At 74.2% G+C, this 57,671-nt stretch carries 49 protein-coding genes (2 of these 49 cut by a window edge); 29 read left to right on the top strand and 20 right to left on the bottom strand.

Annotated elements, in window-relative coordinates; all coding sequences use genetic code 11:
• Together CRP39_RS03800 and CRP39_RS03795 are read left to right on the top strand one after the other, a co-directional pair.
• A protein-coding gene (locus tag CRP39_RS03800) for a DUF3043 domain-containing protein (RefSeq protein ID WP_097204469.1) crosses the window boundary here: on the top strand, positions 1-473 show its 3' portion. Its footprint begins 133 nt before the window's first position; 473 of the gene's 606 nt are visible here — the last part of the coding sequence; its start codon lies beyond the left edge, outside the window; its stop codon occupies positions 471-473.
• A 118-nt stretch (positions 474-591) separates the two neighbouring features.
• Complete coding sequence (locus tag CRP39_RS03795) at positions 592-1,575, top strand: aldo/keto reductase family protein (RefSeq protein WP_097204468.1); 984 nt, start codon at positions 592-594, stop codon at positions 1,573-1,575.
• A gap of 81 nt (positions 1,576-1,656) precedes the next feature.
• Here CRP39_RS03795 and CRP39_RS03790 read toward each other — a convergent pair whose 3' ends face one another.
• Positions 1,657-1,869 (bottom strand): hypothetical protein, encoded by a 213-nt coding sequence (locus CRP39_RS03790; RefSeq protein ID WP_097204466.1) that lies wholly within the window; start codon positions 1,867-1,869, stop codon positions 1,657-1,659.
• 117 nt (positions 1,870-1,986) lie between these two features.
• Here CRP39_RS03790 and CRP39_RS03785 point away from each other — a divergent pair, with 117 nt between their 5' ends.
• From CRP39_RS03785 to CRP39_RS03770, 4 genes are read left to right on the top strand one after another with little or no spacing between them, the layout of a single operon-like run.
• Positions 1,987-2,424: a phage holin family protein gene (locus CRP39_RS03785; protein ID WP_097204465.1), complete on the top strand. Its 438-nt coding sequence runs from the start codon at positions 1,987-1,989 to the stop codon at positions 2,422-2,424.
• Complete coding sequence (locus tag CRP39_RS03780) at positions 2,421-2,849, top strand: DUF3618 domain-containing protein (protein WP_097204463.1); 429 nt, start codon at positions 2,421-2,423, stop codon at positions 2,847-2,849. Before CRP39_RS03785 ends, CRP39_RS03780 begins: the two co-directional genes overlap by 4 nt.
• The gene (locus tag CRP39_RS03775; RefSeq protein WP_097204461.1) at positions 2,846-3,121 is read left to right on the top strand and encodes a DUF4235 domain-containing protein; all 276 of its coding nucleotides are present in this window, start codon (positions 2,846-2,848) and stop codon (positions 3,119-3,121) included. The genes CRP39_RS03780 and CRP39_RS03775 overlap by 4 nt, the downstream gene beginning before the upstream one ends.
• 1 nt (position 3,122) lies before the next feature.
• Positions 3,123-4,259, top strand: a complete 1,137-nt coding sequence (locus tag CRP39_RS03770; RefSeq protein ID WP_097204459.1) for a YihY/virulence factor BrkB family protein — start codon at positions 3,123-3,125, stop codon at positions 4,257-4,259.
• Positions 4,260-4,265: 6 nt separating this feature from the next.
• Here the strand turns inward: CRP39_RS03770 and gcvT are convergent, their stop codons facing one another.
• Positions 4,266-5,384 (bottom strand): glycine cleavage system aminomethyltransferase GcvT, encoded by a 1,119-nt coding sequence (gene gcvT / locus CRP39_RS03765; RefSeq protein ID WP_097205132.1) that lies wholly within the window; start codon positions 5,382-5,384, stop codon positions 4,266-4,268.
• A gap of 106 nt (positions 5,385-5,490) precedes the next feature.
• On the opposite strand from gcvT, the gene CRP39_RS03760 reads away from it, so the two are divergent.
• Positions 5,491-7,005 carry a leucyl aminopeptidase gene (locus tag CRP39_RS03760; RefSeq protein WP_097204458.1) on the top strand — a complete coding sequence of 505 codons (1,515 nt, stop codon included), beginning with the start codon at positions 5,491-5,493 and terminating at the stop codon, positions 7,003-7,005.
• 19 nt (positions 7,006-7,024) lie between these two features.
• Here CRP39_RS03760 and CRP39_RS03755 read toward each other — a convergent pair whose 3' ends face one another.
• Entirely contained in the window at positions 7,025-7,402 is a 378-nt protein-coding gene (locus CRP39_RS03755) for an oxidoreductase (protein WP_097204456.1), read from the bottom strand.
• A gap of 154 nt (positions 7,403-7,556) precedes the next feature.
• Between CRP39_RS03755 and lpdA the strand changes: the two genes are divergently transcribed.
• The 3 genes from lpdA (at position 7,557) to CRP39_RS03740 (ending at position 11,865) form a co-directional block, all read left to right on the top strand.
• Positions 7,557-8,936 (top strand): dihydrolipoyl dehydrogenase, encoded by a 1,380-nt coding sequence (lpdA, locus tag CRP39_RS03750; protein WP_097204454.1) that lies wholly within the window; start codon positions 7,557-7,559, stop codon positions 8,934-8,936.
• A 50-nt stretch (positions 8,937-8,986) separates the two neighbouring features.
• The gene (gene sucB / locus CRP39_RS03745) at positions 8,987-10,885 is read left to right on the top strand and encodes a 2-oxoglutarate dehydrogenase, E2 component, dihydrolipoamide succinyltransferase (protein ID WP_097204453.1); all 1,899 of its coding nucleotides are present in this window, start codon (positions 8,987-8,989) and stop codon (positions 10,883-10,885) included.
• A gap of 74 nt (positions 10,886-10,959) precedes the next feature.
• Positions 10,960-11,865 (top strand): TIGR01777 family oxidoreductase, encoded by a 906-nt coding sequence (locus tag CRP39_RS03740; RefSeq protein WP_097204451.1) that lies wholly within the window; start codon positions 10,960-10,962, stop codon positions 11,863-11,865.
• A 1-nt stretch (position 11,866) separates the two neighbouring features.
• On the opposite strand, the gene CRP39_RS03735 is transcribed toward CRP39_RS03740, so the two are convergent.
• Complete coding sequence (locus CRP39_RS03735; protein ID WP_097205130.1) at positions 11,867-13,594, bottom strand: serine/threonine-protein kinase; 1,728 nt, start codon at positions 13,592-13,594, stop codon at positions 11,867-11,869.
• A gap of 152 nt (positions 13,595-13,746) precedes the next feature.
• Here CRP39_RS03735 and CRP39_RS03730 point away from each other — a divergent pair, with 152 nt between their 5' ends.
• Together CRP39_RS03730 and lipB are read left to right on the top strand one after the other, a co-directional pair.
• Positions 13,747-14,481: a Type 1 glutamine amidotransferase-like domain-containing protein gene (locus CRP39_RS03730; protein WP_097204449.1), complete on the top strand. Its 735-nt coding sequence runs from the start codon at positions 13,747-13,749 to the stop codon at positions 14,479-14,481.
• A gap of 74 nt (positions 14,482-14,555) precedes the next feature.
• The gene (gene lipB, locus CRP39_RS03725) at positions 14,556-15,200 is read left to right on the top strand and encodes a lipoyl(octanoyl) transferase LipB (protein WP_097204447.1); all 645 of its coding nucleotides are present in this window, start codon (positions 14,556-14,558) and stop codon (positions 15,198-15,200) included.
• 63 nt (positions 15,201-15,263) lie between these two features.
• On the opposite strand, the gene leuS is transcribed toward lipB, so the two are convergent.
• Both leuS and CRP39_RS03715 read right to left on the bottom strand, forming a co-directional pair.
• A complete protein-coding gene (gene leuS, locus CRP39_RS03720; protein ID WP_342744213.1) occupies positions 15,264-18,218 on the bottom strand; it encodes a leucine--tRNA ligase in 2,955 nt (984 codons plus the stop codon).
• Positions 18,219-18,614: 396 nt separating this feature from the next.
• Positions 18,615-19,544, bottom strand: a complete 930-nt coding sequence (locus CRP39_RS03715) for an LLM class F420-dependent oxidoreductase (protein ID WP_097204445.1) — start codon at positions 19,542-19,544, stop codon at positions 18,615-18,617.
• Between the two features lie 118 nt (positions 19,545-19,662).
• Between CRP39_RS03715 and CRP39_RS03710 the strand changes: the two genes are divergently transcribed.
• The 3 genes from CRP39_RS03710 (at position 19,663) to CRP39_RS03700 (ending at position 22,656) form a co-directional block, all read left to right on the top strand.
• Complete coding sequence (locus CRP39_RS03710) at positions 19,663-20,697, top strand: hypothetical protein (protein WP_097204443.1); 1,035 nt, start codon at positions 19,663-19,665, stop codon at positions 20,695-20,697.
• Positions 20,698-20,772: 75 nt separating this feature from the next.
• Positions 20,773-21,747: a lipoyl synthase gene (gene lipA / locus CRP39_RS03705; RefSeq protein WP_097204442.1), complete on the top strand. Its 975-nt coding sequence runs from the start codon at positions 20,773-20,775 to the stop codon at positions 21,745-21,747.
• 54 nt (positions 21,748-21,801) lie between these two features.
• A complete protein-coding gene (locus CRP39_RS03700; RefSeq protein WP_097204440.1) occupies positions 21,802-22,656 on the top strand; it encodes a DUF4191 domain-containing protein in 855 nt (284 codons plus the stop codon).
• A gap of 66 nt (positions 22,657-22,722) precedes the next feature.
• On the opposite strand, the gene CRP39_RS03695 is transcribed toward CRP39_RS03700, so the two are convergent.
• Positions 22,723-23,130 (bottom strand): RDD family protein, encoded by a 408-nt coding sequence (locus CRP39_RS03695; protein ID WP_245853543.1) that lies wholly within the window; start codon positions 23,128-23,130, stop codon positions 22,723-22,725.
• A gap of 169 nt (positions 23,131-23,299) precedes the next feature.
• Here CRP39_RS03695 and glnA point away from each other — a divergent pair, with 169 nt between their 5' ends.
• Entirely contained in the window at positions 23,300-24,733 is a 1,434-nt protein-coding gene (gene glnA / locus CRP39_RS03690) for a type I glutamate--ammonia ligase (protein ID WP_097204437.1), read from the top strand.
• A 177-nt stretch (positions 24,734-24,910) separates the two neighbouring features.
• On the opposite strand, the gene CRP39_RS03685 is transcribed toward glnA, so the two are convergent.
• Positions 24,911-25,714, bottom strand: a complete 804-nt coding sequence (locus CRP39_RS03685) for a PaaX family transcriptional regulator (RefSeq protein ID WP_097204436.1) — start codon at positions 25,712-25,714, stop codon at positions 24,911-24,913.
• A 198-nt stretch (positions 25,715-25,912) separates the two neighbouring features.
• Between CRP39_RS03685 and CRP39_RS03680 the strand changes: the two genes are divergently transcribed.
• From CRP39_RS03680 to CRP39_RS03655, 6 genes are all read left to right on the top strand, one after another.
• Positions 25,913-27,505, top strand: a complete 1,593-nt coding sequence (locus CRP39_RS03680) for an FAD-dependent monooxygenase (protein WP_097204434.1) — start codon at positions 25,913-25,915, stop codon at positions 27,503-27,505.
• Entirely contained in the window at positions 27,502-29,631 is a 2,130-nt protein-coding gene (locus CRP39_RS03675; RefSeq protein ID WP_216359595.1) for an acetate--CoA ligase family protein, read from the top strand. The genes CRP39_RS03680 and CRP39_RS03675 overlap by 4 nt, the downstream gene beginning before the upstream one ends.
• Entirely contained in the window at positions 29,628-31,325 is a 1,698-nt protein-coding gene (locus tag CRP39_RS03670) for a (2,3-dihydroxybenzoyl)adenylate synthase (protein ID WP_097204433.1), read from the top strand. The genes CRP39_RS03675 and CRP39_RS03670 overlap by 4 nt, the downstream gene beginning before the upstream one ends.
• A gap of 148 nt (positions 31,326-31,473) precedes the next feature.
• A complete protein-coding gene (locus CRP39_RS03665; RefSeq protein ID WP_097204431.1) occupies positions 31,474-32,121 on the top strand; it encodes a cysteine hydrolase family protein in 648 nt (215 codons plus the stop codon).
• 57 nt (positions 32,122-32,178) lie between these two features.
• Complete coding sequence (locus CRP39_RS03660) at positions 32,179-32,991, top strand: erythromycin esterase family protein (protein WP_097204430.1); 813 nt, start codon at positions 32,179-32,181, stop codon at positions 32,989-32,991.
• A gap of 76 nt (positions 32,992-33,067) precedes the next feature.
• Positions 33,068-34,663 (top strand): acyl-CoA synthetase, encoded by a 1,596-nt coding sequence (locus CRP39_RS03655; protein WP_097204428.1) that lies wholly within the window; start codon positions 33,068-33,070, stop codon positions 34,661-34,663.
• 10 nt (positions 34,664-34,673) lie between these two features.
• Here CRP39_RS03655 and CRP39_RS03650 read toward each other — a convergent pair whose 3' ends face one another.
• Complete coding sequence (locus CRP39_RS03650) at positions 34,674-35,429, bottom strand: IclR family transcriptional regulator (RefSeq protein ID WP_097204427.1); 756 nt, start codon at positions 35,427-35,429, stop codon at positions 34,674-34,676.
• Complete coding sequence (locus CRP39_RS03645) at positions 35,426-36,907, bottom strand: APC family permease (protein WP_097204425.1); 1,482 nt, start codon at positions 36,905-36,907, stop codon at positions 35,426-35,428. Before CRP39_RS03645 ends, CRP39_RS03650 begins: the two co-directional genes overlap by 4 nt.
• Before the next feature lie 231 nt (positions 36,908-37,138).
• Here CRP39_RS03645 and CRP39_RS03640 point away from each other — a divergent pair, with 231 nt between their 5' ends.
• From CRP39_RS03640 to CRP39_RS03625, 4 genes are all read left to right on the top strand, one after another.
• Entirely contained in the window at positions 37,139-38,620 is a 1,482-nt protein-coding gene (locus CRP39_RS03640) for an APC family permease (RefSeq protein WP_097204424.1), read from the top strand.
• 33 nt (positions 38,621-38,653) lie between these two features.
• Positions 38,654-40,579, top strand: coding sequence for a primary-amine oxidase (locus CRP39_RS03635; protein ID WP_097204422.1), 1,926 nt, complete (start codon positions 38,654-38,656; stop codon positions 40,577-40,579).
• Positions 40,580-40,656: 77 nt separating this feature from the next.
• A complete protein-coding gene (locus tag CRP39_RS03630; RefSeq protein WP_097204420.1) occupies positions 40,657-41,112 on the top strand; it encodes a hypothetical protein in 456 nt (151 codons plus the stop codon).
• Entirely contained in the window at positions 41,109-42,812 is a 1,704-nt protein-coding gene (locus CRP39_RS03625) for an AMP-binding protein (RefSeq protein ID WP_097204419.1), read from the top strand. Before CRP39_RS03630 ends, CRP39_RS03625 begins: the two co-directional genes overlap by 4 nt.
• A 117-nt stretch (positions 42,813-42,929) precedes the next feature.
• On the opposite strand, the gene CRP39_RS03620 is transcribed toward CRP39_RS03625, so the two are convergent.
• From CRP39_RS03620 to CRP39_RS03610, 3 genes are all read right to left on the bottom strand, one after another.
• Complete coding sequence (locus CRP39_RS03620; RefSeq protein WP_097204417.1) at positions 42,930-43,124, bottom strand: YbdD/YjiX family protein; 195 nt, start codon at positions 43,122-43,124, stop codon at positions 42,930-42,932.
• Positions 43,121-45,343 carry a carbon starvation CstA family protein gene (locus CRP39_RS03615; protein ID WP_097204415.1) on the bottom strand — a complete coding sequence of 741 codons (2,223 nt, stop codon included), beginning with the start codon at positions 45,341-45,343 and terminating at the stop codon, positions 43,121-43,123. The genes CRP39_RS03620 and CRP39_RS03615 overlap by 4 nt, the downstream gene beginning before the upstream one ends.
• A 198-nt stretch (positions 45,344-45,541) precedes the next feature.
• Positions 45,542-46,669, bottom strand: a complete 1,128-nt coding sequence (locus CRP39_RS03610; protein ID WP_097204412.1) for a 5-methyltetrahydropteroyltriglutamate--homocysteine S-methyltransferase — start codon at positions 46,667-46,669, stop codon at positions 45,542-45,544.
• A 150-nt stretch (positions 46,670-46,819) separates the two neighbouring features.
• On the opposite strand from CRP39_RS03610, the gene CRP39_RS03605 reads away from it, so the two are divergent.
• Positions 46,820-47,557 carry a ComF family protein gene (locus tag CRP39_RS03605; protein ID WP_097204410.1) on the top strand — a complete coding sequence of 246 codons (738 nt, stop codon included), beginning with the start codon at positions 46,820-46,822 and terminating at the stop codon, positions 47,555-47,557.
• A 34-nt stretch (positions 47,558-47,591) separates the two neighbouring features.
• Here CRP39_RS03605 and CRP39_RS03600 read toward each other — a convergent pair whose 3' ends face one another.
• The 4 genes from CRP39_RS03600 to CRP39_RS03585 form a co-directional block, all read right to left on the bottom strand.
• On the bottom strand, positions 47,592-48,173 hold the full coding sequence (locus CRP39_RS03600) for a DUF1353 domain-containing protein (RefSeq protein ID WP_097204408.1): 582 nt from the start codon (positions 48,171-48,173) through the stop codon (positions 47,592-47,594).
• A 119-nt stretch (positions 48,174-48,292) separates the two neighbouring features.
• Positions 48,293-48,640, bottom strand: a complete 348-nt coding sequence (locus CRP39_RS03595) for a cupin domain-containing protein (protein WP_097204406.1) — start codon at positions 48,638-48,640, stop codon at positions 48,293-48,295.
• A gap of 85 nt (positions 48,641-48,725) precedes the next feature.
• Positions 48,726-50,453 carry a bifunctional metallophosphatase/5'-nucleotidase gene (locus CRP39_RS03590; protein WP_097204405.1) on the bottom strand — a complete coding sequence of 576 codons (1,728 nt, stop codon included), beginning with the start codon at positions 50,451-50,453 and terminating at the stop codon, positions 48,726-48,728.
• A 60-nt stretch (positions 50,454-50,513) separates the two neighbouring features.
• Complete coding sequence (locus tag CRP39_RS03585) at positions 50,514-51,377, bottom strand: SDR family oxidoreductase (protein WP_097204403.1); 864 nt, start codon at positions 51,375-51,377, stop codon at positions 50,514-50,516.
• A 74-nt stretch (positions 51,378-51,451) separates the two neighbouring features.
• Between CRP39_RS03585 and CRP39_RS03580 the strand changes: the two genes are divergently transcribed.
• Both CRP39_RS03580 and CRP39_RS03575 read left to right on the top strand, forming a co-directional pair.
• Positions 51,452-52,462 carry an iron-containing redox enzyme family protein gene (locus CRP39_RS03580; protein ID WP_097204402.1) on the top strand — a complete coding sequence of 337 codons (1,011 nt, stop codon included), beginning with the start codon at positions 51,452-51,454 and terminating at the stop codon, positions 52,460-52,462.
• 107 nt (positions 52,463-52,569) lie between these two features.
• Positions 52,570-54,129, top strand: a complete 1,560-nt coding sequence (locus CRP39_RS03575) for a methyl-accepting chemotaxis protein (protein WP_097204400.1) — start codon at positions 52,570-52,572, stop codon at positions 54,127-54,129.
• Between the two features lie 9 nt (positions 54,130-54,138).
• Here the strand turns inward: CRP39_RS03575 and CRP39_RS03570 are convergent, their stop codons facing one another.
• From CRP39_RS03570 to CRP39_RS03560, 3 genes are all read right to left on the bottom strand, one after another.
• Positions 54,139-54,444, bottom strand: a complete 306-nt coding sequence (locus CRP39_RS03570; RefSeq protein ID WP_216359594.1) for a CDGSH iron-sulfur domain-containing protein — start codon at positions 54,442-54,444, stop codon at positions 54,139-54,141.
• A gap of 64 nt (positions 54,445-54,508) precedes the next feature.
• On the bottom strand, positions 54,509-55,318 hold the full coding sequence (locus CRP39_RS03565) for an aquaporin (protein WP_097204398.1): 810 nt from the start codon (positions 55,316-55,318) through the stop codon (positions 54,509-54,511).
• 116 nt (positions 55,319-55,434) lie between these two features.
• Positions 55,435-57,671: the 3' portion of a bifunctional [glutamine synthetase] adenylyltransferase/[glutamine synthetase]-adenylyl-L-tyrosine phosphorylase gene (locus tag CRP39_RS03560; RefSeq protein WP_097204397.1), read on the bottom strand. 865 nt of this gene lie beyond the right edge of the window; the window shows 2,237 of its 3,102 coding nt (coding positions 866-3,102); its start codon lies off the right edge, out of view; it ends in the stop codon at positions 55,435-55,437.

Below are 57,671 nucleotides of genomic sequence, written 5' to 3'. Positions count from 1 at the left end.
GCCGTCCGGGTCCTCCCCCGCCCCCGCCGACCACCCGCAAGGAGGCCTACCGGCGGATGCGGGAACAGCAGGCGACCACCCGCAGCTCCCGCGCCGGGGCGGCTGCGGGCGACGACAGCTACCTGCCCGCCCGCGACCGCGGCCCGGTCCGCAAGCTGGTCCGCGACGTCGTCGACGCGCGTCGCAACGCCGGCAGCTTCTTCCTCGTCGTCGCCGCCCTCGTGCTGGTCGGCTACTTCATCCCGAGCCCGGCGGTGCAGAGCTACACCGTCTTCCTCTGGTTCCTCTTCTTCCTCGTGATCATCGCCGACTCGGTCTTCCTCGGCCGGCGGATCAAGCGCACGGTGCTCGAGCGCTTCCCGAACCAGGACCACAGGATGCGCGGGCTCGTCTGGTACGGCATCAGCCGCTCCACCATGGTCCGCCGCTGGCGGTTCCCGAAGCCCGAGGTCGCGCTGGGCGCGAAGGTCTGAGGAAGGCCCCGTCCTCCCACCCTCCGCAAGCTCAGGGCGGGATCCGGGACGGGACCACCGCTAGGCCCCTCGCAGGCCCCCGGCGAGCCCCTGCAGCGGGCGGCTAGCGTCCGGGTCCGTGGAATTCCGACGACTCGGCCGCTCCGGCCTGACCATCTCCGCGATCGCCTACGGCAACTGGCTCACCCATGGCAGCCAGGTCGAGGAGGACGCCGCCCACGCCTGTGTGCGCGCCGCCCTCGACGCGGGCATCACCACCTTCGACACCGCCGACGTGTACGCCGGCACGCGGGCCGAGTCCGTGCTGGGCCGCGCGCTGGCCGGCCAGCGGCGCGAGGGGCTGGAGGTCTTCACCAAGGTCTACTGGCCCACGGGTCCCGGGCAGAACGACCGGGGGCTGTCCCGCAAGCACATCACCGAGAGCTGCCACGCCTCGCTGCGGCGGCTGCAGACCGACTACGTCGACCTCTACCAGGCGCACCGGTACGACCCCACGGTGCCGCTGGAGGAGACGATGACCGCCTTCGCCGACCTCGTGCGCGCCGGCAAGGTCCTCTACGTCGGCGTCTCGGAGTGGCGGGCCGAGGAGATCGCGGCCGCTGCCGCCCTCGCCCGTGATCTCGGCATCCAGCTGATCAGCAACCAGCCGCAGTACTCGATGCTGTGGCGGGTCATCGAGGACGAGGTCGTGCCCACCTCCGAGAAGGAGGGGCTCTCCCAGATCGTCTGGTCACCCCTGGCGCAGGGCGTCCTGACCGGCAAGTACCTGCCCGGCCAGCAGCCCCCGCCGGACAGCCGCGGTGGCCACTCCGAGGCCGGTGGCTCGATGCAGCGGTTCCTGCGCGACGACGTCCTCACCCATGTGCAGGAACTGCGGCCGATCGCCGCGGACCTCGGCCTGTCGATGGCCCAGCTCGCCGTCGCCTGGGTGCTGCAGAATCCCAACGTGGCCGCGGCGATCATCGGCGCCAGCCGTCCCGAGCAGGTGCAGGACAACGTGCAGGCCGCCGGCGTGCGGCTCGGCGCCGACGTCCTGCGACGGATCGACGAGGTCCTCGGCGATGTCGTCGAGCGCGACCCGGCCAAGACCTCTCGCGGCTGAGACCGGACCCCGTCCCCCCACCCCTGATGAGTTCGGGGGGACGGGGTCACTCCTGGGTCCGCCTGCAGCCCGCGGGCGGACTCAGGTGGCCGCCAGCCCCATCGGGCCGTACACCTCGTCGCCGTCCTCGAACAGGGTCACCGTGGCCACCCCCCGCTCGAGCAGCACCCGCCAGTGCTCGCCCAGCCACGACTCGGCGTCCCCCTGGTTGTCCGTCTCCGGGACCTCGACACCGACCGACGCCGGGTCCACCTCCGCCCCCGAGGGGTCCTCCAGCCGCCAGTACCAGCTCATGCGGCCGAGGCTAGTGGCGGCCGGACCGTGCCCGGTGCGTGACCTCGCCGTGGTTACCCGGGCGATCATCGGGGGCATGTGAGGTCATCGACCGTCCACCCCCGGACCGGAGGAACGATGACCCACCCCACCGCGGGCGCGAGCCGTGCCCCCGCACCACCCCCCGCACCGGAGGACGCCTCCACCGGGCAGCTGGTCGGCCAGCTGACCGAGCAGATCTCCCGGCTCGTGCGCGACGAGGCCCGGCTGGCCCAGGCCGAGGTCACCCAGAAGGCCAAGCGGCTGGGCGTCGGCGCCGGTCTGTTCGGCGGAGCCGGACTGGTCGGGTTCTTCGGGCTGGCCGCCCTGGTCACCACCGCCATCCTGCTGCTGGACATCGTGCTGCCGGCGTGGGCGGCCGCCCTCGTGGTGGCCGTCGTCCTCTTCGCCGTCGCCGGGGTGCTGGCCCTCATCGGCAAGAAGGACGTGCAGCAGGCGACGCCGCCGGTGCCCACCGAGGCGATCGCCAGCACCAAGGCCGACATCGCGACCGTGAAGGAGAGTGCACGCCGGTGAGCACCCCGAGCACCTCAGGCGCGGCCGGGGACGGCGCGCCCAAGGACCCTGACGCGATCAAGGCCGAGATCGAGGCCACCCGCGAGCAGCTCAGCCGCACCGTCGACGAGCTGTCGCACCGGCTCGACGTGCCGGCCCGGGCCAAGGAGAGCGCGTTCCGAGCCCGCGACACCGCCGTCGAGACCTACCGCGAGAGCCCCCCGGTCGTGATCGGCGCCGCCGCCGGCCTGGCCGCCGTCGTCGGGCTGCTCGTCTGGCGCCGCCGCACCAGGGACCGTCGCGTCGCGGCGCGGCGGGCGCGGAAGGCGGCCGCGGCGGCCGCCGCCCGCCGGGCCGCGGCCGAGAAGGCGGCGCGCAAGGCCGCTCGCAGGGCTGCCGCGAGGAGCACGAAGAGGGCCCGCCGGGCCACGAGGAGGACGAAGTGAGCAACAAGGGAGCCAAGTTCGCGTACCGGCCGATCGGCCTGGTCGGGGGCATCCTCGCCGGCACCATCTCGGGCGCCGTCTTCAAGCAGGTGTGGAAGCGCATGTCGAACCAGGACGACGCCCCGGACGCGCTGCAGAGCGAGTACCCGATGTGGCAGATCGTGCTGTCCGCCGCCCTGCAGGGCGCCATCTTCGCCGCCACCAAGGCGACCATCGACCGGCTCGGGGCGCAGGGGTTCACCAAGCTGACCGGCAGCTGGCCGGGCGACTGACGTGTCCGGCACCCGACACCACGAGAGCGCCGTCGATCGGATCCGGGAGCGGGTCGAGGAGAAGGCCGCCCGCCGCGCGGCCTCGACGGCAGCCCCCGAGCGCGCTCCGCACCCCGACCCAGGCGCCCCGCCGCCGGGGTCGCCGGACGCGCGGCAGCTCCCGGGCATCACCGCGCGGACACCCACCCAGATCCCCCTGCGCGGCTGGAAGCAGGTCCTCAAGCGGGCCTGGGCCGAGAACAAGGCCGACAACATGCCGATCATCGCCGGCGGCGTCGCGTTCTTCGCCTTCCTGGCGATCTTCCCCGCCCTGATCGCCCTGATCTCCATCTACGGCCTGGTCGCCTCCCCCGAGACGGTCGCCGGGCAGGTGGAGGAGATCTCCGCGCAGCTGCCCGAGAGCGCCTCGCAGGTCATCGGCGACCAGCTGAGCGGGATCGTGGCCAACAGCGGCGGTGCGCTCACCGTCGGGCTGATCGTGTCGGTGCTGGCCGCACTGTGGAGCGCCTCGGGCGGCGTCAACAACCTGGTCCAGGCGGTCAACATCGCCTACGACGAGGTGGAGACCCGGGGCTTCGTCAAGCTGCGGGCGCTGTCGCTGGCGCTCACCCTCGGCGCGATCGTGTTCGTGGTCCTCACCGTCGGTCTGCTCGCCGTCGTCCCGGCGGTGCTGGAGGACCTGCCACTCGGCGTGGTCGGCACGGTCCTCGCGCAGGTCGTCCGGTGGGTGCTGCTCCTGGCCGTGTTCGCCGGCTCCCTGGCCGTCGTCTACCGGGTGGCCCCGGACCGGGACTCCCCGCGGTTGAGCTGGGTCAGCCTCGGCTCGGTCGTCGTCACCGTCGTCTGGGCGATCGTCAGCGTCGGGTTCAGCTTCTACGTCGACAACTTCGGGTCCTACAACGACACCTACGGGGCCATCGCCGGCGTCATCGTGCTGATGCTCTGGCTGTACATCACCTGCTACCTGGTGCTGCTCGGCGCCGAGATCAACGCCGAGGCCGAGCACCAGACCGCCCAGGACACCACCGGCGGCGAGCCGGTGCCGATGGGTCAGCGAGGTGCCGTGGTGGCCGACTCGCTCCCGGACAAGCCCGAGCCGACGAAGGGGGACGCCGACCCCACCCGCAAGAACCGGTAGGCCGGTTCAGCGCACGCGCGAGGGCACGAAGGGCGGCCGCACGACCTCCACGGCCTGCGGCCGCCCGCGCACGTCGACGGCGAGCTCGACACCCTCCGCCGCCCCGGCGGCGGTGTCGAGCAGGGCGAGGGCGATGCCGGTGCGCAGGGACGGCGAGAACGTGCCGCTGGTGACCTCCCCGACGCGCTGCCCCTCGGCGTCGAGCACCGCCATCCCCGGCCGCGGGATGCCGCGGCCGCCGGCGCGCAGGCCCCACAGCAGGCGGGCGGGGCCGCGCTCCTTCTCGGCCAGCAGCGCCTCCCGGCCCCAGAACGCCGGCTTGCGCCAGCCGACCGCCCACCCGGCGCGGGCCTGGACGGGCGTGATGTCGAGGGAGAGCTCGTGCCCGTGCAGCGGGTACCCCATCTCGGTGCGCAGCGTGTCGCGGGCGCCGAGGCCGCACAGCCGCAGTCCCTCGTCCCGACCGAACTCCACCAGCACGTCCCACAGCTCGCCGGCCCGCTCGGCGGGGACCAGCACCTCGTAGCCGTGCTCACCGGTGTAGCCGGTGCGGCACACGGTCACCTCGGTGTGCCCGCCGCCGGTGCCGGTCACGAAGGACATGTAGGGCAGCTCGCCGGGCAGGCCGAGGAAGGACAGCACCTGCGCCGACCTCGGTCCCTGCACGGCGAGGACGGCGACGTCGGCGTGCCGGTCGGTCACGACGACCCCGGACGGCGCCGCGTCGGTCAGCCGGGCGACGACGTCGGCCGCGTTGGCGGCGTTGGGCACGAGGAGGACGTCGTCGGGGCCGTGGAGGTAGACGATGAGGTCGTCGACCACGCCGCCGGCCCGCGGGCCGCCGTCGGGCAGGCAGCACATCGTGTACTGCGCCTGCCCCGGCCCGATGCGGGAGAGGTCGTTGGTCAGGCAGGAGTCGACGAAGGCCGCGGCGCCCGGCCCGCGCACGGTGACCGTCCCCAGGTGGGAGACGTCGAACAGGCCCACCCCCGTCCGGACGGCGGCGTGCTCGGCCAGCACCCCGCCACCGGCGTACTCGATCGGCATCGTCCACCCGCCGAAGTCGGCCAGCTTGGCGCCGGCCGCGACGTGCCGCTCGTGCAGGGGTGAGGTCCGCGGGGTCACGAACGGCACGCTATCCCCCGTCGCAGGTACCCGGTGGCCCCGCTGCAGGGGCCCGCCGTGAGCGTGTGGACGGTGGGGGGCAGAGGGGTCCTTCTACGATCGAGCGGTGCCGCCGACGATCACCGCCACCGACCGCCCGCTCGAGAAGCTCACCGCCGACGCCGTCGTCGTCGGCATCGGCAAGGGGCCCGACGGCCTGCTGCCCACGCCCGGCGCGGAGGCCGTCGACCGCCTCCTGGGCGGGCGCCTGCTGTCCGCGCTGGCCGACCTGGGCGCGCGCGGCGGTGAGGACGAGGTCACCCGGGTGGCCAGTCTCGGGCAGGGCCCGTTCCCGGTGGTCGCCGCCGTCGGCCTCGGCGCGCCCGAGCCGGCCGGCGGGTACGGCGCCGAGGCGGTCCGCCGGGCCGCCGGCGCCGCCAGCCGCGCGCTGAGCGGTCGCGGCTCGGTCGTGACCCTCCTGGCCGCCGTGGGCGGGACGCCCGACGCCGCGCGCCTGCACGGCGTCGGCGAGGGCAGCCTGCTCGGCGCCTACGAGTTCACCGCCTACAAGTCCGGCCTGACCGCCGACCGGCCCACGCCGCCGCGGGAGTTCACCGTCGTCGTCCCCGACGCCGGGGAGGCCCGGCCCCCGCTCGCCCGCGCCCGGGCGGTGGCCGACGCGGTCACGCTGGTGCGCGATCTGGTCAACACCCCGCCCAACGACCTCTTCCCCGCCGAGCTGGCCGAGCGCGGCGCGGCCGCCGGGAAGAAGGCCGGGCTGTCGGTCGAGGTCCTCGACGAGGACGCCCTGGCCGCGGGCGGCTACGGCGGCATCCTCGCCGTCGGCGGCGGATCGGTGCGCAAGCCCCGTCTGCTGCGTTTGACGTACCGCGGCAAGAAGGCGCAGAAGAAGGTCGCGCTGGTCGGCAAGGGCATCACCTTCGACAGCGGCGGCCTGTCGATCAAGCCCGCGCTGAAGATGGAGGACATGAAGAGCGACATGGCCGGCGCCGCCGCCGTGATCGCCACCGTGTGCCTGGTCGCCGAGCTGGGGCTCCCGGTCGAGGTGACCGCCACCGTCCCCATCGCCGAGAACCTGCCCAGCGGCACCGCCTACCGCCCCGCCGACGTGGTCACCTTCCGCAACGGCAAGAAGGCCGAGATCACCAACACCGACGCCGAGGGTCGCGTCGTCCTGGCCGACGCCCTCGCCCGCGCCGCAGAGGACTCCCCCGACTACCTGCTGGAGACCGCCACCCTGACCGGCGCCCAGATGGTCGCGCTCGGTTCGCGCACCTCCGGCGTCATGGGAAGCGACGACCTCCGCGACGCCGTCGTGACCGCCGCCCGGCGCAGCGGCGAGTCGATGTGGCCGATGCCGATGCCGGCCGAACTGCGCAAGGGCCTGGACTCGCCGGTCGCGGACTTCGTGAACGCCAACGCCGACCGGATGGGCGGCATGCTCGTCGGGGCGCACTTCCTGGCGGAGTTCGTGCCGGCCGGCCTGCCGTGGGCGCACATCGACATCGCCGGGCCGAGCTACAACACCGGCTCGCCGTGGGGCTACACACCCAAGGGCGGCACCGGCGTGCCGGTCCGGACCCTGCTGGCCACCATCGAGGACCTCATCGCGGAGGGGTGACGGGCTGGAGCGGCCCCCGTCAGGGTCCCTCCCCGAGCGGGCGGGGGGTGGGGCCCTGACGGGGGCCCTCCTGCTTCTGCCGGGCCGACCAGTCCCGCATGCGCTGCGGGTAGCCGGTCACCTGCGCGTCGTAGACCGGCACACCCAGCTCGCGGGACAGCCGCCGCGCGGTCTCCGGCCCGTCGATGCGGCGCCGGGTCCACTCGCCGTCGGCGGCCACGAGCACGATCGTGGACTCCGTGACCGCCGTCCGTGGCTCGACGAACCCCTCGACCCCGCGACGGGTGGCGACGAACTGCTCCAGGTGCGCCAGGTCGGCCCTGCCGGCCCCGCGGTCGAGCGTGCCGCGCCGGTCGGCCGCGGGTGTCCCGCGCCGCATCCGCGTCCAGAACCCCATGCCCGCTCCCGTCCGAACCGGCCACGGCCGCGCCGCGACGTCCGCGCTTGCAGAACGGCACTGTCGGCCGTCGCGTTCCCGGAGTGGCAGGATGGACGCAGACGTTCCCCCGCCGGCGTGAACGCAGACGGGCCACTGCATTCGAGGAGATCTCGTGAGCGCACCCACCTCCCCCGCCGACCTGGTCATCCTCGGTGGTGGCTCGGGTGGCTACGCCGCGGCACTGCGCGCCGCGGAGCTCGGCATGTCGGTCGTGCTCATCGAGCGCGACAAGGTCGGCGGCACCTGCCTGCACCGGGGCTGCATCCCCACCAAGGCCCTCCTGCACGCCGGTGAGATCGCCGACGCCGCCCGCGAGGGCGAGCAGTTCGGCGTCAAGACGTCGCTGGCCGGCATCGACATGGACGGGGTCAACGGCTACAAGGACGGCGTGGTCTCCCGGCTGTACAAGGGCCTGCAGGGCCTGATCAAGAGCCGCAAGGTCAACTACGTCGAGGGCGAGGGCCGGCTGGTCTCCCCGACGGCCGTCGAGGTCAACGGCCAGCGCTACGAGGGCAAGCACGTCCTGCTCGCCACCGGGTCCTACGCCCGCACCCTGCCGGGCATCGAGATCGACGGCGCCCGCGTCATCACCAGCGACCACGCGCTCAACCTCGACCGCGTGCCCGCCTCGGCGATCGTCCTGGGCGGCGGGGTCATCGGCTGCGAGTTCGCCAGCGCCTGGAAGTCCTTCGGGGTCGACGTCACCATCGTCGAGGGCCTGCCGCACCTGGTCCCCCTCGAGGACGAGGCCTCCTCCAAGCTGCTGGAGCGCGCCTTCCGCCGCCGGAAGATCGAGTTCTCGCTGGGCAGCCTGGTCTCGAGCGTGCAGACCACCGAGAACGGCGTGAAGGTCACCCTGCAGAACGGCAAGGAGTTCGAGGCCGAGCTGGTGCTCGTCGCCGTCGGCCGCGGCCCGGTCAGCCAGGGCCTGGGCTACGAGGAGGCCGGGGTCGCGATGGACCGCGGCTACGTCCTCGTCGACGAGTACTGCCGCACCAACGTCCCCACCATCTCCGCGGTCGGCGACCTCATCCCCACCCTGCAGCTGGCCCACGTCGGCTTCGCCGAGGGCATCCTCGTCGCCGAGCGGCTGGCCGGGCTCAACCCCGCCCCGATCGACTACGCCGGCGTCCCGCGCATCACCTACTCCGACCCCGAGGTCGCCTCCGTGGGTCTCACGGAGGCCCAGGCCAAGGAGCGGTTCGGCGAGGTCAAGACCCTCACCTACGACCTCGGCGGCAACGGCCGCAGCCAGATCCTCAAGACGGCGGGCGCCGTCAAGCTGATCCAGGCCGTCGACGGCCCCGTCGTCGGCGTGCACATGGTGGGCAGCCGCGTCGGCGAGCTCATCGCCGAGGCCCAGCTGATCTACAACTGGGAGGCCGAGGCCGACGACGTCGCCAGCCTCATCCACCCGCACCCGACGCAGAGCGAGGCCCTCGGCGAGGCGCACCTCGCGCTGGCCGGCAAGCCCCTGCACGTGCACGGCTGATCACGCACCACCCCCACCCACCCGAAGCGCCACGAAGGAGCCCCGCCCCGATGCCGACCTCCGTCACCATGCCCGCCCTGGGCGAGAGCGTCACCGAGGGCACGGTCACCCGCTGGCTCAAGCAGGAGGGTGAGCAGGTCGAGGTCGACGAGCCCCTCCTCGAGGTCTCGACCGACAAGGTCGACACCGAGATCCCCTCGCCGGCGGCCGGTGTCCTGAGCAAGATCCTCGTCGCCGAGGACGAGACCGTCGAGGTCGGCGCCGAGCTCGCCGTCATCGGTGGGGACGGCGCCGGCGGCGCTCCGGCCGCCCCGCCGGCGTCCGCCGAGGACGCCACGGACACGCCGCAGACGCCGACCGAGCAGGTCGACGACACCGACGCCGCGGGCCAGCAGGAGCAGGCCCCGGCTGCCCCGGCCCCGTCCGGCGACTCCGGTGGCTCCGGTGGCGGTCAGGGGACTCCGGTGACGATGCCGGCGCTCGGCGAGAGCGTCACCGAGGGCACCGTGACCCGCTGGTTGAAGTCCGTGGGCGACGAGGTCACCGCCGACGAGCCGCTGCTCGAGGTGTCCACCGACAAGGTCGACACCGAGATCCCCGCACCGGTCTCCGGCACCCTGCTCTCGATCTCGGTCAACGAGGACGAGACCGTCGACGTCGGCGCGGAGCTGGCGATCATCGGCAGCGGCGCCGCCGGTGGCGGTGGCGGCGCTCCCGCGCCGCAGGAGGCCCCGGCCCAGCAGCAGGCGCCCGCCCAGGAGGAGGCCCCGGCCAAGCAGGAGGCGCCCGCCCAGCAGGAGGCGCCGGCCAAGCAGGAGGCCCCGGCCCAGCAGCCGACGCCGGAGCCGGCCCAGGCCGCCACCGCGACCGAGCAGCCCGGTGGCGACTACGGCTCCAGCGGTGCCCAGCCCACCCAGTCGCCGACCTCCGCGCCCGCCCCGGCGCAGGCGGTCGCCCCGTCCGCGCCCGCGCCGCAGGCCGGTGGCGGGGACGGCGGCGGCGCCTACGTCACCCCGCTGGTGCGCCGGCTCGCCGCGGAGCACGGCGTCGACCTGTCCTCCGTGACAGGGACCGGCGTCGGCGGGCGCATCCGCAAGCAGGACGTGCTGGCGGCAGCCGAGGCGGCCTCCGCGCCGGCCCCGGCCGCGGCTCCGGCCGCCGCCTCGGCGGGTGCCGGCCGCACGCCGCCGAAGCCGTCGCCGGCGGCCATGCCCGACACCTCGCTGCGTGGCCGTACCGAGAAGCTCTCCCGGCTGCGGACGGTCATCGCCCGCCGGATGGTGGAGTCGCTGGCGGTCAGTGCCCAGCTGACGACCGTCGTCGAGGCGGACGTGACGGCGATCGCCCGGCTGCGCGCCCAGGCGAAGAAGGACTTCGAGGCCCGGGAGGGCGTCAAGCTCTCCTTCCTCCCCTTCTTCGCCAAGTCCGCGGTCGAGGCGCTCAAGGCCCACCCGGCGGTGAACTCCTCGATCGACCTCGAGGCCGGCACGGTCACCTACCACGACTCCGAGAACCTCGGCGTCGCGGTGGACACCGACCGCGGGCTGCTGGTGCCGGTCATCAAGGACGCCGGCGACCTCAGCCTCGCCGGGATCGCCCGCAAGATCGCCGACCTGGCCGAGCGGACCCGCACGAACAAGGTCACCCCCGACGAGCTCGGTGGCGGCACGTTCACGCTGACCAACACCGGCAGCCGCGGGGCGCTCTTCGACACGCCGATCATCAACCAGCCGCAGGTCGCCATCCTCGGCACCGGCTCGGTCGTGAAGCGTCCGGTCGTCGTGCAGGACGAGGACCTCGGCGAGGTCATCGCCGTCCGGTCGATGGTCTACCTGGCGCTGACCTACGACCACCGGATCGTCGACGGCGCCGACGCCGCCCGGTTCCTCACCACGGTGCGCGAGCGGCTGGAGGCCGGTCAGTTCCACGGCGAGCTCGGTCTCGCCTGATCCACACCGATCGGGGCCCCGGCTGATGCCGGGGCCCCGATCGCGTTCCGCTGCCCGGCTCGGCGAGGAGACACATGAAGGTCGCGGTCACCGGGTCCTCCGGGTTGATCGGGTCGCACCTGGTGCCGGCGCTGCGCGCCGACGGCCACGACGTGCTGCGATTGGTACGGCGGACGCCGCGGACTGCGGACGAGCACCGCTGGGACCCCCAGCACCACCGGATCGACCCCGCCCTGCTCGCCGACGTCGACGCGGTGGTCAACCTGGCCGGGGTGGGCATCGGCGACCGCCGGTGGACGGCCGCGTACAAGCAGGCGGTGCTCTCCAGCCGGGTGGACGCGACCCGCACCGTCAGCGAGGCCCTGGCCGCCGCGACAGCCGCCGATCCGACGCGCCCTCGCGCCCTCCTCTCGGGCTCGGCGGTCGGCTGGTACGGCGACACCGGTGACCGCGAGGCCGACGAGGGTGCTCCCGCCGGGGACGACTTCCTCGCTCGCGTCTGCACCGAGTGGGAGGCGGCCACGGCACCGGCCGCGGACGCCGGCGTGCGCGTGACCCTGCTGCGGACGGGCCTGGTGCTGGGCCCGGGCGGGCTGCTGGGCCGGTTGGCCCCGCTGTTCAGGTTCGGGCTCGGTGGCCGGCTGGGGTCGGGACGGCAGTACTGGCCGTGGATCAGCCTGACCGACGAGGTCGACGCCATCCGGTTCCTGCTGGCCACACCCGTGGCCGGGCCGGTGAACCTCACCGCCCCGACGCCCGTCACCAACGCGGAGTTCGCCCGCACCCTGGCCCACGTGGTGAACCGACCGGCCGTGCTGCCGGTACCCGGTGTCGCGCTGCGCCTGGTCGTGGGCGAGTTCGCGCCCGTGGGGATCCTGGCCGGCCAGCGAGCGGTCCCGGGCCGCCTGCGGGACGCCGGTTTCACCTGGACCCACCCCGACCTGGACGCCGCGCTGCGGGCGGCCCTCGGCCGGGGTTGACTCACCCCGTCCGCTGCGCGGAGTCGATCCGCCACCGTCCGTCGGCCTGCACCAGGGTCATCCGGACCTCCACCTGCCCGCGGTCCTCCACCGTCCGAAGGGCCGGTCCGTCCGGCGCCGAGGTCGCGACCACGTCGTACGCCGGCCAGGTGTCGACGACGTCCAGGGTGACCCGGCCGGTGGCTGCCCCGCCCTGGACCACCGCGACCCGGACGACCGCCGGCGCGAACCCCCGCACCGACTCCCCCGCCCGCACGAACGCCTCGACGGTGGCCCGATCCGTCGACAGCAGGGGGCTGGAGCCGGTGTGCACCTCGTCGAGCAACTGGGCGGAACCGGTGGCGAAGGCCGTGGTGCGCCGCTGGTAGAGCTCGGCGAGCCGGGCCGTCCACGCCTCGGGTGAGTCCCCGTCGGGCGGGCCCACGTCGGGCGGGCCCACGTCGGGCGGGCCCACGTCGGGTGGATGCACGTCGGGCGGGTGCACCTCGGCCGGGCCGGGGTCCGTCGGGGCTCCCGGGTCCGCCGGGTCCGCGGCGGGCTGCTCCGCCGGGCCCGGCGTCGGGCTCGAGGTGGCGGCCTGGTCCTCCAGCCCGGTGGCCACCGGGCCGTCCGCCGCTCCACCCTGCTCCTCGGAAGGACCGCGGAGCCACAGCGCACCGGTCATCAGGGCGACCAGGGTGACCGCCACGCCGATCCGGGCCACCAGCGCCCGCGGGGACGCACCTCGCAGTGCCCGGACGGCGGCGTCGATCCGCGCCCCCGGGCCCCGGGTCGCCGGCGCTGGCTCGGCTGTCGGACGGCGGTGCCGCCCCGGCACCTGATGGGTCAGCTCCGTCCGAGGGCCGTGACCGGTGGCTGCCGGGTCGTCGTCCACGCCACCGGCGGCAGGCAGCCGGACCGGCTCGGGCCGGCACGCGTGTCTCAGGTCCAGCGCGAAGGCCGCGGCCGAGCCACGCTCGGACGGCTCCGGGGACAACCCGCGAGAGATGACGGCGAGCAGTTCCGCCGGCGCGCCGGGAGCGAGCTCCACGAGGTCGGGCAGGTGCCCCTCGGCGGCGATCCGCAGCGTCTCGGCGGGAGTGGCGGCGTTCCACGGGGCCACTCCGGTGAGCGCGTGGAAGGCCGCGGCGGCCGCCCCGAACACGTCGGAGGCGGGACCGGGGGCGCCGCCGCGGGCGACGGTCGGGTCGACGTAGGCCGGCGTCACCTCAGCCGCGGCGCTCTCGCCGAGCACCCGCGCGACCCCGAGGTCCGTGAGCACCGGGCGGCCCTCCGCGGTGAAGACGACGTTGCCCGGCGAGAGGTCCCCGTGCACCACCCCCCGGTCGTGGGCGTGCGCCAGGGCGGCCGCCACCGGCGCGATCGCGGTGACCACCTCCCCCGGGCGCAGCCGGCCGCGGCGGGCCAGGAGCGCGGCGAGGCTGCCCCCGGGAAGCAGGTCGAGCACCAGTGCCACCCGGGACTGCCCGCCCCGCCGCGGTTGGTGCACCACCTCGTGGAGACGGACCAGGTGGGGGTGGTCCAGCTCGCCGAGGAGCGCCGCCTCCCGCGCCTGCCGCTCCGGGTCCCCGGCCACCAGCACCTTGACCGCGACCGGCGCTCCGCCGGCCCGGGGCACCGCCCGCCACACCTCCCCCGAGCCGCCCCGCCCGAGCAGTTGCTCGAGGCGGTACCCGGGCACGACGGGGACGTCCGCGGATCCGCGCGGCGCTGGCAGGGGTGTCGGCATGACGGGCACCGTAGGTCGCCGCGAGCCTCCCCCGCTCTCGTCGTCCACAGGCGGGGACGTCGTCCACCGGCACGGTCCCGGCCGCCCGCGCCCGCCGCGAGCGGCCTACGTTCGGACCGATCCGCCGCCGTCCTCCGAGGAGCTGCCCGACCGTGCCCGCCTCCGCGCCGACCATCCTGGCGACCAGCATCGGCTTCGACTCCCGGGGCCGCGGCCCCTACGACTGGGCGCCGGGCCCGGTGTTCGACCTCGCGTTCGACCTCGCCGGGGCGCCCGACCGGCCGAGACTGTGCTATCTGGGCACCGCCACCGGTGACGACCCGGTGCGCGTGGCCGGCGTCTACGGCGCCTTCGCAGGCAGCGGCGTCGAGGTCAGCCACCTGAGCCTGTTCACCATGCCCACGGTGCCCGACATGCGGGCCCACCTGCTCGCGCAGGACGTGGTCTGGGTCGGGGGCGGCAGCGTGGCGAACCTGCTCGCAGTGTGGCGGGTGCACGGGCTCGACGAGCTGTTCCGCGAGGTCTGGGAGGCCGGCGTCGTCCTCGGCGGGGTGTCGGCCGGGTCCCTGTGCTGGCACGTCGGTGGCACCACCGACTCCTACGGCCCGGACCTGCGGCCGGTCACCAACGGCCTCGCCCTCATCCCGACCTCGAACGGGGTGCACTACGACTCCGAGGAGCAGCGGCGCCCGCTGTACCACCGGCTCGTCGCCGACGGGACGCTGCCGGGCGGGCACGCCACCGACGACGGCGTCGGGCTGGTGTACCGGGGCGCGGAGCTGGTGGAGGCGGTCGCCGACCGGCCGGGCAAGGCCGCATACCGGGTCGAGCGCGGACCGGACGCTTCGGCCGTCGAGACCCGGCTCGAGCCCCGGCGGCTGCGCTGAGTGGCCCTGTCCGGGTCCCGCCTCCAGCTGGCGCGCGGTGGGGAGGACGGGGTCCCTTCTCTAGGCTGGGCGTCGTGAGCGATCTGCAGGTACTCCGGCTCGGCACCGTCGACTACGAGCAGGCGTGGGCGCAGCAGCGCGAGCTGCACACCCGCGTGGTGGAGGGCTCCGCACCGGACACGTTGATGCTGCTGGAGCACCCGCCGGTCTACACGGCCGGCAAGCGCACCGAGCCCCACGAGCGCCCGTTCGACGGCACCCCGGTCATCGACGTCGACCGTGGCGGCAAGATCACCTGGCACGGGCCGGGACAGCTGGTCGGGTACCCTATCGTCCGGCTGGCCGACCCGGTCGACGTGGTCGCCCACGTCCGGCGCCTCGAGGGGGCACTCATCGACGTGTGCGCCGGGCTGGGCCTGGCCACCGAGCGGGTCGACGGGCGCAGCGGGGTCTGGGTCCGCGCCGACGACCGCGGCCCGGACCGCAAGGTGGCGGCGATCGGCGTCCGGGTGGCGCGCGGCGTCACGATGCACGGGTTCGCGCTCAACTGCGACCCCGACATGGCCGCGTTCGCCAACATGATCCCCTGCGGCATCGTCGACGCCGGTGCCACCTCACTGACCGCCGAGCTGGGTCGTGACGTGCCGGTCGCGGAGGTCGTCGACGCGGTCGAGGCCGCCATGCGGCGGGTGCTGACGCTGCAACCCGCCGGCGCCTGACCGCAGCGGGGCGCGCGGCGGCCCCTCCCGAGCCCGCGCGGGACGCCGGGGAGGGGACTGCCCTCAGCCGAGGACGAAGTTGACCAGCCGGCCGGGGACGGCCACGACCCGGCGCACCGTCTTCCCGGTGATGTGCCCGGCGATCTTCTCGTCGGCGCGGGCCGCGGCCTCCAGTGCGGCGGCGTCGGCGTCGGCCGGCACCGAGACCTGCGACCGCACCTTGCCGTTCACCTGCACGGCCACCTGCACGGTGTCCTCGACCAGCCACTGCTGGTCGGCCACCGGGAACGGCGCCCACGCCACGGAGTCGGTGTGGCCCAGCCGCGACCACAGCTCCTCGGCGAGGTGCGGCGCGAGCGGCGCCACCAGCAGGACCAGCGGCTCCGCGACCGACCGCGGCACCGGCGAGGTGGCCCCGAACGCCTGCGTCAGGTGGTTGGTCAACTCCGTGATCCGGGCGATGGCGATGTTGAACCGCAGCGTGGCCATGCCGTCACGCACGCCGTCGATCGCCCGGTGCAGCGCCCGCAGGGTCTCCTCCGAGGGGGCCTGGTCGTCGTCGGCACGGACCGCCCCGGTCTCCTCGTCGACCACCACGCGCCAGATCCGCTGCAGCAGCCGCTGCGACCCGACGACCGCCTTGGTCTCCCACGGACGGGACTGCTCCAGCGGACCGGTCGACATCTCGTACACCCGGAACGTGTCGGCCCCGTAGGCGCCGATCATCTCGTCCGGCGTGACCATGTTCTTCAGGCTCTTGCCGATCTTCCCGTACTCACGGTTGACCGGCTTGCCCTCGTAGAGGAACTGCCCGTTCTCCTCCACCACCTCGGCGGCGGGCACGTAGAAGCCGCGCTCGTCGGTGTAGGCGTAGGCGGAGATGTAGCCCTGGTTGACCAGCCGGCGGAACGGCTCCTCGCTGGAGACGTACCCCAGGTCGTACAGCACCTTGTGCCAGAAGCGGGCGTACAGCAGGTGCAGCACGATGTGCTCGACCCCGCCGACGTACAGGTCGACGCCGCCGACGTCGCCCTCCCCGCGGGGACCCAGCCAGTAGCGCTCCAGCTCCGGGTCGACCATCTGCTCGTCGTCGCCCGGGTCCAGGTACCGCAGGTAGTACCAGCACGAGCCCGCCCAGTTGGGCATCGTGTTGGTCTCCCGCCGGTACTGCTTCGGACCGTCGCCCAGGTCCAGCACGACCGTCGTCCACTCGGTCGCCCGGGACAGCGGCGGCTCCGGCTCGGAGTCGGCGTCGTCGTCGTCGAACGTCTTCGGCGAGTAGTCGTCGACCTCGGGCAGGAGCACTGGCAGCATCGACGTCGGGACGGCGACCGGCAGGTCGTCCTCGTCGTAGACGATCGGGAACGGCTCGCCCCAGTAGCGCTGCCGGCTGAACAGCCAGTCGCGCAGCTTGTAGGTCGTCGTGCCCTCGCCGGAGCCACGGGCGACCAGCCAGTCGGTGATCCGCGTGATCGCCGCCACCTTGTCCAGCCCGTTCAGCGAGATCTCGTCGTTGGCCGAGTTGATCATCGGGCCGGTGCCCGTGTACGCCCCGCCGTCGAAGTCCTCCGGCGGCTGCACCGTCCGGACGACCGGGAGCCCGAAGACCTGCGCGAACTCGAAGTCGCGGGTGTCCTCCCCGGGCACGGCCATGATCGCGCCGGTGCCGTAGCCGGTCAGCACGTAGTCGGCGATGAACACCGGCAGCTCACGGCCGTTCACCGGGTTGACCGCCGTGACGCCGAGCCAGACGCCGGTCTTCTCGCGGCCGGTGTCCTGGCGGTCCAGCTCGGAGCGGCGGGAGGCCTGCCGCTGGTAGGCCTCGACGGCCTCGGCGGGAGTCGCCGCGCCGCCGGTCCACCGGGGGTCGGTGCCGTCGGGCCAGGACGGCGCGGTCAGCGAGGGGACCAGCGGGTGTTCCGGAGCGAGCACCATGTAGGTGGCGCCGAACAGGGTGTCCGGACGGGTGGTGAAGACCTCGATCGTCTCCGCGCGAGCATCCACCCGCCCCGCGGCCCCGACGGTGAACCGGATCCGGGCGCCGGTCGAGCGGCCGATCCAGTTGCGCTGCATGACCTTCACCGACTCCGACCAGTCCAGCCGGTCGAGGTCGTCGATCAGCCGGTCGGCGTAGGCGGTGATCCGCATCATCCACTGCTTGAGCGGGCGCCGGAACACGGGGAAGTTGCCGCGCTCGGAGCGGCCGTCCGCGGTGACCTCCTCGTTGGAGAGGACGGTGCCCAGCCCCGGGCACCAGTTCACCGGGGCCTCGTGCAGGTAGGCCAGCCGGTGGGCGTCGATGACCCTGCGGCGCGCGACCTCGCCCAGCTCCGCCCACGGCCGGCCGGAGGGGTTGGTGCCGGGAGCGGGCTCCCGCGTGCCGGCGTCCAGCTCGGCCACCAGCTCCTCGACCCGGCGGGCCTTCCCCGCCTCCGGGTCGAACCAGGCCCCGAACAGCTGCAGGAAGATCCACTGGGTCCACTTGTAGTAGCCCGGGTCGATCGTGGCGAAGCTGCGGCGGTCGTCGTGGTCGACGCCCAGGCGGCGCAGCTGGGCCTTGATGGCCGCGATGTTGGCCTCGGTGGTGATCCGCGGGTGTTGCCCGGTCTGGACGGCGTACTGCTCGGCGGGCAGACCAAAGGCGTCATACCCCATGGGGTGCAGCACGTTGTCGCCGTCCATCCGGCGGAACCGGCTGGTGACGTCCGTGCCCAGGTAACCCAGCGGGTGGCCGACGTGCAGGCCGGCGCCCGACGGGTACGGGAACATGTCCATCGCGAAGAACTTGGGCCGGTCGGCGACCCGCTCGAAGCCGGCGGAGAGCCGGCCGGTCGGGTTCGGGGTGTGGAACGTCCCCTCGGCCTCCCAGCGGTCCTGCCAGGCGAGCTCGATCTGCTGCGCCAGCGCGGGCGTGTAGCGGTGCGGGGGGACGCCGTCGACCGTGGGGTCGGCGTTGGGCTGGCTCGCCGTCTGGCTCATCGTCTCGTGCTCCCGGATCGTCGTACCGGCGGCGGACATGAAAAGACCCCTCGCACAGGAGGGGTCGCCGTGCTGTCCGGACTGCTCAGGTCAGCACGGCGGGGTGAGCAGCAGCCGCCTGGTCACGTCTGCGATCCTACCGCGCCGCCGCGGCGATCCCCCGCCCTTCCGACCAGCACCGACGACGACCCCGCCGCCCGCCGGGTCGGGCGGACGGGGCCGGGTCGGCCGCTCAGTCCAGCTCGGCGCACCAGGACGTCGTGCAGCGCGGTGTCGAGCGCGCCAGGCGGCCCGCTGACCGACAGGTGGATCCCATCGAGTTCCCGTGGTGCTCCCAGTAGGCGGAGCTCAGGTCGGCCTACTGGGGGCGGGGAGTGCTCGGATGCACCCGTCCGGGGCTGGACCTCCACCTGAGGTCGAACTCGGAGCCCGTCGTCAGCCCAGCTGGGGTGCGATCTCGGCGGCGACCAGGTCGAGGTGGTCGAGGTCGGCCAGGTCCAGGACCTGGAGGTAGACCCGCGAGGCACCGGCCTGCCCGTACCGGCCCAGGGTGTCGATGACCTCGGCCGGGGTGCCGGCCGCCCCGTGCTCCCGCAGCTCGTCGACCTCGCGGCCGATGGCGGCGGCCCGGCGGGCGAGCTCGGCCTCGTCCTCGCCGGCGCACAGCACCAGGGCCGAGCTGTAGACCATGGACGCCGGGTCGCGGCCGGCCTCCTCGCAGGCCTCCCGCACCCCGGCGAACAGGCGCGCGTTCTCCTCGACGGGGGCGAAGGGCACGTTGAACTCGCCGGCGTAGCGAGCCGCCAGCCGCGGTGTCCGCCGCTTCCCGCGGCCACCGACCAGGACCGGGACGCCGCCGGCCTGCACCGGCTTGGGCAGCGCCGGGGAGCCGGCCACCTGGTAGTGCTCACCGGCGAAGTCGAAGGTCTCCCCCGCCGGCGTGTTCCACAGGCCGGTGATGACGGCGAGCTGCTCCTCGTAGCGGTCGAAGCGCTCGCCCAGCTCCGGGAACGGGATGCCGTAGGCCCGGTGCTCCTCCTCGTACCAGCCCGAGCCGATGCCGAGCTCCACGCGGCCGCCGCTCATCTGGTCCACCTGCGCCACCGAGATCGCCAGCGGACCAGGGAGGCGGAAGGTCGCCGCGGTCATCAGCGTCCCGAGCCGGATGCGACTGGTCTCGCGGGCCAGCCCGGCGAGGGTCACCCAGGCGTCGGTCGGTCCGGGCAGGCCGTCCCCGCCCATGGCCAGGTAGTGGTCGGACCGGAAGAAGGCGTCGAAGCCCGTCTCCTCGGTCCGCCGCGCGACGGCGAGCAGGTCGTCGTAGGTGGCACCCTGCTGGGGTTCGGTGAAGATGCGTAGCTGCACCGCCGAACGCTAACCAGGACGGCCGGGATCCGTCGTCCCGAGATCGCGTTCGGGGTGTGCCCGTCGCGGCGAGCGGGCAGGATGGGCCGCCGAGACGATCAACCCGGAGGTGCATCCCGTGTTCCGCAAGAAGACGCACGGCCAGATCATCGGCGAGGAGCTCCAGGAGGGCTTCAGCCACATCGGCACGGCGGTGGCGGAGGCCGGTCGGGCGGCGGCGGAACAGCTCGCACCGCGCGTCGAGGCCGCCCGCGAGGCGACCGGCCCGGCGCTGGACGCGGCCAGGGTCGCCGTGGCGCCCAAGGTGGCAGCCGCCGTGGCCGTCGCCGCCCCCGCCGTGGCCTCGGCCAGAGACGCCCTCTCCCCCCGCGTGGACGCCGCCCGCGGGGCGGCCGCACCACGCGTCACGGCGGCGCTCACCAGCGCCCAGCTGGCCGCCAGCAGAGCCGCGGCCGACCTCGCCCCCCGGGTGGAGGCGGCCCGCGAGGCGGCGCACAAGGCCCTCGAGCACGACGTCGTCCCGCGGCTGACCGCGGCGCAGGCGGCCACCCTCGCCTACGCCGCACCGAGGGTGCTGGCCGCCCGCGAGGCGGTGTCCCCGGTGCTGGAGTCCACCCGTGAGTCCATCGCGACCGGGCTCCACCACGCGCTCGAGGAGCTCGACGTCCGCCGCGAGGAGCTCACCGCCACCACCGCCAAGGCCAAGAAGCAGGCCGTCAAGCGCAGGCGGGCCCTGGAGAGGAAGGCGGCGAAGGCGAAGAAGCACGTCCGGCGGACGGTGGTGGCCGAGCGCGGGCCCCGCCGCTGGCCGTGGCTGCTCGCCGTCCTCGTGGTCGGCGCGGCTGCCTTCGCCGCGCTCCGTCGGCGCAAGGACGACGACCTGTGGACCCCCGCCCCCAGCGGCGACGGGCCCGTGCCCAGCTACCGAGAGGACCCCGTGCCCAGTTCCCCGAGCAACAGCGGCAAGACCGTCTCCACCGCCCAGGACGTCCCCGGCGACTCCGCACCCGCGGAGCAGGACATGGGCGTGCGCGACGCCCAGCTCGTCCAGGGCGACGGCCCGGACACCGACACCGTGAACGGCTCCGACGCGCAGCAGCCCTTCAGCGGCGGCGGCGGTGCCGACGAGGGCCCGACCGCCGGGCCCCGCTGACGAGCCCTGACCGCCACGCCGCCCCCGTCGCCGACGCGACGGGGGCGGCGTGCGTGCGGAGTACCGTGGCCGATCATGAGTGAGACGGTGGCCCCGACCCCCTCCTCGGACTCCCCGATCGCACCGTCCGGCCGCAAGTTGCTGCGCCTTGAGGTCCGCAACAGCCAGGTGCCGATCGAGCGCAAGCCCGAGTGGATCAAGACCCGGCTGAAGACCGGCCCCGAGTACACGGAGCTGAAGTCGCTGGTCCGCCGCGAGGGCCTGCACACCGTCTGCGAAGAGGCCGGCTGTCCCAACATCTACGAGTGCTGGGAGGACCGCGAGGCCACCTTCCTCATCGGCGGGGACCAGTGCACCCGGCGCTGCGACTTCTGCCAGATCGACACCGGCAAGCCCGCGGAGTTCGACGCCGACGAGCCGCGCCGCGTGGCCGAGAGCGTCGCGACGATGGCGCTCAAGTACGCCACGGTCACCGGGGTCGCCCGCGACGACCTGCCCGACGGCGGCGCCTGGCTCTACGCCGAGACGGTCCGGCAGATCCACGCCGCCGTCCCCGGCTGCGGCGTCGAACTGCTCATCCCCGACTTCAACGCCGACCCCGACCAGCTGGCCGAGGTGTTCTCCTCCCGGCCCGAGGTGCTCGCGCACAACGTCGAGACCGTGCCGCGGATCTTCAAGCGCATCCGTCCCGGCTTCCGCTTCGAGCGCTCCCTGACGGTGATCGCTGCTGCCCGCGAGGCCGGCCTGGTCACCAAGTCCAACCTCATCCTCGGGATGGGCGAGGAGCCGGAGGAGGTGGTCGAGACGATGCGGGCGCTGCACGAGGCCGGCTGCGACCTGCTGACCATCACCCAGTACCTGCGGCCCTCGCCGCGGCACCACCCGGTGGTGCGCTGGGTCAAGCCCGACGAGTTCGTGCAGTTCCAGCGGACGGCCGAGGAGATCGGCTTCCCCGGGGTACTCGCCGGGCCGCTGGTCCGCAGCTCCTACCGGGCCGGTCGGCTGTACCAGCAGGCCGTCGCGGCGCGGGGTCTGACCCCCTTCATCTGAGGGAGTCCGGGCCGGTCCGCCGGACCGGCCCGGTCACGCCCCTATCCTGGGGGCATGGCACGCAGCAAGTCTCCCGACTCCCCCGCACCGACCGGCAAGGCCGGGCGGGGCCCGACCGCCGCCCGCGGCCGGGGCGGGTCGACGGCCGCAGGGGCCAAGGCCGGCGCCGCCCAGGGCACGAGCGGCAAGGCCGGCAAGCTCGACAAGAACGGCCAGCCCAAGGTCGGTCGGCTCAAGCGGGCCGGCAACCAGGTCCGCATGATCAAGCAGGCCTACTCGCTGACCCGCAAGAACGACCCGAAGCTGCCCTGGATCATGCTGATCGCCTTCGTGGCGGTGGCCGCGGTCGTGGAGCTGCTCGGCATCCTCTTCGGCTCGCCGTTCCTGTTCATCCCGCTCGCGATCCTGCTCGGCGTGCTGGTCGCCCTCGTGGTGTTCGGCCGGCGGGCGCAGGGGTCGGCGTACCGGCAGGTGGAGGGCCAGCCGGGCGCGGCGGCCTGGGTACTGGAGGGCATGCGCGGCGACTGGCAGGTCTCCTCCGGGGTCGCCGGCACCACGCAGCTGGACGCCGTCCACCGGGTGCTCGGCCGTCCCGGCGTGATCCTGGTCGGCGAAGGGGCCGCCTCGCGGGTGCGCCCCCTGCTGGCGCAGGAGAAGAAGAAGGTCGCCCGCATCTCCGGCGACGCCCCCATCTACGACATCCTGGTCGGCGACGAGGAGGGGCAGGTGCCCCTGCGCAAGCTGAGCGCCCACGTCATGAAGCTCCCGCGCAACCTCTCCGGCGCCGAGCTCAACGCGCTGCGCAAGCGGCTGGCCGCGCTCGGCGGCGCGCGGATGCCGGTCCCCGGCGGCCCGCTCCCCGGTGGCCGGCAGATGTCGGTGAGCCAGCGGCAGGTCCGCCGCCGCTGACCAGCCCCGGACACACAGGAGCCCCGCGCCGTCCGGCGCGGGGCTCCTGTCGTCGGGGGGCCGTCCTCAGTCGCGGACGACGGCGGTGCCGGTGAGCCGGTCGTGCAGTCCGCGGCCGTCGCCGTCCACCACGAGCGCGGGGACCAGCAGCATGAGCAGCGCCGTCCGGACGACGGCCCGCCACGGCGCCAGGCGCGCGCCCGGCCGCGGATGTGCCAGGCGCAGCCCGAACAGGCGCATCCCCGGCGTCTGCCCGAAGATGACCAGGGCGAGCACGGTGACGAGGCCGAAGGACAGCAGGCTCCAGTTGCCGGGCAGGTCCGGCGCAGTGACCAGCCCCGCCACGAGCGCCGAGGCGATGGCGTCGACGACGAACGCGCCGGCCCGGCTGCTGAAGGTCGCCAGGGACCCGGGGCCGTCGGCCGGCAGCCCCAGCGACGCACCGCGGCGATGCTCCTGAGAGGGTGGCTGCACGTCCCCGACCATGACCGCCAGCGTAGGACCCGTCCTACGCCCGGCCCCCGCGACCGACCCCGGCGACACGCCCGCACCGTTGTTACCGCTCCGAAACACCGGAGACACTGCGGGGCAACTCCGCGCTCGTAGTTTTCCGTTCGGCTGTCCGCCCACACCCGGAGGATCGATGTTCACCAGTCCCGACGAGGTCGCCGCCTACATCCGCGACAACGACGTCGAGTACGTCGACGTGCGCTTCTGCGACCTGCCCGGCGTCATGCAGCACTTCACCATCCCGGCATCGACGTTCGGCGAGGACACCTTCACCGACGGCCTCGGCTTCGACGGCTCCTCGATCCGCGGGTTCCAGGCGATCAACGAGTCGGACATGCTGCTGCTGCCCGACGCGAACAGCGCCTTCCTCGACCCGTTCCGCGTGCACAAGACGCTGAACGTCAACTTCTTCATCCACGACCCGATCACGCGCGAGGCCTACAGCCGCGACCCGCGCAACGTGGCGAAGAAGGCCGAGGCCTACCTGGCCAGCAGCGGCATCGCCGACAGCGCCTACTTCGGGCCGGAGGCGGAGTTCTACATCTTCGACTCGATCCGGCACTCGACCGGCATCAACGAGGGCTACTACCACATCGACTCGGTCGAGGGTTCGTGGAACTCCGGTGCCCTGACCGGCGAGAACGGCGGCCCGAACCTGGGCTACAAGACGCGCGCCAAGGGCGGCTACTTCCCGGTCGAGCCCTACGACCACTACAGCGACCTGCGCTCGACGATGATGACCAACCTGACCAACGCGGGCCTGGAGCTCGAGCGGGGTCACCACGAGGTCGGCACCGGCGGTCAGGCCGAGATCAACTACAAGTTCGACACGCTGCTGCGGTCGGCCGACAGCCTGATGCTGTTCAAGTACATCATCAAGAACACCGCCTGGGCGCACGGCAAGACCGCCACCTTCATGCCCAAGCCGCTCTACGGCGACAACGGCTCCGGCATGCACTGCCACCAGAGCCTCTGGAAGGACGGCGAGCCGCTCTTCCACGCCGAGACCGGTTACGCGGGCCTGTCCGACACCGCCCGCCACTACATCGGCGGCCTGCTGGCCCACGCCCCGTCGCTGCTGGCCTTCACCAACCCGACGGTCAACAGCTACCACCGTCTGGTGCCCGGCTACGAGGCGCCGATCAACCTGGTCTACTCCGCCCGCAACCGCTCCGCCTGCTGCCGCATCCCGATCTCCGGCGACAGCCCCAAGGCCAAGCGCATCGAGTTCCGCGTGCCCGACCCGTCGGCCAACCCCTACCTCGCCTTCTCGGCGATGCTCATGGCCGGCCTCGACGGCATCAAGAACAAGATCGAGCCTCCGGCGCCGGTCGACAAGGACCTCTACGAGCTGCCGCCCGAGGAGGCCCTGGGCATCGAGAAGGTCCCGGCGTCGCTGGACGCGGTCCTCGACAACCTCGAGACCGACCACGAGTACCTGATCGACGGCGGGGTCTTCACCCCGGACCTGATCGAGACGTGGATCGAGTACAAGCGGGAGCACGAGATCGACCCGATCCGGCTGCGCCCGCACCCGCACGAGTTCGCGATGTACTACGACATCTGATCGACGGGGCCGGTTCCGGTCCTGACGCGGCAGTCCGCAGTCCCCACCGGGTCTCCCGGTGGGGACTGCGCCGCACCCCGCCCACTCCGCTCTCCTCGCCGCTGCTCTCCGACGACGTGACCACCCGGCTGCTCGGCCGCGACGGCTCCCCGCTGCGGCCGGACGGCCGGCAGCGCCTCAGGATCCGTGCCGCCCCAGCACCGTCGTGACGAACGCGTCGGCCGGCCGGGCCAGGGCCTCGTGCGCCGCCACGAACAGCTCGTGGGCCCGGCGGCCGGGCCAGTCGTCCGGCAGCAGCTCCGCCGGCAGGTCGGGGTCCCGGAACGGGAAGTGCCGGTAGCTGGAGACCAGCTCGATCCGCTGCCGCAGCGCCTCCGGACCGGGTAGCGCGGCGAGCTCGGCGGCCATGGGCAGGCCCTCCAGGCGGGTGACGAGGTCCTGGTAGTCGCGGCCGAGCGCCTTGAGATCCCAGCAGCGCTCGACCATGTCGAGGTCCGCCGCCCGGCCACGGGACCGGCAGGTGAGGAGGTCCAGCCTGGCCGACGTGTCCGCCAGGGCGCGCTCCACCTCGTCGAGCCGCTCATGGGGGCTGAGCCACGTCGCCGTGGCCAGCGGCCCGAAGCCGAGCCAGGACAGCGTGCGGCGCAGCCGTTCGCGCTCGGCACGGTCCTGCTCGGACACGGCGTAGATGACCATGCGCCACTGGCCGTCCCAGGACGGGTGGACCCGCTCGAAGATCCTGGTGCGCCCCTCGTCCAGCAGCCGCCAGGCCCGGTCGGTCAGCGCGTAGACGGCCTGTCGACCCTGCCGGTGGGTGTCGAACCACCCCTCCTTGCGCATGCGGGCGAGGACGATGCGGGCGGTCGGCTCGCCGACGCCGAACACCTCCAGGAGCTCGACGAGTGCCTGGATCCGTGCGGCGCCGCCGTGGTAGCGCAGGTGGTCGCCGAACAGGTCGAACACCACGGACCGCGGTCTCATCCAGCTCTCCTCGGTGCTCGCGGCGACCGGTCTCGCCACTGCGGGTGATTGTCCGGCCGGCCCGTCGCCGTGGCGCCGGCAGGTGGGCGGCACGCACCCGATGGGGGCACCCGGGTCGACGTTGCCCAGGGCGATCATGTGTGTCAGTCTTGTGCCGCTCAACGTGCTTGATGACATATGCGGACTGGGGGGTGCACGATGCGCACAGCGGTACTGGGAGCCGGCCCCGGCGGTCTGTTCGCCGCCACGCTGGCGAAGACCAGTCGACCGGATCGGGAGGTCACCGTCTTCGAGCGCAACCGTGCCGAGGACACCTTCGGTTTCGGTGTGGTGTTCTCCGACGCCACGCTGGAGGGCATCCATGCGGCCGATCCGGTCGTCCGGGACGCGCTCACCGAGCACGGCGTGCACTGGGACCCGATCGAGGTCCGGCTGCACGGCGAGCGGTTCCTGTGCCACGGCAACGGCATGGCCGCCGTGGAGCGTCGGACGCTGCTCGACCTGCTGCAGCGGCGCGCCGTGGAGGCCGGCGTCGACGTCCGGTTCTCCACCGAGATCGAGCCGGACGAGCTCCTGGCTGCGGGATACGACCTGGTGGTCGCCGCCGACGGCGCCAACTCGCGCGTGCGGGACCGGTTCGCCGACGTCTTCGACCCCTCGGCCGAGACCGCGACGGCCAAGTTCATCTGGCTGGGGACCACGTACCCGTTCGACGGTCTCACCTTCGTCCACGAGCGCGGCCCGCACGGGGTCTTCGCGGTGCACGGCTACCCGATCGGCGATGGCGTCTCCACCTTCATCGTCGAGACCGACGAGGACACGTGGCGGGCCGCCGGGCTCGACGGGTTCGACGTCACCCAGCCCCCCGGCCCGAGTGACGAGAAGACCCGGGCCTACCTGCAGGACCTCTTCGCCGGGCAGATCGACGGGCACCCGCTGCTGGTCAACAACTCGCGGTGGGGCAACTTCCGCACCCGGCGCGCACGCCGGTGGCAGCACCGCGTCAGCAGCACCGCCATCGCGCTGCTCGGCGACTCCGCCCACACCGCGCACTTCTCCGTCGGCTCCGGCACCAAGATGGCGATGGAGGACGCCGTCGCGCTGGTCTCCGCCCTCGACGAGCACGGGGACGACCTCGACACCGCCCTTGCGGCCTACGAGACCGTCCGACAGCCGCAGGTCGCGAAGATCCAGGACTCCGCGCGCCCCAGCCTGTCGTGGTGGGAGCACTTCGGCCGGTCCCACGACGCGCTCCCGGCGTGGCAGTTCGCCTACCACTTCTTCACCCGCAGCCTGAGCGAGTCGAAGCTGCGCCGGCGTGACGACGCGTTCATCGCCGGCGTCCATGACCGCTGGCGCGAGGTCCACGGCGCCGAGCCGTTGGCCAGCCCCCTCGAGGTCGCCGGCCAGCGGCTGGACGGGCGGGTCGTCGTGGTCGGCGACGGAGCGGCCCACCTGCCCGGTGGTCCGCTCCCCCTGCTGCCCGGGGCGACCGACGACGGCGGCCCCTGGGGCCTGTGGGTGGCCGCCCCCGACAGCGAGGACCAGCTGCCCGCCGCCCTGGACGCCGTGGCCAAGGGCGTGGCCGCCGGCACCGCCCTGGTCGCCGTCGGCGGTGGCACTTCGCTGACCCGCCGGCTGCTGTGCGAGGCGGCCCGGCTCGAGCACCACGTGGTGAGCCTGCTGGTCGAGGAGGTCGACCCGGCGCTGGCCGGCGACGTCGCCGTGACCGCCGTGCTCTCCGGCCGCACCGACCTGGTGAGCGCACCGGCCGAGGAGGTCGACTCGTGAGCGGGAGTGCGAGCGCACGCGGTGGGCACAGCGGCCTGGCGGACGCGGTCGGCGAGCGCCGGCGAGGCGGTGACGTCCGCCGTCTCGATCCGCTGTTCGGCCCCCGCGGGATCGCCGTCATCGGGGCCTCCCGCGACCCGGGCAAGCTCGGCGCGGTCATGGCCCGCTCCCTGAGCCGGTTCCCGGGAACCGTGGTGGGGGTCAACTCCCGCGACGTCGACCCGGCCGCCGGCCGGTTCGCCTCGGTGGCCGACGCTGCCACCGCCTCCCCCGACCCGATCGACCTGGCGGTGCTCTGCGTGCCCGCTGCCGTGTCCGCGCAGGCGCTGACCGAGGCCGGCGAGGCCGGCGTCCGCGCCGCGCTGGTCTGCTCCGGCGGGTACGCCGAGGCCGGGGGCCCGGGCGTGGGTCACCAGCGGGACCTGGTGGCGGCCGCCCGGGACCACGGCATCGCGCTGTTGGGCCCGAACACCTCCGGGTTCCTCGTCCCCACCCGCAGCCTCACCGCCACCTTCGTGCCCGCCGCGGGCGCGGTGCCCGCAGGCCCGGTCGCGGTGGTCGCGGCCAGCGGCGGGGTCAACCACGCGCTCGCCTTCCTGCTCGGCGAGGCCGACATCGGCGTCTCGCTCGCCGTCGGACTCGGCAACGCGGTCGACGTCACCGCCGCCGACGTGCTGACCCACCTGGTGGACGACGGGACCACCCGGGCGGTCGCGCTGCACGTGGAGTCGGTCCCGGACGGGCCGGCGCTGGCCGCGGCGGTCCGGGCGCTCACCGCGCGGGTTCCCGTCGTCGCGCTGGTCGTCGGGCGCAACGACGTCGCCGAGTTCGCCCGCTCGCACACCGGCGCCCTGGCCACCTCCTGGCGTACCACCCGTGCCGCGCTCCGGGCGGCCGGCGCCGTGCTGGTCGACGACGAGCGGGAGCTCATCGACGCGGTCACCGCGCTGTCGGCGCTGCGGCTGCCCCCGGTCGCCGACCCCGGGGTCGGCGTGGTCACCGCACAGGCCGGACCCGCCCTCCTGCACGTCGACGGGCTGCGCGGCCGCGGCGTCGCCATCCCGCAGCTGACCGAGGACGCGCGCATGGCGGTTGCGGAGCTGCTGCCGCCGCTGACCTACCAGGCCAACCCCGTGGACACCGGCCGCCCCGGCCCCGGCTTCGACCGGCTCCTGGCCACGGTCTCCGCCGACCCGGGCGTCGACCTCCTCAGCGTCTACGCGCTCGCCGAACCCGATGCGCTCGACCTCCCGGCGGCCGTGGAGAGCGCCCGCGCCGCCGGCGCCGGACCGCTCGTCGTCGCCCTGGGCGGCCCACCCGAGCAGGTGACGCCGCAGCGGCAGGCGCTGCGCAAGCTCGGGGTACCCGCCCTCGACGGCCCCGCGGCGCTCACCGTCGCGGTCTCGGCCCTGGTCGAGGACGCCCGCGCGCGCGGCCGCCGGAGCGACGAGGCGCCGCGCCCGCCGGTGCTGGTGAGCGTCCCACGCCGCGACCTCGACGAGGACGAGGCCAAGGCCCTCCTCGGGGAGCTCGGCATCCCGACCCCACCCCGGCGGGCCTGCGCCGACCGGGCAGCGGCGCACCGCGCCCTGGCCGAGCTGCCCGGACCGCTCGCGGTCAAGCTGCTCGACGCCACGGTGACCCACAAGTCCGACGTCGGCGGCGTGCACCTGGGCATCCGGGACGCCGCCGGACTCGACGCCGCCCTCGACGCCCTCGAGGGGATCGGCGCCACGCGTTTCCTCGTCGAGCCCATGGCACCCCCCGGGGTCGACCTCATCGTCGGGGCGTCCCGCGACCCCGTCTTCGGGCCGATCGTGCTGGTCGGGCTCGGCGGCGTCGTGGCCGAGGCGCTGGCCGACGTCGCCGTCGCCCCGGCCCCGCTGGGTCCCGAGGCAGCCGGGGCGCTGGCCGACGAGCTCAGCGGCCGGGCCCTGCTCGACGGCTTCCGCGGTGGCCCGGTGGCCGACCGCACCGCCCTCGGGTCCGCGCTGGCCGCCCTCGGCGACCTGCTCGTGAGCCATCCCGAGATCGAGGACGTGGAGATCAACCCGCTGCGCGTGACCGCCGACGGGCTGCTCGCGCTCGACGCCGTCCTGACCGTGGGCGAGGAGGCCCGTCCATGACCAGCAGCCGCGCCATCACGCCCATCGCCGAGGGCGTCGTCCCCTGGCCGGACGACCTCGCGCAGCTCTACACCGAGAGGGGGTGGTGGCGCGGGGCCGCGCTGGGCGCCGAACTGCTGGCCGCCGCCGACGCGCACCCCGACGCGGGCGCCCTGGTCGACGGAGACGTCCGGCTGACCCACCGGTCACTGGTCGCGCGCGCCGACGCCCTGGCGGGCCGGCTGGTCGACGACCTCGGCCTGCAGCGGGAGGACCGCATCGTCGTCCAACTGCCCAACTGCTGGGAGTTCGTCGTCCTCACCGTGGCCTGCCTGCGGGCCGGGATCGTGCCGGTGATGGCCCTGCCGGCCCACCGGCAACACGAGCTCGGTCACCTCGCCGCCCACAGCGAGTCGGCGGCGCTGGCGGTGCCGGCCACGCTGCGCGGCTTCGACCACGCCGAGATGGCCGAGGAACTGCGCGCCGGATCGGACACCCTGGAGCACGTCCTGGTGGTCGGCGACCCGGTGCGCCCGGGCCACGTCGACCTCACCGCACTGTGCGCGGAGCCCGACGACCCGGCCGCGGTCCGCGCGCGGTGGGACGCCGAGCAACCGTCGAGCCGGTCGGTGGCGGTCTTCCTGCTCTCCGGCGGCACGACCGGCCTGCCCAAGCTGATCGCACGGACCCACGACGACTACGCCTACAACGCCCGGGCCAGTGCCGAGCTCTGCGGCCTCGGCCCGGACACCGTCTACCTCGGCACGCTGCCGGCCTCGCACAACTTCCCGCTGGCCTGCCCCGGGATCCTCGGCACGCTGCTGACCGGCGGCCGGGTCGTGATGCTCCCGTCCCCCGAACCCGAGCGGGTGTTCGCGACCATCGCGGCCGAGGGCGTCACCGTGGCCACGGCCGTCCCCGCCGTCGCCCAACGCTGGCTGGCGCACGCCACCGAGCACGGCGCCGAGCAGCTGCGGACACTGCAGCTGCTGCAGGTCGGCGGCGCCCGGCTGGCCGACGAGGTCGCCCGCACCGTCCGCCCGGTGCTCGGCTGCACCCTGCAGCAGGTGTTCGGCATGGCCGAGGGGTTGCTCAACTACACCCGCCTCGACGACCCCGAGAACGTCATCTGCACGACCCAGGGCCGGCCGATGAGCCCCGGCGACGAGGTGCGCGTCGTCGACGAGCTGGACCGGGACGTCCCAGACGACACACCCGGCGCCCTGCTCACCCGCGGGCCCTACACGCCGCGCGGCTACTACCGGGCGCCGGAGCAGAACGCCCGGGCCTTCACCCCCGACGGCTGGTATCGCAGCGGCGACGTCGTCCGCCGCCGGCCCGACGGCAACCTCGTCGTCGAGGGCCGGGACAAGGACATGATCAACCGCGGCGGCGAGAAGATCAGCGCCGAAGCGGTGGAGAACCTCGCCTACCAGCTCCTCCCGCAGGTCGCCTCCGTCGCCGCCGTCGCCATGCCCGACACCCAGCTCGGCGAGCGGGTCTGCCTCTACGCCGTCCTCAAGCCCGGCACCGCACTCACCCTCGGCGACGTCCGGCAGGCCCTCGCCAGGGCCGGCGTCGCCACCTTCACGTGGCCCGAGCACCTAGAGATCGTCGACGAACTGCGCACCACCAAGGTCGGCAAGATCGACAAGAAGGCGCTGCGGGAGGACATCGCCGCGCGTCTGCCCGCCCGGGAGGACCCCCGGTCATGACCTCCTCAGTCGCCCGGCAGGACCGGCCCGCCGAGGGTGTTCTGCAGGACGCTCAGACGTCACACTGACGACGCTCGATGATCACATGACACATCGAGGCTCACCCCGTTCCCCGGCCAACCGCCGCACACCTCGCCCGGAGGTCCCCGTGCCCTACACCTTCGACCGCATCGACCCGGCCCGGACGGCGATGATCGTCGTCGACATGCAGAACGACTTCGTCGCCGAGGGGGCGGCCCTGCAGTCCAAGCAGGCCCTCGCCATGGCCGACGAGCTCGCGCAGACGCTGGCGTTCTGCCGGGACAACGGGATCAAGGTGATCTACACCGCCCACGTCCACCGCGAGGACGGCTCCGACATGGGGCTGTACGACGACCTCTACCCGCCGATCGACCAGCGGGCGGCTCTCGTCGACGGCACCCCGGGGTCGGAGATCTTCCCGACCCTGGCGCCGGCGCCCGGAGAGCACGTCATCAAGAAGCACCGCTACAGCGGCTTCTTCGCCACGGACCTGGACCTGGTCCTCCGCGAGTGGGGGATCGACTCGGTCGTGATCTCGGGGACGACCACGGAGAACTGCTGCCACGCGACCGCGCGCGACGCCATGTTCCACAACTACAAGGTGGCGTTCCTGTCCGACGCCACGGGCACCTTCGACTACCCGGACGTCGGCTGGGGCGCCATGTCGGCCGACGACGTCCACCGCGGGACGTTGTCCATCCTCGCGTTCTCCACCGCCCACGTGATGACCGCCGCCGAGTTCCGCGGTCTCGTGACCGGCCAGGGCGCCGAGTAACGACCGCCGGCGTCCCCGGGGCGGGCCGGGTCGCGGACCCGACCTGACCCGCCCCTCCTGACCGGCCACCTCGACGCGGTCGACCCGCCGGCCCGGCAGCTGCTGGACGCCGCCGTCGAGATCGCCGCCGGGATCGCCGGCACGACCCAGGCGCAGTCCACCCCCGGCTACCTCGCGCTGGACCCGGCCCGGCAGGACGCGCTCACCGCCGCACTCAGCCGCCTGGCCGACCGGTTCGACGCGCTCGCGCCCACCTCCGTCGACGTCGTCGGCCAGGCCCGCCACGACGTCGCCCGGTGGCGGCTGGAGGCGGCGATGGCCGCCGACCACCAGCTCCGCGCGATCGCCGGCCTGTCCGCCGGGACGGCGCTGCCCGCGGCAGCGACCTCGCGGGAGCGGTACATGGCCGCCACCGTCCGCTGGTGGCTCGACCGGCTCGGCTCCGACGCCCGCGTCGTGGTCATGGCGCACAACGCGCACGTCCAGCGCACGCCGGTGGTCTACGAGGGCGAGGTCCAGGCGCTGCCGATGGGCCTGCACCTGGACCGGGTGCTCGGCGGAGACTACGTCGCCGTCGGGCTGACCAGCGGCGCCGGCCGGACCGCCGCCCTCCACCCCGCGGCCGACGTCGGCCCCTACGGGTTCCGGGTGGAGGACACCGCCCTGGATCCGCCGCGGCCCGGCAGCATCGAGGCGGCCCTGGCCGGGAGCGGCCTCGTCCTCGCCGACCTGAGCGCCGCCCGCGGCGACGACGCCGGACCGGACCGCATCCGCCTGGACTCCGGGTACCTCACCACGCTGGTGGCCGACGCGTTCGACGCCGTCGTCCACGTGCCGGAGACCCGCCTGGCGGCCGACCTCGGGTTCTGAGCGCGGGTGGCGTGACCGGCGGGGCGGCACGCGGCAGACTGCCCGCAACCCGTGCCGCTCCCAGGAGGGATCTGCCATGACCAGCACCGACGTCGTCCGCGCCCGACAGCACTCCGTCGGCGACCTGCTGCACCGGACCGCGCAGCGGTACCCGGACAAGCTCGCGGTGGTCGCCGGTGACCTGCGGGTGACCTACGCGGAGTTCGACGCCGCGGTGAACCGCACCGCGCACGCACTGGCCGACCGCGGCCTGGGAAAGGGCGACCGGCTGGCGCTGCTGAGCCACAACAGCTGGCAGTACGCGGTGCTGGCCTTCGCCACTGCCAAGCTCGGTGTGGTACTCGTGCCGGTGAACTTCATGCTCGGCCCGGACGAGATCGCCTTCATCCTCCGTCACTCCGGCGCGGCCGGGATGGTCACCGAGGACGCCCTGGCCGAGACCGCGGACAAGGCGCTGGCCGCCGCGGGCGTGCAGGGCGGGGTGCGGGGCTGGATCGGGCTGTCCGGCGCCGCGCCGTCGGCCGGCTGGGAGGACGTCGACACCTGGTGGCGCACCGGCGACGACAGCGCCCCGGAGGTCGCCGTCGCCGACGACGACCCGCTGCGGCTGATGTACACCTCCGGCACCGAGTCCCGGCCCAAGGGCGTGATGCTCTCCTCCCGCTCGCTGATCAGCCAGTACGTCTCCTGCGTCATCGACGGCGGCATGAGCGCCGAGGACGTCGAGGTGCACGCGCTGCCGATGTACCACTGCGCCCAGCTGGACTGCTTCTTCTCCGTCGACGTCTACCTCGGCGCGACCAGCATCATCCTGCCCGCGCCCGATCCGGCGGCCATCCTCGCCACCGTCGCCCGCGAGCGGGTCACCAAGCTGTTCTGCCCGCCGACGGTGTGGATCTCGCTGCTGCGGCACCCCGACTTCGACACCACCGACCTGTCCAGCCTGCGCAAGGGCTACTACGGCGCCTCCCCCATGCCGGTGGAGGTGCTCCGCGAGCTGCAGCGCCGGCTGCCCGACGTGCAGCTGTGGAACTTCTACGGCCAGACCGAGATGAGCCCGCTGGCCACCATCCTGCGGCCGCACGAGCAGCTGGAGCGGGCCGGCTCGGCCGGCCGCGCCGCCCTCAACGTGGAGACCCGCCTGGTCGACGACCACGGCAACCCGGTGCCGCCCGGCGAGGTCGGGGAGATCGTGCACCGCAGCCCGCACGCGGCGCTGGGCTACTACCAGGACGAGGCCAAGACCGCCGAGGCCTTCGCCGGCGGCTGGTTCCACTCCGGCGACCTCGGCGTCATGACCGCCGACGGCTACCTGTCCGTCGTCGACCGCAAGAAGGACATGATCAAGACCGGCGGGGAGAACGTGGCCAGCCGCGAGATCGAGGAGGCCGTCTACGCCCTCGACGGCGTCGCCGAGGTCGCCGTCTTCGGCATCAGCCACCCCTACTGGGTCGAGGCCGTCACCGCCGTCGTCGTCCCCAAGCCCGGCGCGACGATCACCGCCGAGGACGTGCACGCCCACACCCGCGACCGGCTGGCCGGCTACAAGCGCCCCAAGTACGTCGTGGTCGCCGACGCGCTGCCCAAGAACCCCAGCGGCAAGATCCTCAAGCGCCAGCTGCGCGAGCAGCACGCCGGCCTCGCGCAACAGGACACCTCAGCGGCGGGCTGAGGCGTCGGGGTCAGCCGAGCAGCGGGCCCAGACGGTCGGCGAACGCGATCGCGTGGCCCGCGCGGGCCGCGGCGGTCGCCTCGTCCTGCCCCGGGCCGGTGACGGCGATGGCCGCGACCAGCACCCCGGCGGGCGTGCGCACCGGCACGGCGGCGCAGGACACCCCCTCGTGCAGCTGGCCGGCCTGCACCGCCGTCCCCCGGTCGGCGACCGCGCGCAGCTCGGCGTCCAGGTCGGCCGGGCGGGTGACCGTCCGCTCGGTGAACTGCACCAGCCGGCGCGGGGGGACGACGTCGCGCCAGTCGGGCTGCTCGGCCAGCAGCAGCTTGCCCACGGCGGTGGCGTGCAGGTGCCGCTCGACCTCCGCCGTTGAGAGCAGCGGGTGGTCGGGGTCGACGTCGGCGCAGCGCAGCACCGGACCGGAGTACAGGACCAGGTGCACGCCGAAGCGCACCTGCTGCCGCAGTTCCCCGATCACCTCCCGCACCGCGGTGGACAGCTGCGCCGGCCCCGGGCTCCCGGTCAGCCCGGCCACCTTGCGGCCCAGCGCGAAACCGTGCAGGTCGGGCAGGCGGACCAGGTACTCCTCGCCCACCAGCAGGTTGAGCAGCCGGTACGCGGTGGCCGGTGGCAGGCCGACGTCCTCGGCGACCTCCTTGGCGGTGACCCCTGCCCCGGCCCGGGCCACCGCCTCCAGGATGGCCAGCGCGCTCTGCACCGCCTTGGGCTGCCGCCCGGTGAGGCCCCGGTCGATGGCGGGGGTCATCGCGACGTCCGGACGCTGCCCGGCAGCACGCTGCTGGCGGTGGCCTGGTCGTAGACCCCGACCGCGGCGAGCCGGCCGGGGTCGCGGCGGCGCAGCCACGCCGTCCAGGCCAGGCCCGGGGCCATCACGGCCAGGAAGACGGCGACCACCGTGCGGCCGCCCGACCACGAGGCGCCGGCCATGCCGGCCACCAGCACGAGGAAGCCGCCCACACCGGCGACCAGCCCCCCGACCGCCGGCAGCGGCGTGAGCTCGCCGATCCGCCGGAGGAAGGCCGGCATCGCCAGGCAGGCCAGCGTGTAGGCGACGACGTAGCCGAAGGCGGAGACGGTGAGCGAGGCGGTCAGCACCGCCCGCGGCCCGCCGCCGGCGGCCAGCGCGACGACCGGGACCCCCACCACAGCCGGCAGGACGACGCCGAGCGCCACGTACGGCGTCTCGAACCGGGAGTGGGTGCGCCCCAGCGCGCGCGGCAGCACCCCCTCGCGGCCCATCGAGAACAGCACCCGGCCGAGCGCGTTGGTCGAGCCGGTGACGCAGGCGAAGAACGACGCGGCGATGCCGAGGTCCAGGACGCGGCGCAGCAGCCCGAGCCCCTGCCGGTCGGCCAGCTCCGCCACCGGGACGGGGCTGGTCAGCACGTCCAGCGGCGCGGCCCGCAGCAGCACCACCTGGGCGGCGGCGGCCGCGACGAAGAGCACCCCGGCCACCGCCGGCGTCCAGAGCACCGCCCGGGGGACAGCGACCAGCGGCCGGCGCGCCTCGACGCCGAGGGTCGAGGCGCTCTCGAACCCCATGAACGCGGTGACGCCGAGGACCACCCCGACCGCGACCCCGCCCCACTCCACCCCCGCGTCGACCACCGGGGCGGCGGTCCCGGGCCCGCCGCGCGGGGCGAGCAGCAGCACCCCCAGGACGGCGAGCACCACGACGGTCGACAGCAGCTCGAGGGCGAGGGCCACCCGCGCGGACAGCTGGATGCCCCGCACGGTGCACAGCGTGGCCAGCAGGCCGAGCGGCACGGCCAGGGCCGCCACCACCAGCGGCGTGGGCCGCAGGCCGACGACGCCGGCGAGGTAGACCGACGCCCCGACCAGCGCCGACATGGCGACCGCGGCGTAGCCGACCAGCAGCGCCCAGCCCCCGGCGAGGGCGCCGACCGGCCCGAGGCCCTTGGCGGTGTAGCTGTAGGTGCCGCCGACCGCGGCCATGCGGCGGCCGAACTGGGTGAGGCACCAGCCGACCAGCAGCACCAGTGCGGTGGCCGCGCCGAACGCCGGCAGGGTCGCGGCGCCGGACTCGACCAGCACGATCGAGGGCACCACGACCATCGCCGCCGACGGGGCCAGGGCGGAGACCGACTGCGCGAGGACCTCGGGGAAGGTGAGACCCCGGCGGCGCAGCCCCGCCACCGGCGAGCGGGCGGGCAGGCGTCCGGGCACGCCGCGGCGCGTCGCCGGCCCGGTCCGCTGCCCCATGAGCTCCCGCCGTCTCCCGTCGTCGCTGGCCGGGGAGCGTAACCAGGTCAGGGCCGTTCCGGGTCCCTGCACGTCGAATGAGAAAAGTGTGAGCCGGATCTCGTTTGCCGTTACACGGACGTTTCCGCGAAGTTACGGGCGTGTGACCGGGCAGGCCCGAGGAGCGGTCAGGGTGACCGGGTCGCACTCCCGCCCCCGGCAGCACCGCGCTGCCACCCCCCGGAGGTCCGCATGGCCACCGTCTCCGACCCGCCTCCCACCACGACCGGCGCCGCCCGTACCGACCCCGCGAGCCACCGGCTGCGGGGCACCCTCGGCCCGGCTTCGATCGTGCTCATGGTGGTGGCCGCCGCGGCGCCGCTGACCGTCGTCGCCGGCTCCTTCCCCATCGGCATCGCCGCCGGGAACGGGCCGGGCTACCCCGCGATGTACGTCGTCGCCGGCGTCGTCCTCGCGTTCTTCGCCGTCGGCTTCACCGCCATGACCCGGCACGTGCCGAACGCCGGCGCCTTCTACTCCTACATCGGCACCGGGCTGGGCCGCGGGGCCGGGTTGGGCAGCGCGCTCGTCGCGCTGATCAGCTACCTCACCGTCCAGGGCGCGGTGTACGGCTACGTCGGCTTCCTGCTCGACGACCTCGTCACCGGCTACGGCGGGCCCGACCTGCCGTGGTGGCTGTGGACCGCCGCCGTCCTCGCCGTCACCGGGCTGCTCGGGTACCGGCACATCGAGCTGTCCAGCAAGGTGCTCGGCGTCCTGCTGGTCGCCGAGGTCGGCATCGTGCTGGTGCTGGACGTCGCCGTCATCGGCCGCGGCGGGGGCGACGAGGGCCTGTCCTCGGCGCTGGTGACCCCCGCCGACGTCCTCTCCGGTGCCCCCGGCATCGGGCTGATGTTCGCCATCGCGGGGTTCATCGGGTTCGAGGCGACCGCGATCTTCCGCGACGAGGCCCGCGACCCCGAGCGCACCATCCCGATCGCGACCTACGCGGCACTGGCGATCATCACGGTCTTCTACACCGTCTCCGCGTGGGCCATCGTGAGCGCATGGGGCGACAGCCGCATCGTCGAGGAGTCCGCCGCCGACCCGGGCGGGATCGTGGTGGCCACCGCGCAGGAGTACGTCGGGCCGATCGCCGCCGACATCATGCAGGTCCTCTTCGTGACCAGCCTGTTCGCTGCGATCCTCGCGTTCCACAACGTGACGTCCCGGTACTTCTTCTCCCTCGGCAACACCGGCGTGCTCCCCGCGATCTGCGGCCGCAGCCACACCCGGCACGCCTCGCCGCACGTCGCCTCGCTCGTGACCTCGGGCGTCGGCGCCCTGCTCATGGCCGTCTGCGTGATCGCCGGCCTGGACCCGGTGCTGGAGATCTTCACCTGGCTGGCCGGGATCGCCAGCGTCGGGATCGTCGTCCTGATGCTCATGGCCTGCCTGGCGGTGCTCGTCTTCTTCCGCCGCACCGGCGTGGACCGGAGGCCCTGGCAGACGCTGGTCGCGCCGTCCCTCGGGCTGCTGGGTCTCGCCGCGATCCTCGTGCTCCTCGTCAAGAACCTGCCGCTGCTCATGGGCGGCTCCACGGTCCTGGGTGTGGGCGCCGGGGTCCTGCTCGCCGTCGCCCTGGCGGCCGGCTGGGCGCTGGCCAAGGCCCGGCCGCAGGCCGCCCGCGCCCTCACCACCGCCTCCCCGGCCGATGACGCCCCCCTGATCTGACCGTCCGATCCCGCACCACCGAATGGAGCTGACATGACCCTCACCGCCCCTCCCACCACGGCCACCCACCCGCTCTCGCGGCTGTCCGCCGAGGAGATCACCGCCGCCCGGGACGTCGTCGTGGCCGCCGGGCTGCACAAGGAGAGCAGCAAGTTCGTCTACGTCGGCCTGGAGGAGCCGCACAAGCGCGACGTCCTCGCCTGGTCGCCCGGTCAGCCGGTCGAGCGCCGGGCGCGGGTGCTGCTGCTGGACCGGGCCACCGGCCAGGGCCGTGACGTCACCGTCTCCCTGACGGCCGGCAGCGTCGTCCGGGACGTCGAGATCAACGGGGTCGCCGACGGACAGGTCCCGATCCTCGACGCCGAGTTCGAGGCGATCGAGCCGATCCTCGCCGCCGACGAGCGCTGGGTGGCCGCCATGGCCAAGCGCGGGCTGGACGTGGCGAACGTGCGCGCCGTCCCCCTGTCGGCCGGCTCCTACTTCCCCGACGAGTTCGGCGATCGGGTGGTCCGCGTGCTCGGCTTCCACCAGGCCGACGAGTCCGACCTGCCGTGGGCGCACCCGGTGGACGGCGTCGTCGCCTACGTCGACATCACCCGCGGCGTCACCACGGCGGTGCACGACCACTTCGACCTGCCGGTGCCCGCCGAGCGCGCCGACCTGGACCAGGCCACCCACCCGCACCCGGTGCGCGACCTCAAGCCCATCGAGATCACCCAGCCCGAGGGGCCGAGCTTCACCGTCGACGACGACGTCGTCCGCTGGGCCGGGTGGGAGTTCCGCGTCGGCTTCGACGTCCGCGAGGGGCTGACCCTGCACCAGCTGTCCATCGACGGCCGCTCGGTGGTCTACCGGGCGTCGATCTCGGAGATGGTCGTGCCCTACGCCGACCCCTCCCCCGTGCGGTTCTGGCAGAACTACTTCGACACCGGCGAGTACCTCTTCGCCCGCTACACCAACTCCCTGGAGCTGGGCTGCGACTGCCTCGGCGAGATCCACTACTTCGACGCCACGATCGCCGACGAGGACGGCGCCCCGCGGGTGCTGCGCAACGCCATCTGCCTCCACGAGGAGGACTACGGCGTGGGGTGGAAGCACACCGACCTGTTCAACGGGATGGTCGAGACCCGCCGCTCGCGCCGGCTGGTGATCAGCTTCTTCACCACCATCGGCAACTACGACTACGGCTTCTACTGGTACCTCTACACCGACGGCACCATCCAGCTGGAGTCGAAGGCGACCGGCATCGTCTTCACGTCGTCCTACCGCGGCGAGGAGCACCCGTACGCGACCGAGATCGCCCCGGGGCTGGGCGCGCCGTTCCACCAGCACCTGTTCTCCGCGCGGCTGGACATGGCCGTCGACGGCGAGCGCAACGCGGTGCACGAGGTGGACGCCGTCCGGGTGCCGGTCAGCGACACCAACCCGTACGGCAACGCGTTCACCCGCCGGTCCACGCCGATCACCCGCGAGTCCGAGGCCGCGCGGGTGGCCGACGGCACGGTCGGGCGGGTGTGGCACGTGCTCAACCCGGAGCGGACCAACCGGCTGGGCCAGCCCGTCGGCTACGCGCTGCACCCGGAGAACCTGCCGCTGATGCTGGCCGACGAGTCCTCCTCGATCCACCAGCGCGCCACCTTCGGCACCAAGAGCCTGTGGGTGACGCAGTACGACCCGGCCGAGCGCTACGCGGCCGGCGACTTCGTCAACCAGCACCCGGGCGCGGCGGGGCTGCCGGCGTTCGTGCAGGCGGACCGGCCGCTGTCGGGTCCGGACGGGCAAGGCGCCGACGTCGTCCTGTGGCACACCTTCGGGCTGACCCACTTCCCGCGCCCGGAGGACTGGCCGGTCATGCCGACCGACTACGCCGGGTTCACCCTCAAGCCGGTGGGCTTCTTCGACCGCAACCCGGCGCTCGGGGTGCCGAGGTCGACGTCGTCGCACTGCGCCCACGAGTGAGCAGTCCGACCTCCCGTGATCATGGGGTCGTTGCCCGGCGCCGCGGTGTGTCCTGCCGTGTCGCCGGCGACGACCCCATGATCGACAAGGTGGGCGCGGGGGTCGCGGCGGCCGGCCGGGTGGGCGCGGGGGTCGCGGCGGCCGGCCGGGTGGGCGCCGTGCTCGCGCTCGCCTCGGCCGTCGTGCACGCGGCGGCGGTCGACGCCGCGTCGCTGGCGTCGCTGGCCATGACCGGGATGGCGCTGGCCTGCCTGCCGTGCGCCTGGCACCTGTGGCGCTCCCCGGCGCCGCGGGTGTGGGGCACGACCGTCGGACTGGACCTCGGCATGCTCGCCGTCCACGCGCCTGCCGCGGGTGGGCACGTGCACGGGGGCGCCGCGGGGACCGCACAGCTCGGCACCACCCAGCTCGGTGTCGTGCTGGTCACCGCGTCGCTGCTCCTGGGTCTCGCCGTCCTCGGCGTCCTCGCCGTGCGGGCGGCGGCCGGTTCCCTCCCCGTGCCCGCCGCCGGGGAGGAGACTCCCCGACCATGACCGCGACCGACGCCTACCGTGCCGCCCGCGACCAGCTGCTCGCCCTCCGCGGGCAGCACGACCGCGCCGTCACCGAGTTCCGATGGCCCGACCTCGGCGACCGGTTCAACTGGGCGGTGGACTGGTTCGACGCGATCGCCCGGGGCAACGGCCGGGCGGCGCTCGTGCTCGCCGAGGACGACGGCTCGACCACCACGCGCACCTTCGACGAGATGGCCCGCCGCTCCGACCAGGTCGCCGCCTGGCTGGCCGGCCGGGGCGTGGGCCGTGGCGACCGGGTGCTGCTCATGCTCGGCAACCAGGTCGAGCTGTGGGAGTCGATGCTGGCGATCATGAAGCTGGGCGCGGTGATCATGCCCACCACCACCGCCCTCGGCGCGAACGACCTCACCGACCGGGTCGGCCGCGGCGGCGCCCGCCACGTGCTGTGCAACGCCGTCGACACCGGCAAGTTCGACTCGGTGCCCGGCGACTACACCCGGCTCAGCGTCGGCCCGGCCGACGGGTGGGCCGACCTGCACGACGCCGACGGCCTGGACGCCGGGCCGGCCGCGCACCCGGGCACCGCCCCCGGCGACCCGCTGCTGCTCTACTTCACCTCGGGCACGACCTCCCGGCCCAAGCTGGTCGAGCACACCCAGGTCTCCTACCCCGTCGGGCACCTGAGCACGATGTACTGGCTGGGGCTGCAGCCGGGCGACGTCCACCTCAACGTCTCCTCCCCCGGCTGGGCCAAGCACGCGTGGTCCTGCTTCTTCGCCCCGTGGATCGCCGAGGCGACGGTCTTCCTGCACAACTACAAGCGGCTGGAGCCCGGCACGCTGCTGGAGCGCATCCGCACGCACGGCGTGACGTCGTTCTGCGCGCCGCCCACGGTGTGGCGGATGCTCATCAACGCCGACCTCTCCGGCGGGCCGGGCGCGCTGCGCGAGGTCATCGGCGCCGGTGAGCCGCTCAACCCCGAGGTGATCGAGCAGGTGCGCCGCGCCTGGGGGCTGACCATCCGCGACGGCTACGGGCAGACCGAGACCACGGCCCAGATCGGCAACACCCCCGAGGCGCGGGTGCTGCCCGGCTCGATGGGCCGGCCGCTGCCCGGCGTCCCGGTGGCCCTGGTCGACCCGCTCACCGGACAGCCGGTCGAGGGCCCCGGCGAGGGCGAGATCTGCCTGGACCTGTCGCAGTCCCCGCTCCCGCTGATGACCGGCTACCAGGGGGATCCCGAGCGCAACGCCGAGGCGATGGCCGGCGGCTACTACCACACCGGCGACATCGCGAGCCGGGACGCCGACGGCTACGTCACCTACGTCGGGCGCACCGACGACGTCTTCAAGGCCTCGGACTACAAGATCAGCCCGTTCGAGCTCGAATCGGTCCTCATCGAGCACCCGGCGGTGGCCGAGGCCGCCGTCGTCCCCGCCCCGGACGCGGTGCGCCTGGCCGTGCCGAAGGCCTACGTCGCGCTGGCCCCCGGCCACGAACCGACCGAGGAGACGGCGCTGGCGATCCTGCGCTACGCCCGCGAGCACCTCGCGCCGTTCCAGCGGGTGCGCCGGATCGAGTTCGCCGACCTGCCCAAGACGATCTCCGGGAAGATCCGCCGGGTGGAGCTGCGCGGTCGGGAGGAGGAGCTGGCCGGGCTGGAGGAGCCGCGGCCCGGCGAGTGGCGCGACGACCAGTTCCCGGCGCTGCGCGGCTGAGGTCCCGGACGCACGATCAGCCTGGCTCAGGTCGGCGCGTCCTGGCTCACCTCCCGCGGTGAGCCGGGACGCGTCACGATCAGCCGGGCTGATCGTGCGCGGACGACGGCCGGGCGGTCAGCAGCAGCGGCTGACCGGGTTCCGCTCCAGCGCGTCGGAGCGGCGCCGCTCGAACTCCCGCCGGCTGACCGGCTCGTGCCCGTGCTCGGCACAGTGCCGGAGGTAGTCGTCCCAGCGGGCCTCGCCGGTGAACTCCCGCAGGTACCACCGCACCCCGCGCCAGGCGCGCGTGGCCGCTTCCCGTCCGCTCACGCCACACCCCCCTCGGACGGCCGCCCGGCGCCCACCAGCCGCTCGTGCTCGGCGATGGCGCGCTTCTCCTCGGCGGTGGCGAACAGGCCGGCGGGCTCGACGATCTCCGACGTCACGGCCGGCTCCTCCGTGGTCGGCACCGGCCCGCGGGCCCGGATCGCCCGCGCGATGACGAACACCGCGTTGCCGACGACGACCAGGGTGAGCACCGCGAACACCGCCTGCAGCACCCCGTTGAGGGTCGAGTTGAAGATGACCTGGTCCATCTGACCGGCGTCCTGCGCCGGCGCCAGCAGCTCCCCCGCCGCCTGGGCGTCGGCGTACCGCTGACGCTGGGCGAAGTAGCCGACCGCCGGGTCGGAGGAGAACACCTTCTGGAAGCTGGCCGTCATCGTGACCACGAGGTCCCAGGCCAGCGGGATGCCGGGCACCCAGGCGTACTTCAGCTTGCCGTGCTTGATCAGCAGCACCGTCACCAGCGTCAGCGCGATGGCGGCGAGCAACTGGTTGGAGATGCCGAACAGCGGGAAGAGCTGGTTGACGCCGCCCAGGGGGTCGGTCACCCCCACGTAGAGGATGTAGCCCCACAGGCCCACGGTGATGGCGCTGGCGATGATGTTGCCGGGCCGCCAGGACAGGTCACCGAACTTCTTCCAGACGTTGCCGATCGTGTCCTGCAGCATGAACCGGCCCACCCGGGTGCCGGCATCCACGGCCGTGAGGATGAACAGCGCCTCGAACATGATCGCGAAGTGGTACCAGAAGGCGGCCATCCCGGCACCGAACGCATCGGACAGGATGTTGGCGATGCCGACGGCCAGCGTGGGCGCGCCGCCGGTACGGGAGACCAGGCTCGGCTCCTGCACCGCCGCGGACGCCGCGGCGATGTCCTGGGCCGTCGTGTCGAAGCCCAGGCCGTTGACGTAGGCGGCCGCCGTCTCCGCCGTCCCACCGGTGGCGCCGGCCGGGCTGTTCATCGCGAAGTACAGGCCCTGGTCGATCACCACGGCCGCGATGAGCGCGCTGATCGCGACGAAGGACTCCATGAGCATGCCGCCGTAGCCGATCAGGCGGACCTGGCTCTCCTTGGCCACCATCTTCGGCGTCGTACCGGAGGAGATCAGCGCGTGGAAGCCCGACAGGGCGCCGCAGGCGATGGTGATGAAGACGAACGGGAACAGGGACCCGGCGAAGACCGGACCGGTGCCCTCACGGGCGAAGTCGGTGACCGCGTCGGCCTGCAGCACCGGCCGGGCCAGCAACAGCCCGATGGCGAGCAGGACGATGACGCCGACCTTCATGAACGTCGACAGGTAGTCGCGCGGGGTGAGCAGCAGCCACACCGGCAGCACCGACGCGACGAAGCCGTAGACGACGAGGGCGAGGACCAGCCACTCCTTGGACAGCGTCAGCGCCTCGCCGAGCCCGGTGTCGTCGACCCAGCCGCCGCCGATGACGGCCAGCAGCAGCAGGACGACGCCGATGGCGGTGGCCTCCAGTACCCTGCCGGGCCGGAGCGTGCGCAGGTAGACGCCCATGAAGAGGGCGATCGGGATGGTCAGCGCGATGGAGAAGACACCCCACGGCGACTCGGCGAGCGCGTTGACCACGATCAGCGCGAGCACCGCGAGGATGATGATCATGATCGCGAAGACGGCGATCAGCGCGGCGATGCCGCCGACGATGCCGATCTCCTCGCGGACCATCTGGCCGAGGCTCTTGCCGTTGCGGCGCATCGAGAAGAACAGGACGGTCATGTCCTGGACGGCGCCGGCGAAGATGACGCCGACGATGATCCAGATCGTCCCCGGCAGGTAGCCCATCTGGGCCGCGAGCACGGGGCCCACCAGCGGGCCGGCGCCGGCGATGGCGGCGAAGTGGTGCCCGAAGAGCACCCGCCGGTCGGTCACGTCGAAGTCGACGCCGTTGTGCATCCGCTCGGCCGGCGTCGCCCGCCGGTCGTCCACCTGCAGCACGCGACGGGCGATGAACTTCGAGTAGAAGCGGTAGCCGATGGCGTAGGAGCACAGCGCGGCGAAGAGGATCCACAGCGCCGACACCGTCTCGCCGCGCACGAGCGCGAGCACCGTCCAGGCCACCGCGCCGACCACCGCGACCAGCACCCAGGCCACCACGGTCTTCACCGACGGGCGACGGCGGACGTCGCCTTCCGGAGGCAGTCCTCCGCCGGTGTCGTCCCTGCTGACAGTCGTCGACATGAGCGACCTCCCTGCATGCCAGGCGGCGCCCGGACGACGCGGCCCGCGGTCAGGACGATCATGCTGCGTCCGGACCCGCCCCACCACCGGAGGCGGGACGGCGGCCCTCCTCCAGGGTGGGTCCTGGTGGGGTGGTGGAACGGCCACCCTTCAGGGGCCCGCGCCGAGCGTGCGAGGCGTGGGGGAAGGGTGATCCCCTCAGTAGCCCCAGACCTCCTGGGCGGTCTCCACCACCAGGGCCAGCTTGGCGATCTGCTCGTCGCGGGTCAGCGCGTTGCCCTCGACGGTCGAGGAGAAGCCGCACTGCGGCGAGATCGCCAGCTGGTCCAGCGGCACGTACGCCGCCGCCTCGTCGATGCGCCGCTTGAGCTGGTCCTTGTCCTCCAGCTGGGGGCGCTTGCTGGTGACCAGCCCGAGCACCACCCGCTTGCCGGGCGGGACGAAGCGCAGCGGCTCGAACCCGCCGGACCGGGCGTCGTCGTACTCGAGGAAGAAGCCGTCGACGTCCAGGCCGCCGAACAGCGCCTCGGCGACGAAGTCGTAGCCGCCCTCGGCCACCCATGAGGAGCGGAAGTTGCCGCGGCACAGGTGGGTGGTGACGGCCAGCCCCTCGGGACGGCCGGCCAGCGCGGCGTTGATCTGCCGGATGTAGCGCTCGTGCTGGTGTTCGGCGTCGCGGCCCTGCTCGGCCAGCTCGGCCCGCTGGGCGGGGTCGTTGAGGTAGGCCAGGCTGGTGTCGTCCAGCTGCAGGTAGGTGCAGCCCTGCGCGGCGATGCCCTGCACCTGCTGGCGGTAGGCCGCCGACAGCGCGTCCCAGAACGCGTCCTCGTCCGGGTAGACCGCCGGGTCGATGGCCGCGGCGCCCCCGCGGTAGTGGACCATCGACGGCGAGGGGATGGTCAGCTTCGCCGTCTGGCCCTCGCCGACCAGCGACTGCAGGTAGGCGAAGTCGGCGCCGAAGATCGGCTCGTCGATCGACAGCGGGCCGTCGACGTGCAGGCCGGCCGGCACCCAGTCGATGTCGCCGTCGGCGTTGTGGAAGTGGACCGGCCGCCCCTCCCCCTCCACCTTGGTGATCCCGTTGATCGCGTAGATGAAGTCCATGTGCCAGGTGGCGCGGCGGAACTCGCCGTCGGTGGCGGTGTGCAGCCCGACGTCCCCCTGCAGGCGGACGACGTCGGCGATCGCCGAGTCCTCGACGCCCCGCAGCTCCGCGGCGTCGATCTCACCGGCGGCGAAGCGGGCGCGGGCGTCGAGCAGGGCCTGCGGGCGGAGGAGGCTGCCGACGTGGTCGGCGCGGAACGGCGGGCCGGAGGAATCGGTCATGGCGCCCAGCTTGGTCGTCCCCCGTCCGGCGCGCAGCCCCCTGCTCCGCCACGCCCGACCGTCCGGCACCCGTCGACCGCGGGCCCGTCCCTGGCCTAGGGTCGCCTCCCCCGTCGTTGCGCAGGAGCGGCTCCCGAAGGCAGGTCCCGGATGCCGATCGACCCCGCGAGGTTGCACCCGCCCCCGGTCGGCCTCGACGCCTGCGAGAGCTGCATCTACCGGACGTCGGGCACGCCCGCCATCTGCTTCGCGTGCTGCAGCGGCAGGGCCGCCCCCGTCCGGCAGGTCGGCTGCCGGGTCTGCGGGCAGCCACTGGACGGCGGCTGCTGCCCGAACACCGTGTGCGGGTTCGCCGACCGCGGGTTCTCCCGCATCTACACGATCTCCGAGCGCTCCGAGGAGATGTGGGGGGCGGTCTACCGCTACAAGTACGGCGAGGACCGCAGCTGGGCCGCGGTGCTCGGCCGCATCCTGGTCGGGTACCTCGAGGAGCACCGGCAGGAGATGGCACGTTTCGACGTCATCACGACCGGCGCCATCTACGTGGGGCCGCGGGCCATCCGGCTGTGGGACTACCTGCGGTTGGTTCTCGAGGCGGCCGGTCGGGCGGGACCCGGCTGGCCGTTCGCCCCGGGTCTCATCGCGAAGTCCGGACCCACCGGGCGGTTCCTCGGGATCGGCGTGGAGGCACGCCGCGAGATCGCCGAGGGCGAGCTGCGCAGTCTGCTGTCGGTGCCGGAGCCGGAGCGTGTGGCCGGTGGACGGGTCCTCGTCGTCGACGACGTGTACTCCGAGGGCTTCTCGCTGCGGGAGATGGCCCGGGCGCTCCTGCACGCCGGCGCGACCGAGGTGGCGGGGCTGGTGTTCACGCGCCGCAAGGGCGGCTGAGCGCCGCGCACCGGGCGCGGGCGCCGGTCACGCGTCACCGGGCGTCCCGACCCGGGACGGCAGCCCGGGCGGGGTGCTGCGCGTCGGCACCACCAGCCGCTCGGCCCCCGGCCGGCACGCACCGCCCGACCACCCACTCCGCGGCCGCGTAGACCAGCAGGCCGGGCAGGATCACCACCGCCGGCGGGACGACGAGCGGCGCGGCCAGCACCGAGATGGCGAGGACGCCGGCGGCGCTGGCCGGCCACCCGGGACGGCGCACCGGGTCCGCCAGCGCCCCCCAGCGCACCCCGGTCCACATCAGCCAGCGCCGCAGCACCGGCACCCCGCTCTCCCGCAGGACCCGCCGGAACAGCCCGTCGGCCTGCCGGGACGTGACCACTCCCGAGGTGATCCCCTCGGTGCACAGCCAGTCGTGCAGCACCGCGGCGAGGGTGAAGGCCCCGAAGCGGGGCACCAGCCAGGTCACCAGCCGGGGGACGGTGGCGAAGTCGGTGCGGAAACCCGCGGGGACGACGAAGCGGTCCCGGTCGCCCCGGTAGACCAGCGGGTGCACCACCGCCCAGGTCTGCGCGTCGACGCGGCGGACGACGAGATCGGGCGACTCGAAGGGCACGACCCACCCTGCCCGATGACCGGTGCGACCGCACCCGCCCGACGGAGTTGATCATCGGCGGGTGGTCGCCCGACACGCCGGAGCCAACCGCCTCCCGCCGATGATCAACTCGTAAGCGGTCAGGGGCCGCTGGGCCCCAGCGACGCGGACACCTCGGTAGCGGCCGGGTGCGGTTCCTTGAGCTCCACGAAGAACGAGTGGGTCGGGGTGCTGCCGGTGTTCTCGCCGGAGTGCTCCTGCGCCGACACCCAGCGGGCGGTCCCCGCGTGCAGCTCGACGTCCACCTCGCGGCCGCTGCCGTAGAGGCGCCGGCAGAAGGAGTTCATCGTGATCATGACGCTGTCGGGGTGCCGGTGGGGCTTGGTCCGGTACCCCGGCTCGTCGGTGTACTCGAGCACGCGGACGCGCTCGTTCTCGAAGACCACCCGGTACGCGCCCGGGTCCGTGACCGTCGGGTCCTGGTCCATGGGGCGAACCTAGCCCTCACCCGATCCGCCCGACAGGTCCGACACCGCGGCCACCGGGACCGTGGACGCCCGGGTGGCCGCGCGGTCAGACGGGGCCGATCCGGTCCAGCGCCGGCGCCGCGACCGGCGAGCTCGCGCCCAGGTGGGCGGTGAGGGCGTCGAGGTCGATCGGCCCGGTGACCGCGTTGGTCGCGCCGGCCAGGACGGTGAACCCGTCGCCGCCGCCGGCCAGGAAGTTGTTCACCGTGACCCGGTAGGTGGACCCGGCGAGCACCGGCTGGCCGCCGATGAGCACCGATCCGTCGGGCACGCGGGTGCCGGTGCACGGGTCCCCACCCACCGGGGCGGGGACGCCGGCAGGGTCGACCCGGTAGGCCACCGTCGCCGAGACGTACAGCACCGTCTCCTCCGTGAACTGCTGCTCGAGCAGGCAGTTCAGCTGCGCGCCGGTGAGGTCGAGGGTCACCAGGTTGTTGGCGAACGGTTGCACGGTGAACGCCTCCTCGTAGGTGACCTCCCCCGCCAGCAGGTCGGCCCGCACGCCCCCGGGGTTCATGAACGCCGCGACGGCCCCGGCCTCGTCGTCCGTGGCCGCCAGCTGGGCGTCGGCGATGACGTTGCCGAGGGCGGACTCGGCGCCGTCCAGGATCGGCTCCTGCGCCCGGGTGAGGTCCACCGCCGCCGTCCCGACGACCTCGTTCGCGATCGGCCCCAGCGCCGCCCGGTAGCGGGCGATCAGCTCGGTCTGCGCGGGGTCGGCGGCGACGTCCCGCGTGACGATGACGTTCTCCGCCGCCGCGGTGACGACGTCCCCGCTGCGCGGGTCGACGGTCAGGTCGATGTCGGTGACCAGCCGGCCGAACGAGCTGCCGCTCGTGACCAGCTTCCCGGAGAGCTCGCAGTTGTAGGCCTGGTGGGTGTGGCCGCTGACGACGACGTCGATCGCGTCGTCCATGCCGGCGGCGATGTCCACGACCGGGCCGGTGAGGCCGCTGCAGCCGTTGACGTCCCAGGCGTTCTCCCCTGTCTGCGCCCCGCCCTCGTGCAGCAGGACGACGATCGCCTCGACGCCCTGCTCCTGGAGCTCGGCGGCGTACCGGTTGGCCGTCTCCACCTCGTCGCGGAACTCCAGGCCCTCGGTGCTCTCCCGGCTGACGATCGCGCCGGTGCCCTCCAGCGTCATGCCGATGAAGCCGATGTCGACGCCCTGCACCCGGTGGACGGCGGTGGGCGGCAACAGCGGCTCCCCGGTCTCGGTGACGAAGGCGTTGGCCGACAGGTACCGGAAGGGCGCGCCGTCGTACGGCGTGCCGTCGAGGCAGCCGTCGACGGGGTGGCAGCCGCCGTCCTGGATGCGCAGCAGCTCGGCCGGACCCTCGTCGAACTCGTGGTTGCCGACGCTGGCGTAGTCCAGGCCCGCCAGGCCCAGCGCCTCGATCGTCGGCTCGTCGTGGAAGGCGGCCGACAGCAGCGGTGAGGCGCCGATCAGGTCGCCGGCGGCGACGGTGACCGTGTCCTGCTCCTGCTGCCGGGTGGCCAGCGCGGCAAGCTGGGTGGCGAGGTACTCCGAGCCGCCGGCGTCGACCGTCCGGGCCGCGCCGTCGGCGTCCACGCCGACCTGGATCCGGCCGCTGGAGCCCGACGGCGGCTCGAGGTTGCCGTGGAAGTCGTTGAGGGCGAGCAGCTGCACCTCGACCGGGGCCGGGCGCGGTGTGGCCGCGGCAGGCGCGACGACGCCGACCACGGTCAGCGCGGCCAGGGTGGACGTCGTCGCCGCGAGGACCGTGGCGCGGCGGAGGGCGGTTCGGGGCATGCGGCGCTCCAGGCGGGTGCGGGGCCGGACACCCCACCGTCGGGGAGGTGGACCGGTCCGTCAAGCCGGGGGCCGGCCGGTGCGGACCGCCACCGACCGGGCGGCGATCCGGCGGATCCGGTCGGCCTGCCGGGACAGCAGCAGGTCCAGGGCCCGGTCCACCGGCGGCACCTCCCCGAGGCGGGCCAGCCCCATCCAGCGCGGCACCGCGACGGTGCGCGACCACGGTGAGGTGAGGGACCGGCCGATCTGGGCGGCGACCCGCTCGCTGCTGATGCCCCGGGAGAGCCGGTCGGGGGCGTCGGCGTCGGATGCGGGCGGGGCCCCGTGCCCGCGGGCCAGCCACTCGGTGGCGACCGGGCCGGGGTTGACGGTGTGCACCCGCACGCCGCGCGCGGTCACCTCCCGCCGCAGCCCCTTCACGAAGCCCTGCACCCCGGCCTTGGTGGCCGAGTAGACGGTCAGCGGCGGCACCTGCGACCACGCCGCCGCCGAGGCGACGGTGACGACGTCGGCGCGCCCCCGCTGCGCCGCCGCCGCGAACAGGTGCGGCAGCGCCAGCCGGGTGAGCTCGATGACGCCGGTGAGGTTGAGCGCGACCATGCCCTCCACCACCTCCCCCGGCATGTCCTCGACCAGCCCGGCCCAGCCGAGTCCGGCGTTGAGGACCACCCCGTCGAGCCGGCCGTGCTGGTCGAGCACCCGGTCGACCAGGCGGGCCCGGTCGCCGGCGTCGGCGACGTCGGCCACCACGCCGGTGACGCCGTCGGGCAGGGCGGCGAGGGCCTCGGCCAGCCGGTCCCCGCCGCGGGCGCAGGTGACCACCCGCGCGCCCCCGGCGGCCAGCCGGGCGACGGTGCTGCGGCCGATGCCGGCGCTGCCGCCGGTGACGAGGACGACGCGGTCTGCCAGGGAGTCGCTCACACCCCTGTCCTACCCCCGGGCGACATCACACGCCCCCACGCATCGGAACGTCGGGTCGTGGGCATGATCGCGGCATGCACCTGCCCGAGCCCCGGGGCCCGCTGACCACCGCGCTGTGCGCCGACCTCCGCGCCGGCGTGCTGTCCGACGCCACCGTCGACCTCGCCGCCCGCGCCGCGGCCGCCTCGACCGACCCGCTCGCCGACGAGGACCTCCAGCTGGCCCTCGCCGTCTGCTACGAGCTGCACTACCGCGGGTTCGACGGGGTCGACGACGCCTGGGAGTGGGACCCGGCGCTGCTCACCCTGCGCGCGCACCTCGAGGCGCGGCACACCGCGGCCCTGCGCGAGCTGGTCGGCGAGCCGCGGGCCACCGAGGAACCGATCGACCGGCAGCTCACCGCGCTGATCGCCGCCGACGACTCCCCGTCGCTGTCGTCGTACCTGGCCCGATCCGGGACCCTCGCGCAGTGGCGGGAGTACCTGGCCGTGCGGTCGGTCTACCACCTCAAGGAGGGCGATCCGCACACCTTCGCCGTCCCCCGGCTCAGCGGCCGGGCGAAGGCGGCCATGGTGGAGATCCAGGCCGACGAGTACGGCGGCGGCACCCCCGCACGGATGCACAGCGAGCTGTTCGCCGGCCTGATGCGGGACCTGGAGCTCGACGACACCTACGGCGCCCTGTGGGACGACGCCCCCGCCTGCGCCTACGCCTCGGTGAACACGATGTCCCTGTTCGGGCTGCACCGCCGCTGGCGCGGGGCCGCGCTCGGGCACCTCACCGCGGTGGAGATGACCTCCTCGGAACCCTCGCGCCGCTACTCCGCCGGGCTGCGCCGGCTCGGGTTCGGCGAGGGCACCCGGGTGTTCTACGACGAGCACGTGGAGGCCGACGCCGTCCACGAGCAGATCGCCTCGGTGGACATGTGCGGCTCGCTGGTCGCCGGGGAGCCGCACCTCGCCGCCGACGTCCTCTTCGGCGCGGCGTGCTCCCTGGCCCTGGACGGGGTGACCGCCCGGCACCTGCTGGGCGCCTGGGAGGCCGGTCGCTCCGGCCTGCGCCGCGCGCGGGCCCTGGCCGCCTGAACGGGCGGCGCGCCCGGCTGGATTCCGGTTGTGCACTGCCGAAGTCAACCGGGACACGACCGGGGGCGGCTGCGGCCACGTCCGGCCCGGACCCACGGAGGACTCCCATGTGGCGGCGCACCGATCCCTCGACCCCCACCGCAGGAGCGCTGCCCACCGCCGCGATGCCGCGCGACGTCGAGGCGCTGGAGCAGGTGCTGGAGGTGCTCGACCAGGGCGTCACCAGCGAGACCGACGCCCACGTCAAGGTCGTCAGCGCCCTGGTGGCCGCCCTCGACATGGCCTACGGCGCGGTGTGGCTGCCGGTCGACGGCGGCTTCCGGCTGCAGGCGCAGATCGGCGAGCTGGCGTCGGCGATGTCGCGGCGGTGGGCGCCCGACACGGTCATGACCAGCCGAGACGGCTTCGGCGGCCAGGCGGTGCGCGAGCAGCGCGAGGTGCTCTGCGACGGGTCCAGCCGGGCCGACAGCTGCCGCCGCTGGGCGACCGCCGCGGCGGCCGGCGCGAGCAGGGGCTGCTTCCTGCCCGTCGTCGAGGACGGCCGGGTCATCGCCGTCCAGGAGTACTACACCCGCGGTGACCTGCCGTTCTTCGGCGGCCGGGCGGAGAAGTGGCGGGCGATCTCACGGGTCGCCGCGCACGCCCGCCGCCAGGCGCTGGCCGCCGCCCAGCTCAAGGAGACCCTCGACGACCGCGAGGCGGTCACCACCGTCGTCAGCAAGGTCGGGGAGGCGCATGACGAGGCCGCCGCGCTGCGGATCGCGCTGGAGACCGTCCGGACGGCGTTCGGCTGGGCGTACGGCTCCTTCTGGGCGCTCGACCCCGACGAGGGCGTCCTCCGATTCGGCGTGGAGTCCGGCTCGGCCGGTGAGGAGTTCCGGCGGGTCACCCTGAGCGCGAGCTTCGCCGAGGGCGTCGGGCTGTCCGGGCGGGCGTGGCGCACGCGGGACCTGGTGTTCGTGCGGGACCTCGCCGAGGTCACCGACTGCGTCCGGGCCCCCGCGGCGCAGCGGGCCGGCGTCCGCTCCGGTGTCTGCTTCCCCATCATGGCCGAGGGGCGGGTCATCGGGACGATGGACTTCTTCGTCACCGAGACCATCGACCTGTCGCAGTCGCGCACGTCGGCGCTGCGCAACGTGCAGCAGCTGGTGTCGCAGCGACTGGACATCCTCCGCCGCGCTGCGGCCGACGCCGCCAACTCCCGCGCGCTGCTGGAGACCGTCGCCCGCCTGCGGGACGCCGCCGCGGAGGCCGGCCGGGTGGCCGAGAGCGCCGTCGGGAAGGCGTCGTCGATGACCACCGAGGTGGAGGCGCTGGGCCAGGCGTCGGCGTCGGTCAGCGACGTCATCCGGATCATCTCCTCGATCGCCGACCAGACCAACCTGCTGGCGCTCAACGCCACCATCGAGGCCGCCCGCGCCGGTGAGCTCGGTCGCGGGTTCGCCGTCGTCGCCGGGGAGGTCAAGGACCTCGCCCGCGAGACCGCCGCCGCCACCCAGCGGGTCGCCACCCAGATCACCGGCATCCAGACCAGCACCACCTCGGTGTCGGCCGGCATCCACGCGACCAGTGAGGTGATCGGTCAGCTCGACGCCGTCCAGGCCCGCATCGGCGAGGTCCTGGAGCAGCAGGAGCGGATGGCGAAGGCGTTCGACGCCCACGTCTGAGTGAGTCGGCTACCGGCCCTCGTGCAGGATGCGGGCGGCCGGTCGCGGGCGGGCCGGTGCGCTGGGGGCGGTGAACCCGCTGCGCTTGTGGGTGCCGTCGCAGAACGGCTTGATGCCGGACTTCCCGCACCGGCACAGCGCCACGGTGTCCCGGCCCGGGTCGATCTCGCCGCCGTCCTGGTCGACCAGGCGGAAGTCCCCGCGGACGATCAGCGGGCCGTCACGGTACGGGGTGATCGTGGCGCCCGTGCTCCCCGCGAGGACGTCGTCCTCCGGCAGGTCGGGGTCGGGGCGGGCGGGCAGGGATGGCGGCACACCCTCCCCCTGCCCTGCCCGGCCGACCGTCACACCCCGGTCACCCGCCGGGGAAGCCACCCGCTCAGTGCGAGCCGCGCCGCGCCCGCTCCCGCTCGGTGCCCTCCCGCGGCGCCGGCGCCTGGGTCTCCAGCGGCACCTCCACCCCGGTCCGGTCCACCGCGGCCGCGCCGCCCGGCTCGGCCGCCTCCGGCGCCAGCGGCACGCTGACCACCCGGGCGACGACGACGGCCAGCGCCGCGCCGACCAGCGGGGCGACGATGAACAGCCACACGTGGGCCAGCGGGGCGCCTCCGGCGAACAGCGCCGGTCCCACCGAGCGGGCCGGGTTCACCGAGGTGCCGGTGAGCGGGATGCCGACCAGGTGGACGGCGGTCAGGGCCAGCCCGATCGCCAGGCCGGCGAAGCCCGGCGCGGCCGACTTGCCGGTCACCAGCAGGATGACGAACACGAAGGCGAAGGTGAGCAGCACCTCGAGCACGAAGGCACCGCCGCCGCTGATCGTGGTACCGAAGTCGTTGCTGCCGAGCGCCCCGGTCTGGTCGGTCATGCCGCCGAAGTCGCTGGTGAGCAACTGCAGCAGGGCGGCACCGGCGATGCCGCCGGCGAACTGGGCGACCCAGTAGCCGACCGCCTCCTGCGCCGTCATCCCGCGGGAGAGCAGCACGCCGAGGGTGACCGCCGGGTTGATGTGACAGCCGGAGACGGGGCCGATGGCGTAGGCCAGGGCGAGCAGCACCAGCCCGAAGGCCAGCGCGACGCCCGCGGGGCCCATCACGTCGATGCCGGCGACGGCCGAGCCGACCGCGATGAACACCAGCAGGGCGGTGCCGAGGAACTCGACGAACAGCGATCGCGACAGGGTGGCGGGCACGGCGCTCCTCCAGGTCGCCGCACCCCACGCCCCCGCGCCGATCCCCCACGACCGCGGTGCGGACGGCGACCAGGCTGCTCCGGTCCACAGTCGGCCACCAGGGACCTCCGTCCTGCTCAGCCCCCCGGCGACCGCCCGTAGAACACCGCGTCGACGACCGCCCGGGCGTGCCGGGTGGCCCGGCCGTAGTCGTCGAGGAACCGGCCGGGGTCGGTGTCGGGACCGTAGCCACTGGCGCGGGCGACGCCGGCCAGGTCCGTCCCCGGCCGTGGCAGCTGGTCGCTGGGCCGCCCGCGGACGAGGAACACCGCGTTGCGCGCGCGGCTGGCCAGCTCCCACGCCGCCCGCAGCGCGTCGGCGTCGTCGGGCGCGAGCAGCCCGGCCTGGCGCAGCGCGGTCAGCGCGCCGACGGTCGAGGGCACGCGCAGCGCCGGCACCTCGGCGGCGTGCTGCAGCTGCAGCAGCTGGACGGTCCACTCGACGTCGGCCAGCCCGCCGCGGCCCAGCTTGGTGTGCGTGGCCGGGTTGGCGCCCCGCGGCAGGCGTTCCCGCTCCACCCGGGCCTTGATCCGGCGGATCTCGGCGACCTGCTCGGTGGTCAGCCCCGCCGCCGGGTAGCGGACGGGGTCGACCAGGTCGACGAACGCCGTCCCGAGGGCCTCGTCCCCCGCGACCGGGACGGCGCGCAGCAGCGCCTGCACCTCCCAGACCGACATCCAGCGCTGGTAGTACTCGCGGTAGGAGTCCAGGCTGCGCACCAGCGGGCCCTGCCGACCCTCCGGCCGCAGGTCGGCGTCGACCTCGAAGGCCGGGTCGGGCGCCGGCTCGCCGAGCAGCCGGCGCAGCGTGTGCGCGATCGCGTTGGCCGCCGCGGTCGCCTTCCCCTCCTCCGCACCGGCGCGGGGCCGGTGCACGAACAGGACGTCGGCGTCGGAGCCGTAGCCCATCTCGCCGCCACCGAGCCGGCCCATGCCGATGACCGCCACGTCGGTCGGGACGTCGGCGGGGTCGACACCGGCCTCGGCGGCGTGCACGCGGACGGCCGCGTCCAGGCCCACCTGCAGCGTGGCGACGGCGATGTCGGTGAGCGCCCGCCCGACCTGCTCGACGTCGAGCATCCCGAGCAGGTCCGCGGCGGCGACCCGGAGCAGCTCGGAGCGGCGCAACCCGCGGAGCACCCGGACGCCGTCCTGCGGGTCGGCCGCCCGCGCCGACGCCTGCCGCCAGGCCCGGGCCAGGGTGTCAGCGGTGCGCGGCTGCAGCTCGGCGTCGTCGGCGAGGATCCGCAGCGCCTCGGGGGTGCGGGTGAGCAGCGAGGCGATGTACTGGCTGGAGCCCAGCAGCTGGGCCAGCCGCTCGGCGACCTGACCCTCGTCCCGCAGCAGCCGCAGGTACCACTGGTTGCCCCCGAGGGCCTCGCTGACCGTGCGATAGGCGAGCAGGCCGGCATCCGGGGCGGCGCTGTCGGCGAGGGTCTGCAGCACCACCGGCAGGAGGTACTTCTGCATCGACGCCGACCGGGACACCCCGCCGGTGAGCGCGGTCATGTGCCGCAGCGCGCCCTCCGGGTCGGCGAAGCCGAGCGCCCGCAGCCAGTCGCCGGCCGCCTGGGAGCCCAGCTGCGCGGCGTCCCCGGGGACGCGCGCCACCGCCGAGAGCAGCGGGCGGTAGAACAGCTTCTCGTGCAGCCGGCGGACCTCGCGGGTGTGCAGCGCCAGCTCGGCGTCCAGGACGTCGACGGCCTCCCCGCGGTGGTCGGGCTTGTAGCCGAGGGAGCGGGCCAGCCAGCGCAGCTGCTGCTCGTCGGTGGGCAGCAGGTGGGTGCGGCGCAGCCGGAGCAGCTGCAGCCGGTGCTCGACGGTGCGCAGGAAGCGGTAGGAGGCGATCAGCGTCGAGGCGTCGTCCCGGCCGACGTAGCCGCCGGCCGACAGCGCCATCAGCGCCGGGACGGTGCCACCGACCCGCAGCGTGGGGTCGACCCGGCCGTGCACCAGCTGCAGCAGCTGGACGGCGAACTCGACGTCGCGCAGCCCGCCGCGGCCCAGCTTGAGCTCCCGCTCGACCTGCGCCGGGGGGATGTTCTCCAGCACCCGGCGGCGCATGGCCTGCACCTCGGCGACGAAGCCGGGCCGGTCGCCGGCCTTCCACACCAGCGGCCACAGCTCCTCGACGTAGGCGCGGCCGAGGTCGGGGTCGCCGGCGACCGGACGCATCTTGAGCAGCGCCTGGAACTCCCAGGTGCTGGCCCACTGCTGGTAGTAGGCGGCGTGCCCGGCGACGGTCCGCACCAGCGGACCGGCCTTGCCCTCCGGGCGCAGCGCCGCGTCGACCTCCCAGGCGGCCTCCCGGCAGA

The sequence above is a fragment of the Geodermatophilus sabuli genome, from assembly GCF_900215145.1.
GTDB classification, from domain to species: Bacteria; Actinomycetota; Actinomycetes; order Mycobacteriales; family Geodermatophilaceae; genus Geodermatophilus; species Geodermatophilus sabuli.
This window is presented reverse-complemented; position numbering and strand designations above follow the sequence as displayed.

What these genes read in the sequence shown, in the direction of transcription:
- CRP39_RS03645 (WP_097204425.1), bottom strand. Translation starts at nt 36,907, where the DNA reads ATGGGGCAGCGGACCGGGCCGGCGACGCGCCGCGGCGTGCCCGGACGC.
- CRP39_RS03630 (WP_097204420.1), top strand. Translation starts at nt 40,657, where the DNA reads ATGATCGACAAGGTGGGCGCGGGGGTCGCGGCGGCCGGCCGGGTGGGC.
- sucB (WP_097204453.1), top strand. Translation starts at nt 8,987, where the DNA reads ATGCCGACCTCCGTCACCATGCCCGCCCTGGGCGAGAGCGTCACCGAG.
- CRP39_RS03740 (WP_097204451.1), top strand. Translation starts at nt 10,960, where the DNA reads ATGAAGGTCGCGGTCACCGGGTCCTCCGGGTTGATCGGGTCGCACCTG.
- CRP39_RS03650 (WP_097204427.1), bottom strand. Translation starts at nt 35,429, where the DNA reads ATGACCCCCGCCATCGACCGGGGCCTCACCGGGCGGCAGCCCAAGGCG.
- CRP39_RS03790 (WP_097204466.1), bottom strand. Translation starts at nt 1,869, where the DNA reads ATGAGCTGGTACTGGCGGCTGGAGGACCCCTCGGGGGCGGAGGTGGAC.
- CRP39_RS03605 (WP_097204410.1), top strand. Translation starts at nt 46,820, where the DNA reads ATGCCGATCGACCCCGCGAGGTTGCACCCGCCCCCGGTCGGCCTCGAC.
- glnA (WP_097204437.1), top strand. Translation starts at nt 23,300, where the DNA reads ATGTTCACCAGTCCCGACGAGGTCGCCGCCTACATCCGCGACAACGAC.
- CRP39_RS03655 (WP_097204428.1), top strand. Translation starts at nt 33,068, where the DNA reads ATGACCAGCACCGACGTCGTCCGCGCCCGACAGCACTCCGTCGGCGAC.
- CRP39_RS03700 (WP_097204440.1), top strand. Translation starts at nt 21,802, where the DNA reads ATGGCACGCAGCAAGTCTCCCGACTCCCCCGCACCGACCGGCAAGGCC.
- CRP39_RS03590 (WP_097204405.1), bottom strand. Translation starts at nt 50,453, where the DNA reads ATGCCCCGAACCGCCCTCCGCCGCGCCACGGTCCTCGCGGCGACGACG.
- CRP39_RS03635 (WP_097204422.1), top strand. Translation starts at nt 38,654, where the DNA reads ATGACCCTCACCGCCCCTCCCACCACGGCCACCCACCCGCTCTCGCGG.
- CRP39_RS03610 (WP_097204412.1), bottom strand. Translation starts at nt 46,669, where the DNA reads ATGACCGATTCCTCCGGCCCGCCGTTCCGCGCCGACCACGTCGGCAGC.
- CRP39_RS03680 (WP_097204434.1), top strand. Translation starts at nt 25,913, where the DNA reads ATGCGCACAGCGGTACTGGGAGCCGGCCCCGGCGGTCTGTTCGCCGCC.
- CRP39_RS03595 (WP_097204406.1), bottom strand. Translation starts at nt 48,640, where the DNA reads ATGGACCAGGACCCGACGGTCACGGACCCGGGCGCGTACCGGGTGGTC.
- CRP39_RS03640 (WP_097204424.1), top strand. Translation starts at nt 37,139, where the DNA reads ATGGCCACCGTCTCCGACCCGCCTCCCACCACGACCGGCGCCGCCCGT.
- CRP39_RS03670 (WP_097204433.1), top strand. Translation starts at nt 29,628, where the DNA reads ATGACCAGCAGCCGCGCCATCACGCCCATCGCCGAGGGCGTCGTCCCC.
- CRP39_RS03755 (WP_097204456.1), bottom strand. Translation starts at nt 7,402, where the DNA reads ATGGGGTTCTGGACGCGGATGCGGCGCGGGACACCCGCGGCCGACCGG.
- lipA (WP_097204442.1), top strand. Translation starts at nt 20,773, where the DNA reads ATGAGTGAGACGGTGGCCCCGACCCCCTCCTCGGACTCCCCGATCGCA.
- CRP39_RS03785 (WP_097204465.1), top strand. Translation starts at nt 1,987, where the DNA reads ATGACCCACCCCACCGCGGGCGCGAGCCGTGCCCCCGCACCACCCCCC.
- CRP39_RS03735 (WP_097205130.1), bottom strand. Translation starts at nt 13,594, where the DNA reads ATGCCGACACCCCTGCCAGCGCCGCGCGGATCCGCGGACGTCCCCGTC.
- CRP39_RS03575 (WP_097204400.1), top strand. Translation starts at nt 52,570, where the DNA reads ATGTGGCGGCGCACCGATCCCTCGACCCCCACCGCAGGAGCGCTGCCC.
- CRP39_RS03580 (WP_097204402.1), top strand. Translation starts at nt 51,452, where the DNA reads ATGCACCTGCCCGAGCCCCGGGGCCCGCTGACCACCGCGCTGTGCGCC.
- CRP39_RS03685 (WP_097204436.1), bottom strand. Translation starts at nt 25,714, where the DNA reads ATGAGACCGCGGTCCGTGGTGTTCGACCTGTTCGGCGACCACCTGCGC.
- leuS (WP_342744213.1), bottom strand. Translation starts at nt 18,218, where the DNA reads ATGTCCGCCGCCGGTACGACGATCCGGGAGCACGAGACGATGAGCCAG.
- CRP39_RS03615 (WP_097204415.1), bottom strand. Translation starts at nt 45,343, where the DNA reads ATGTCGACGACTGTCAGCAGGGACGACACCGGCGGAGGACTGCCTCCG.
- CRP39_RS03625 (WP_097204419.1), top strand. Translation starts at nt 41,109, where the DNA reads ATGACCGCGACCGACGCCTACCGTGCCGCCCGCGACCAGCTGCTCGCC.